Annotated in this window: 58 protein-coding genes, 2 tRNA genes, 3 pseudogenes and 1 other annotated feature (2 of these 64 only partly in view); of the genes and pseudogenes, 32 read left to right on the top strand and 31 right to left on the bottom strand. The window is 38.3% G+C overall.

The window, feature by feature from the left end:
* From EGS47_RS13835 to EGS47_RS13825, 3 genes are all read left to right on the top strand, one after another.
* Positions 1–415, top strand: partial view of a D-alanyl-D-alanine carboxypeptidase PBP6B gene (locus EGS47_RS13835; protein ID WP_125269738.1) — the end only. 896 nt of this gene lie to the left of the window's left edge; only the last 415 of its 1,311 coding nucleotides appear in the window; its start codon lies off the left edge, out of view; its stop codon occupies positions 413–415.
* 233 nt (positions 416–648) lie between these two features.
* Positions 649–1,131, top strand: coding sequence for an FKBP-type peptidyl-prolyl cis-trans isomerase (locus EGS47_RS13830; RefSeq protein WP_004988415.1), 483 nt, complete (start codon positions 649–651; stop codon positions 1,129–1,131).
* 286 nt (positions 1,132–1,417) lie between these two features.
* Positions 1,418–1,861 (top strand): universal stress protein, encoded by a 444-nt coding sequence (locus EGS47_RS13825; RefSeq protein WP_004988418.1) that lies wholly within the window; start codon positions 1,418–1,420, stop codon positions 1,859–1,861.
* A 226-nt stretch (positions 1,862–2,087) separates the two neighbouring features.
* Here EGS47_RS13825 and EGS47_RS13820 read toward each other — a convergent pair whose 3' ends face one another.
* Entirely contained in the window at positions 2,088–2,273 is a 186-nt protein-coding gene (locus EGS47_RS13820) for a hypothetical protein (RefSeq protein ID WP_125269737.1), read from the bottom strand.
* Between the two features lie 332 nt (positions 2,274–2,605).
* Here EGS47_RS13820 and EGS47_RS13815 point away from each other — a divergent pair, with 332 nt between their 5' ends.
* Positions 2,606–3,043: an META domain-containing protein gene (locus EGS47_RS13815; RefSeq protein WP_119686638.1), complete on the top strand. Its 438-nt coding sequence runs from the start codon at positions 2,606–2,608 to the stop codon at positions 3,041–3,043.
* A 197-nt stretch (positions 3,044–3,240) separates the two neighbouring features.
* Here EGS47_RS13815 and EGS47_RS13810 read toward each other — a convergent pair whose 3' ends face one another.
* Positions 3,241–3,783 carry an undecaprenyl-diphosphatase gene (locus EGS47_RS13810; protein WP_125269736.1) on the bottom strand — a complete coding sequence of 181 codons (543 nt, stop codon included), beginning with the start codon at positions 3,781–3,783 and terminating at the stop codon, positions 3,241–3,243.
* Between the two features lie 285 nt (positions 3,784–4,068).
* On the opposite strand from EGS47_RS13810, the gene EGS47_RS13805 reads away from it, so the two are divergent.
* The 4 genes from EGS47_RS13805 (at position 4,069) to EGS47_RS13790 (ending at position 8,515) form a co-directional block, all read left to right on the top strand.
* Positions 4,069–4,668 carry a phosphatase PAP2 family protein gene (locus EGS47_RS13805; protein WP_228711815.1) on the top strand — a complete coding sequence of 200 codons (600 nt, stop codon included), beginning with the start codon at positions 4,069–4,071 and terminating at the stop codon, positions 4,666–4,668.
* A 100-nt stretch (positions 4,669–4,768) separates the two neighbouring features.
* On the top strand, positions 4,769–6,427 hold the full coding sequence (locus EGS47_RS13800) for a phosphoethanolamine transferase (RefSeq protein ID WP_049176230.1): 1,659 nt from the start codon (positions 4,769–4,771) through the stop codon (positions 6,425–6,427).
* Between the two features lies 1 nt (position 6,428).
* Positions 6,429–7,115, top strand: coding sequence for a response regulator transcription factor (locus EGS47_RS13795; protein WP_004988436.1), 687 nt, complete (start codon positions 6,429–6,431; stop codon positions 7,113–7,115).
* Between the two features lie 8 nt (positions 7,116–7,123).
* A complete protein-coding gene (locus EGS47_RS13790) occupies positions 7,124–8,515 on the top strand; it encodes a sensor histidine kinase (protein WP_125269734.1) in 1,392 nt (463 codons plus the stop codon).
* 179 nt (positions 8,516–8,694) lie between these two features.
* Here EGS47_RS13790 and EGS47_RS13785 read toward each other — a convergent pair whose 3' ends face one another.
* The 4 genes from EGS47_RS13785 to EGS47_RS13765 all read right to left on the bottom strand — a co-directional run bounded on the left by EGS47_RS13785 (position 8,695) and on the right by EGS47_RS13765 (position 11,277).
* Positions 8,695–8,898: a hypothetical protein gene (locus tag EGS47_RS13785; protein ID WP_004988443.1), complete on the bottom strand. Its 204-nt coding sequence runs from the start codon at positions 8,896–8,898 to the stop codon at positions 8,695–8,697.
* Between the two features lie 203 nt (positions 8,899–9,101).
* The gene (locus EGS47_RS13780; RefSeq protein WP_228711814.1) at positions 9,102–9,506 is read right to left on the bottom strand and encodes an alpha/beta fold hydrolase; all 405 of its coding nucleotides are present in this window, start codon (positions 9,504–9,506) and stop codon (positions 9,102–9,104) included.
* Between the two features lie 39 nt (positions 9,507–9,545).
* A protein-coding gene (locus tag EGS47_RS13775; RefSeq protein ID WP_125269079.1) for an IS3 family transposase occupies positions 9,546–10,765 on the bottom strand; the annotation gives its coding sequence in 2 pieces (ribosomal slippage) (positions 9,546–10,489 and positions 10,489–10,765; 1,221 coding nt in all).
* Positions 10,374–10,490 (bottom strand) — a sequence feature (AL1L pseudoknot). It overlaps the preceding gene by 117 nt.
* A 47-nt stretch (positions 10,766–10,812) precedes the next feature.
* Positions 10,813–11,277, bottom strand: coding sequence for an alpha/beta fold hydrolase (locus tag EGS47_RS13765; RefSeq protein ID WP_228711812.1), 465 nt, complete (start codon positions 11,275–11,277; stop codon positions 10,813–10,815).
* Positions 11,278–11,695: 418 nt separating this feature from the next.
* On the opposite strand from EGS47_RS13765, the gene EGS47_RS13760 reads away from it, so the two are divergent.
* Together EGS47_RS13760 and EGS47_RS18450 are read left to right on the top strand one after the other, a co-directional pair.
* A protein-coding gene (locus EGS47_RS13760) for an IS3 family transposase (protein ID WP_223235881.1) occupies positions 11,696–12,828 on the top strand; the annotation gives its coding sequence in 2 pieces (ribosomal slippage) (positions 11,696–11,948 and positions 11,948–12,828; 1,134 coding nt in all).
* Positions 12,829–12,873: 45 nt separating this feature from the next.
* Positions 12,874–13,092 (top strand): hypothetical protein, encoded by a 219-nt coding sequence (locus EGS47_RS18450; RefSeq protein ID WP_171455403.1) that lies wholly within the window; start codon positions 12,874–12,876, stop codon positions 13,090–13,092.
* Positions 13,093–13,188: 96 nt separating this feature from the next.
* Here EGS47_RS18450 and EGS47_RS18925 read toward each other — a convergent pair.
* From EGS47_RS18925 to EGS47_RS13745, 3 genes and pseudogenes are all read right to left on the bottom strand, one after another.
* Positions 13,189–13,317 (bottom strand): annotated as a pseudogene (locus EGS47_RS18925) (transposase); the annotation flags it as partial.
* A gap of 249 nt (positions 13,318–13,566) precedes the next feature.
* Positions 13,567–14,172: a nitroreductase family protein gene (locus EGS47_RS13750; protein ID WP_005004793.1), complete on the bottom strand. Its 606-nt coding sequence runs from the start codon at positions 14,170–14,172 to the stop codon at positions 13,567–13,569.
* Between the two features lie 27 nt (positions 14,173–14,199).
* Positions 14,200–14,985, bottom strand: coding sequence for an SDR family NAD(P)-dependent oxidoreductase (locus EGS47_RS13745; protein WP_005004794.1), 786 nt, complete (start codon positions 14,983–14,985; stop codon positions 14,200–14,202).
* 112 nt (positions 14,986–15,097) lie between these two features.
* On the opposite strand from EGS47_RS13745, the gene EGS47_RS13740 reads away from it, so the two are divergent.
* Positions 15,098–15,661: a TetR/AcrR family transcriptional regulator gene (locus EGS47_RS13740; RefSeq protein WP_005004795.1), complete on the top strand. Its 564-nt coding sequence runs from the start codon at positions 15,098–15,100 to the stop codon at positions 15,659–15,661.
* A 215-nt stretch (positions 15,662–15,876) separates the two neighbouring features.
* Here the strand turns inward: EGS47_RS13740 and EGS47_RS13735 are convergent.
* Both EGS47_RS13735 and EGS47_RS13730 read right to left on the bottom strand, forming a co-directional pair.
* A pseudogene (locus EGS47_RS13735) lies at positions 15,877–16,338 on the bottom strand (IS982 family transposase); the annotation flags it as partial.
* A gap of 376 nt (positions 16,339–16,714) precedes the next feature.
* Positions 16,715–16,790, bottom strand: a tRNA-Arg gene (locus tag EGS47_RS13730).
* Between the two features lie 240 nt (positions 16,791–17,030).
* On the opposite strand from EGS47_RS13730, the gene EGS47_RS13725 reads away from it, so the two are divergent.
* From EGS47_RS13725 to EGS47_RS13690, 8 genes are all read left to right on the top strand, one after another.
* The gene (locus tag EGS47_RS13725) at positions 17,031–17,969 is read left to right on the top strand and encodes an ABC transporter ATP-binding protein (protein ID WP_004988582.1); all 939 of its coding nucleotides are present in this window, start codon (positions 17,031–17,033) and stop codon (positions 17,967–17,969) included.
* A complete protein-coding gene (locus EGS47_RS13720) occupies positions 17,966–18,739 on the top strand; it encodes an ABC transporter permease (protein ID WP_004988590.1) in 774 nt (257 codons plus the stop codon). Before EGS47_RS13725 ends, EGS47_RS13720 begins: the two co-directional genes overlap by 4 nt.
* Positions 18,736–19,551, top strand: coding sequence for an NADPH-dependent 7-cyano-7-deazaguanine reductase QueF (queF, locus tag EGS47_RS13715; protein ID WP_125269733.1), 816 nt, complete (start codon positions 18,736–18,738; stop codon positions 19,549–19,551). The genes EGS47_RS13720 and queF overlap by 4 nt, the downstream gene beginning before the upstream one ends.
* Before the next feature lie 22 nt (positions 19,552–19,573).
* The gene (locus EGS47_RS13710; protein WP_004988601.1) at positions 19,574–20,224 is read left to right on the top strand and encodes a hypothetical protein; all 651 of its coding nucleotides are present in this window, start codon (positions 19,574–19,576) and stop codon (positions 20,222–20,224) included.
* Between the two features lie 137 nt (positions 20,225–20,361).
* Positions 20,362–21,504 carry a rod shape-determining protein RodA gene (gene rodA / locus EGS47_RS13705; protein WP_004988605.1) on the top strand — a complete coding sequence of 381 codons (1,143 nt, stop codon included), beginning with the start codon at positions 20,362–20,364 and terminating at the stop codon, positions 21,502–21,504.
* A gap of 33 nt (positions 21,505–21,537) precedes the next feature.
* Positions 21,538–22,539, top strand: coding sequence for a lytic murein transglycosylase B (mltB, locus tag EGS47_RS13700; protein ID WP_004988606.1), 1,002 nt, complete (start codon positions 21,538–21,540; stop codon positions 22,537–22,539).
* Between the two features lie 295 nt (positions 22,540–22,834).
* On the top strand, positions 22,835–23,446 hold the full coding sequence (locus EGS47_RS13695; protein WP_004988609.1) for a septal ring lytic transglycosylase RlpA family protein: 612 nt from the start codon (positions 22,835–22,837) through the stop codon (positions 23,444–23,446).
* 441 nt (positions 23,447–23,887) lie between these two features.
* Positions 23,888–24,340: a DUF962 domain-containing protein gene (locus tag EGS47_RS13690; RefSeq protein WP_004988611.1), complete on the top strand. Its 453-nt coding sequence runs from the start codon at positions 23,888–23,890 to the stop codon at positions 24,338–24,340.
* A 37-nt stretch (positions 24,341–24,377) separates the two neighbouring features.
* Here the strand turns inward: EGS47_RS13690 and EGS47_RS13685 are convergent, their stop codons facing one another.
* The 6 genes from EGS47_RS13685 to rpsB all read right to left on the bottom strand — a co-directional run bounded on the left by EGS47_RS13685 (position 24,378) and on the right by rpsB (position 28,810).
* Entirely contained in the window at positions 24,378–24,698 is a 321-nt protein-coding gene (locus EGS47_RS13685; RefSeq protein ID WP_004988613.1) for an AzlD domain-containing protein, read from the bottom strand.
* Entirely contained in the window at positions 24,695–25,399 is a 705-nt protein-coding gene (locus tag EGS47_RS13680) for an AzlC family ABC transporter permease (protein ID WP_104794816.1), read from the bottom strand. Before EGS47_RS13680 ends, EGS47_RS13685 begins: the two co-directional genes overlap by 4 nt.
* A gap of 83 nt (positions 25,400–25,482) precedes the next feature.
* Positions 25,483–26,331 carry an AraC family transcriptional regulator gene (locus tag EGS47_RS13675; RefSeq protein WP_125269732.1) on the bottom strand — a complete coding sequence of 283 codons (849 nt, stop codon included), beginning with the start codon at positions 26,329–26,331 and terminating at the stop codon, positions 25,483–25,485.
* Positions 26,332–26,462: 131 nt separating this feature from the next.
* Positions 26,463–26,969 (bottom strand): DUF3465 domain-containing protein, encoded by a 507-nt coding sequence (locus tag EGS47_RS13670; RefSeq protein WP_005004809.1) that lies wholly within the window; start codon positions 26,967–26,969, stop codon positions 26,463–26,465.
* A gap of 78 nt (positions 26,970–27,047) precedes the next feature.
* Positions 27,048–27,923 (bottom strand): translation elongation factor Ts, encoded by an 876-nt coding sequence (tsf, locus tag EGS47_RS13665; RefSeq protein ID WP_005004811.1) that lies wholly within the window; start codon positions 27,921–27,923, stop codon positions 27,048–27,050.
* Positions 27,924–28,060: 137 nt separating this feature from the next.
* Positions 28,061–28,810: a 30S ribosomal protein S2 gene (gene rpsB, locus EGS47_RS13660; protein WP_004988625.1), complete on the bottom strand. Its 750-nt coding sequence runs from the start codon at positions 28,808–28,810 to the stop codon at positions 28,061–28,063.
* Positions 28,811–29,019: 209 nt separating this feature from the next.
* Here rpsB and map point away from each other — a divergent pair, with 209 nt between their 5' ends.
* The 5 genes from map to EGS47_RS13640 all read left to right on the top strand — a co-directional run bounded on the left by map (position 29,020) and on the right by EGS47_RS13640 (position 33,701).
* Complete coding sequence (gene map, locus EGS47_RS13655) at positions 29,020–29,847, top strand: type I methionyl aminopeptidase (protein ID WP_119686645.1); 828 nt, start codon at positions 29,020–29,022, stop codon at positions 29,845–29,847.
* A gap of 213 nt (positions 29,848–30,060) precedes the next feature.
* Positions 30,061–31,113 (top strand): OmpW/AlkL family protein, encoded by a 1,053-nt coding sequence (locus tag EGS47_RS13650; protein WP_005004815.1) that lies wholly within the window; start codon positions 30,061–30,063, stop codon positions 31,111–31,113.
* 133 nt (positions 31,114–31,246) lie between these two features.
* Positions 31,247–32,461 (top strand): MFS transporter, encoded by a 1,215-nt coding sequence (locus tag EGS47_RS13645; protein ID WP_005004816.1) that lies wholly within the window; start codon positions 31,247–31,249, stop codon positions 32,459–32,461.
* A complete protein-coding gene (locus EGS47_RS18805) occupies positions 32,454–32,585 on the top strand; it encodes a hypothetical protein (protein WP_004996870.1) in 132 nt (43 codons plus the stop codon). Before EGS47_RS13645 ends, EGS47_RS18805 begins: the two co-directional genes overlap by 8 nt.
* Before the next feature lie 159 nt (positions 32,586–32,744).
* Entirely contained in the window at positions 32,745–33,701 is a 957-nt protein-coding gene (locus EGS47_RS13640; RefSeq protein ID WP_004988635.1) for a TauD/TfdA dioxygenase family protein, read from the top strand.
* Between the two features lie 149 nt (positions 33,702–33,850).
* Here EGS47_RS13640 and sthA read toward each other — a convergent pair whose 3' ends face one another.
* Complete coding sequence (sthA, locus tag EGS47_RS13635; protein ID WP_005004819.1) at positions 33,851–35,266, bottom strand: Si-specific NAD(P)(+) transhydrogenase; 1,416 nt, start codon at positions 35,264–35,266, stop codon at positions 33,851–33,853.
* A gap of 199 nt (positions 35,267–35,465) precedes the next feature.
* Here sthA and lipA point away from each other — a divergent pair, with 199 nt between their 5' ends.
* From lipA to EGS47_RS13620, 3 genes are all read left to right on the top strand, one after another.
* On the top strand, positions 35,466–36,479 hold the full coding sequence (gene lipA / locus EGS47_RS13630; protein ID WP_005004821.1) for a lipoyl synthase: 1,014 nt from the start codon (positions 35,466–35,468) through the stop codon (positions 36,477–36,479).
* Between the two features lie 251 nt (positions 36,480–36,730).
* Positions 36,731–38,734 carry a transglutaminaseTgpA domain-containing protein gene (locus EGS47_RS13625; protein WP_005004823.1) on the top strand — a complete coding sequence of 668 codons (2,004 nt, stop codon included), beginning with the start codon at positions 36,731–36,733 and terminating at the stop codon, positions 38,732–38,734.
* Between the two features lie 18 nt (positions 38,735–38,752).
* Positions 38,753–38,829, top strand: a tRNA-Val gene (locus EGS47_RS13620).
* A 211-nt stretch (positions 38,830–39,040) separates the two neighbouring features.
* On the opposite strand, the pseudogene EGS47_RS18920 reads toward EGS47_RS13620, so the two are convergent.
* From EGS47_RS18920 to EGS47_RS13590, 7 genes and pseudogenes are all read right to left on the bottom strand, one after another.
* A pseudogene (locus tag EGS47_RS18920) lies at positions 39,041–39,172 on the bottom strand (IS3 family transposase); the annotation flags it as partial.
* A gap of 392 nt (positions 39,173–39,564) precedes the next feature.
* Complete coding sequence (locus EGS47_RS13615; RefSeq protein ID WP_119686646.1) at positions 39,565–40,020, bottom strand: type IV pilin protein; 456 nt, start codon at positions 40,018–40,020, stop codon at positions 39,565–39,567.
* A complete protein-coding gene (locus tag EGS47_RS13610; RefSeq protein ID WP_119686661.1) occupies positions 40,014–40,547 on the bottom strand; it encodes a prepilin-type N-terminal cleavage/methylation domain-containing protein in 534 nt (177 codons plus the stop codon). The genes EGS47_RS13615 and EGS47_RS13610 overlap by 7 nt, the downstream gene beginning before the upstream one ends.
* Positions 40,548–40,551: 4 nt before the next feature.
* Complete coding sequence (locus EGS47_RS13605; RefSeq protein WP_228711811.1) at positions 40,552–41,019, bottom strand: hypothetical protein; 468 nt, start codon at positions 41,017–41,019, stop codon at positions 40,552–40,554.
* Between the two features lie 150 nt (positions 41,020–41,169).
* Positions 41,170–41,409, bottom strand: a complete 240-nt coding sequence (locus EGS47_RS13600) for a helix-turn-helix transcriptional regulator (RefSeq protein ID WP_005004829.1) — start codon at positions 41,407–41,409, stop codon at positions 41,170–41,172.
* Positions 41,410–41,532: 123 nt separating this feature from the next.
* Entirely contained in the window at positions 41,533–44,481 is a 2,949-nt protein-coding gene (locus tag EGS47_RS13595; protein ID WP_005004830.1) for a hypothetical protein, read from the bottom strand.
* A gap of 589 nt (positions 44,482–45,070) precedes the next feature.
* A complete protein-coding gene (locus EGS47_RS13590; protein WP_005004835.1) occupies positions 45,071–46,432 on the bottom strand; it encodes a tyrosine-type recombinase/integrase in 1,362 nt (453 codons plus the stop codon).
* A gap of 224 nt (positions 46,433–46,656) precedes the next feature.
* Between EGS47_RS13590 and mutS the strand changes: the two genes are divergently transcribed.
* The 5 genes from mutS to EGS47_RS13570 all read left to right on the top strand — a co-directional run bounded on the left by mutS (position 46,657) and on the right by EGS47_RS13570 (position 51,781).
* Positions 46,657–49,296 (top strand): DNA mismatch repair protein MutS, encoded by a 2,640-nt coding sequence (gene mutS / locus EGS47_RS13585; RefSeq protein ID WP_035272328.1) that lies wholly within the window; start codon positions 46,657–46,659, stop codon positions 49,294–49,296.
* A gap of 156 nt (positions 49,297–49,452) precedes the next feature.
* The gene (locus EGS47_RS18445) at positions 49,453–49,629 is read left to right on the top strand and encodes a hypothetical protein (protein ID WP_004988673.1); all 177 of its coding nucleotides are present in this window, start codon (positions 49,453–49,455) and stop codon (positions 49,627–49,629) included.
* A 159-nt stretch (positions 49,630–49,788) separates the two neighbouring features.
* Positions 49,789–50,118: a ferredoxin FdxA gene (fdxA, locus tag EGS47_RS13580; protein ID WP_004652744.1), complete on the top strand. Its 330-nt coding sequence runs from the start codon at positions 49,789–49,791 to the stop codon at positions 50,116–50,118.
* Between the two features lie 129 nt (positions 50,119–50,247).
* Positions 50,248–50,967: a D-Ala-D-Ala carboxypeptidase family metallohydrolase gene (locus EGS47_RS13575; RefSeq protein ID WP_005004842.1), complete on the top strand. Its 720-nt coding sequence runs from the start codon at positions 50,248–50,250 to the stop codon at positions 50,965–50,967.
* A 145-nt stretch (positions 50,968–51,112) separates the two neighbouring features.
* On the top strand, positions 51,113–51,781 hold the full coding sequence (locus EGS47_RS13570; RefSeq protein WP_005004850.1) for an O-methyltransferase: 669 nt from the start codon (positions 51,113–51,115) through the stop codon (positions 51,779–51,781).
* A 119-nt stretch (positions 51,782–51,900) separates the two neighbouring features.
* On the opposite strand, the gene EGS47_RS13565 is transcribed toward EGS47_RS13570, so the two are convergent.
* The 6 genes from EGS47_RS13565 to EGS47_RS13540 form a co-directional block, all read right to left on the bottom strand.
* On the bottom strand, positions 51,901–52,743 hold the full coding sequence (locus EGS47_RS13565; protein WP_005004855.1) for a universal stress protein: 843 nt from the start codon (positions 52,741–52,743) through the stop codon (positions 51,901–51,903).
* Positions 52,744–52,887: 144 nt separating this feature from the next.
* A complete protein-coding gene (locus EGS47_RS13560) occupies positions 52,888–53,502 on the bottom strand; it encodes an acyltransferase (RefSeq protein WP_005004856.1) in 615 nt (204 codons plus the stop codon).
* Complete coding sequence (locus EGS47_RS13555) at positions 53,495–54,091, bottom strand: IMPACT family protein (protein ID WP_005004857.1); 597 nt, start codon at positions 54,089–54,091, stop codon at positions 53,495–53,497. The genes EGS47_RS13560 and EGS47_RS13555 overlap by 8 nt, the downstream gene beginning before the upstream one ends.
* Before the next feature lie 115 nt (positions 54,092–54,206).
* Entirely contained in the window at positions 54,207–55,397 is a 1,191-nt protein-coding gene (locus EGS47_RS13550; RefSeq protein ID WP_004988690.1) for an HlyD family type I secretion periplasmic adaptor subunit, read from the bottom strand.
* Positions 55,394–57,547, bottom strand: coding sequence for a type I secretion system permease/ATPase (locus tag EGS47_RS13545; protein WP_005004858.1), 2,154 nt, complete (start codon positions 57,545–57,547; stop codon positions 55,394–55,396). Before EGS47_RS13545 ends, EGS47_RS13550 begins: the two co-directional genes overlap by 4 nt.
* Positions 57,544–57,671: the end of a TolC family outer membrane protein gene (locus tag EGS47_RS13540; protein ID WP_171394544.1), read on the bottom strand. The gene runs 1,381 nt beyond the window's last position; the window shows 128 of its 1,509 coding nt (coding positions 1,382–1,509); its start codon lies off the right edge, out of view — the gene reads right to left on this strand; the stop codon is at positions 57,544–57,546. The genes EGS47_RS13545 and EGS47_RS13540 overlap by 4 nt, the downstream gene beginning before the upstream one ends.

Genomic DNA, 57,671 nt, shown 5'->3' with positions numbered 1-57,671 from the left:
CAAATCTACCTTGAAAATGTTTAAGGTTGAGACTCGACAACCGACAATAGTCACTACATCATTATATGATTTATCACAACCGATTGATCTCAATCAGTTTGATATGCAGACTCAACGTTTACATGTCACCTACGCCAACGGCATAATGACCACAATTGAACCTTTACAAACCACGAAAACCCATGTCAATGTCGAGCTCAACGAGAAACAATTGACTGCGCCGCTGATGAAAGCAGTTCATCTTGCAACGGTTCAGGTTTACCAAAATAATCAATTGATTCAAAGCATCCAAATTAATGACAATGTTCAAATTCAGGAAGCCAATATTTTTGAACGATTCTTTATGTGGTTCAAAGGTTTGTTTTCGCTATTTGGTCATGATGATCGAAGTGTCAAACTCTACCCACTGAACTAAAATTATTTCGTCGATAATAAGGTAGCTTTTAAGCTACCTTTTTTGTAGAGTTAAATGGCGAGATTTACAGCATAAAAAATTCAATTTTGCATTGAAATTGAGAAAATTGCCCTTATTAATGAAAAAATGAGTGTTTAAATGTGAAAACTTGTGGTTTTTTACGATTTTTCATCTACAAAACCAGTTTTTCACTTTATCATGTGTACTTAAATTGATTGAATGGATCAAATAACATGACTGCTATTGCAAATAACCACGTGGTTTCATTCCACTACACGCTGACTAATGCAGAGGGTGAAACTCTTGACCAATCACAAGGTGAACCACTTGCCTATTTGCACGGCGCAGGTAATATTATCCCAGGTTTAGAAAATGCCTTGGCTGGTAAAACTGTAGGTGAAAAATTTACAGTCAATGTACCTGCTGCTGAAGGTTATGGCGAATATAATCCTGATCTTGTACAAGAAGTACCAGCTCAAATGTTCCAAGGTGTTGAAAACATTCAACCAGGTATGCAATTCCAAGCTCAAACTGATGATGGCGTGCAAATCGTTACTGTTAAAGCAGTTGAAGGCGATAATGTTGTCGTTGATGCAAACTTCCCACTTGCTGGTCAAGATTTAACTTTTGAAGTTGAAATCGTTGAAATTCGTGATGCAACCCAAGAAGAACTTGATCATGGTCATGTTCATGGCGCGGGTGGTCATCACCACTAATCGGTTAATTGACCGATTCAAATAAAGCAAAGTTTCGACTTTGCTTTATTTTTTAAATCATAATGTCCAATCAATATTAAAAACCATCAATTGTAAATTTAATCATCAATTTTATTTGTCTTTATTCATAAACTCACAAAAGATGCCTTCTGATTTGTAATTCGCCTTGTAGTTGTTTTCATTTATTTTTATGATGAAGACTAAAGGTGCATACGTAGTTTCTATTTCAACAGAGATTGCACTTTAGATTTATAACAATGATTGATTTACATAGGAATAATACATCATGAAATATGAACACATTTTAGTTCCAGTTGACGGCTCTGACATCTCTCTCGCTGCGCTTAAACAAGCCGCTTCTATTGCAAAAGCATTTGACAGTAAAATTACAGCAATCAGCTTATTGGCCGTTGATCCATTTAGCGGTGTCGATTTTTATTATGTTTCCCCTGTAATGAAAGATTATTTTGTAGAAGCTCACGCACAAGCAGAAGAAACACTGGCAAAAGCTGAAACTATTGGAACTGAATTAGGTATTGAAATTGAGACTCAAATTATCAAAGGTGAAGTCTCATCAGAAGGTATTTTACAAGCAGCGGAAGACTTAAAAGTTGACTTGATTGTGATGGGTTCACATGGTCGTAAAGGATTCCAAAAATTCTTCTTGGGTAGCTTTGCGCAAGATGTACTTGGAAATACAGAATTGCCTGTTTTGATTGTAAAAAAATAATCTTACAGCCACTAAAAAGCCCGTTTTTACGGGCTTTTCTAGAACCAAAACAACTTGAGTGAATATCCTCAAATATTGTTTGTTGTTAGCTAATTACAAATCGAGGTTACCATATCTGATTTATCTTGGCCGAGAATGAACTCTTATAGACCAAGCAGTATATGAATACCTTATTTTTAAGATAGCACTTATTGCTAAATCGATCAAGTTTTACTCAATTATTTTATTAGTCTCTTTGACGAAAATGGAATGCTACATCAAATTCCTTATAGGCTAACCATGTTGCAATAATACACAGTAACCCCACCCCAAGAAGAATCTTATCCATATTCAAAATTCCCAAAATCAAGAATATACAGGAGAACAGACCAAGCAAAGCACAAATTAAAAAGCCGAGATAAAAGTAGCGCATAGGAGATACCCAAAATTTAATAAGAAAAACATTTACACAAAATTACAATGTAAAAAAGTGATGATGCTCAATAAAAATCCAAATCGAGGTATACCCTTTTGCCTTTCTTTAATATTTTCATTTAAAGACACAACTTATGTAAACAAACGAAATAAACTGTGAGCTTTTGCAGCAATTCTTATTAAATATTCTAAAATTGTACTTAAACAGTAAAATAATGAATTAAAAGCATATTTTTATCTTAGAATGCCTAAGTTGGTTTGTTCCACGTTCATTATCAAAAATAAATCACTCATCTTTACGAACTGAATAAAATTGAATTGGAGAAAAACATGTTAAAAAAAATCATGATGACGACTGGTATTGTATCTGTATTAGCCATGACTGGTTGTGCCACAATGTCCAATCCATCTACCGACCGAAATCTAGCAATGCTACAAAATAAACTGTGGCTAGTGACTGAAATCAATGGCGTAGAATACAAAGTTAATCCAGCTCAGACGACTAATGTTGCTGCCCTAATGTTTGATAATAGTGCATTGAGTGGTTCTGATGGTTGTAATCGTCTAATGGGCGGATACACCGTCAAAGGTACCCAAATTGCTTTCACTCAGTTAGCAAAAACTCAAATGGCTTGTTTATCTGCAACAGATGTTCCAGAAAAATTCTCTAATGCGTTAGAGCAAACTACAAGCTATAAAGTTTCTGAGAAAAAATTAGAACTTTTAAATAAAGACGGAAAAGTTCTAGTTGAATTAAAAAGTAAATAAATAAGTAAAGCTCCCAATGATAAGTTGGGAGCTTTTAATTTAATCGTAAATATGATTTCTTTGATCATTGTTTAAATCCTCTTTATTTTTCTCCTACAAACAGAAATAAAAGAGGCTTATGAAAAAGTCTTGTGATTTAAACTATTTATCACAACATATCTTATCTAGCGAAATCCTTCGCTGACTTTAGTTTGAAGTTAAGCCGTTTGTTTCATCTTGAAAAATAAAATATTTCTGCTTCGCATATAAAAATTCACAAGAACAAATGCCAAAATCATTGCTCCAACAATATCCAAAGGGAAATGTACCCCCAAATAAATACGTGACCATCCAACCAAAGCTGCAATCAGAATAGCAATAGCCCCTAGTTTTTGGCAGCCTTGATATAAAAAAGAAAATGCCAATATGCTAATCGTTAGCATATGATGACTTGGAAAAGAATTTGTTGCTTTATGAGCAATCAGCAAATGCCCTAATTCCAATGCAAATGGTCGCGCATGATAATAAAAGTGATCAATCATAGCGGCAATACACACACCGATCAGAACCAGCAGCAAACTATGTAAATAGGCTTTTTTATAATTTGAATTCCCTTTAATCAATAAAACGGTACATAAAAGTAGATAAATACCAATCAGATCATGTGAGATAAAAATAGCCACTTTTAATAAAAATGGTGCTGGTGTAGCAGATGCATTGATCCATAAAAATACACGATGATTAACAGTGGAAAGAAACATAAGTCGGTCATAAAAGCCAAATCACTTCGTTTATTAGACTCATTTTAGATTAAGTGTTTCTTAGATTTAAACCACAATAAGCCATTGAAAAATAAATTAAAAAAAATAATTTCATTCCTAATAAATACTTAATCTTGGTTATTTATTCTTTAGGTAGATATACTTTTGGATCTGGTAAAAGTGGCTTTGCATTTAAAAAAATTTGACTGTTTAAATCTTATTTTATTGTTCTCTACTGCCCTCTTGATGCTAATTTTCATACCTGTTGCTGGGTCAGTAGATCAAATGCTCAGTCTTCCTTGGGTAGATCATTCGGGATATTACTTAAGGGAAAACTGGTTTTTAGTTAAAGTTGGACATGAATTTTTAAAAAATCTCGTGATTGTGATTGCAATCATACATGCTGTTGTCTGGCTAAAATTATCAATTGAAAAATCACGCTCACCGTGGCGTTCGATCAGTGGCGTTGTGGTACTGGGAATGATGATTTCTGTTGCAGTAATTGGTTTACTCAAATCCCAATCAATACATGCCTGCCCTTGGGCACTTTTACAAGTCAATCAAGAACATGTCGACTGGCTCAGACCATTAAGCTCGCGAGGTAAGTGTTTCCCAGGCGGTCATGCGTCTGCTGGATTTTCTTTACTCATTTTATATTTTGCTTATCGTCCATTTTATCCCAAGCTTGCGCGATATGGACTCGCATTCGCTTTAGTCATGGGTATAGTGATGAGTACGGTTCAAATGGTACGTGGTGCTCACTTTTTAAGTCATAACTTATGGGCACTCTGGTGGTCATGGCTCATTGATTTTATGTTGTATAAAGTATGGCAAATGCATTGGTCTTATCAGTTAAAGACCCTCTCAATTTATAACAAGAATTAAGTAAATTAATATTAGTTATTGATTTTTAATTAAATTTTATCTAATTATTTCTTAATCTTATCAGTTTTAAATAGAGCATCTGCATCAATTAGCTGAAATTATGCGTATGGCTACTCTATTTAAGCTTAAACGAATCTCCGTCTCTCTAAGAATGTTTAATATTCTGGTCGCCAGTTGGCTGGCCAGTTTCACCAATATTGGTTTCTATGAACATCTTTGCTCTTTCAGTTCTTTTTCAGGATTTATTCAATACTCTTTTATTTTTGTGACTTTTTTAATCTTAAGCGGATTTTATTTCTTTGTCTTACAGATTTTTAGTTGGCAGCATTCAGCCAAAGCACTTGCCGTGGTCTTAATTGTATTGACAGGACTTTCATCTTATTTTGTCAATCAACTAGGTGTAAATATTAATCCTGATCAAATTCAGAATGTCATGCAAACAGATGTCGATGAAGCATTTGATTTATTATCTGTTCCCTTTTTATTGTGGATCATTCAGACCGTTGTTTTACCATTAATCGTTGTATTTTATATAAAAATCAAACCCATTCAGAGTATTAGAAGCCTTGTTCTTGATAAATCAATCAGCTTGATCATTGCTTTGTTTATTATGGGTCTTGGTTTGTTTTCATTCTATAGTCAATACGCGCCTATTTTTCGGGAAAATCGTGAATTAAAAGCCCAAATTTCTCCTTTAAATATTTTATCGAGTAGTTGGAGTTATGCACATAAAAGTACAAAAGAACAAAATCTACCCTTAATACCTTATGGTGAAGATGCACATCAAGTCAATCATGCGATCCAACAACCGGCTAAAATCATGGTTTTGGTGGTCGGTGAAACTGCGCGCGCGCAAAATTTTAGTTTAAATGGCTATGCCAAAGTGACGAATCCTGAACTCAGTCAGTTGGATATTGTCAATTTTAATCAGGCATCCTCATGTGGAACACAAACCTCGGTGTCTGTACCCTGCATGTTTTCTGGAATGCCTCGCAAGAACTATGACGCTGCTTTAGCCTCACACCGTGAAGGTTTACTGGATATCGCTCAAAGAGCAGGTTATCAAGTCACATGGATTGATAATAATTCTGGATGCAAAGGCACTTGTGATCGCATAAAAAATTATATCGTGCCCAAAGATGAGTCTGCTTATAAAAAATGGTGTGGAAATGGCGAATGTCATGATGGTGCATTATTGGCAGCACTTTCTGATTATTTAAAACAACTTGATACTCAGCATTTGAAGCAAAATCAGCTCATTGTATTACATCAAATGGGGAGTCATGGGCCAGCCTATTACAAGCGTTATCCTGATGAATTTAGGAAATTTTTACCTGTTTGTGAAACCAATAATATTCAAAATTGTGATCATCAGTCATTGATTAATACTTATGATAATACGATCTTATATACTGATCATATTGTGGCCAGTACGATTCGTGTATTACAACAAACAGGTGTGCCTACTGGATTAATTTATTTATCTGATCATGGTGAATCGACTGGAGAAAGCGGTTTATATTTGCATGGAACGCCTTATTTTATGGCACCTAAAGAACAAACTCATATTCCCATGCTATTTTGGACTTCACAACAATGGCCAGAACATCAAAAAATTCAGAATTGTTTAAGTAAACAAAAGGATCATGCAGTGAGTCAGGATAATTTATTTCCAACTTTATTGAGCTTTTTAAATATTCAAACCAAAGTACTCAATCGCCAACTCGATTTACTCGCACAATGTGGAGGTAGTGTTTAAAGTGATTCGTATTTTATATATCGAAGATGACTTAATGGTAGGCAAATCAACCTACCAGTTGTTTCAACACGAAAAATTTGAAATCGATTGGGCGAAAACAGGTTTAGAAGCCCTCGATTATTTGTTCGGTCAAACTTATCACATTGTACTGTTAGATCTTGGATTGCCAGAACTAGAAGGGTTGGAAGTCCTTAAACATATTCGCAAACAAGTCGATATGAATAAGATGGGGGTGATTATTATCAGTGCGCGTGACCAAAGTCGTGACAAGATTCAGGGGCTCCGATTGGGGGCTGATGATTATATTGTTAAACCCTATGATTTTGATGAGTTAATTGCCAGAATTGAATCTGTTTTAAGGCGTGGAAACTACAATTCACTCGAAGAAATTCATTTTAAAGTGGGCAATGTTCAACTTTTTCCAAATACGCATCGGGTCATAAAAGGAAAAAAGAAAATCGAACTTTCAGCCAAAGAATGGGCAATTTTAGAACCCATGATGATGTATCCCAATCAGATTTTTTCCCGACAAATGCTCGAACAAAAACTTTATAACTGGGATACTGACATCAGCAGTAATACCATTGAAGTACACATTCATAATCTTAGATATAAATTAGGCAAAGATTTTATTCGTACCGTTCGTGGTCTGGGTTATTGTATAGATACACCAAAAGTTTCAGGGTAGCTGCTGAGATGCCCCCTTTTTACAATAATTACAACAGACTCAAGCAAATTTATCGTGACCTGCCACTTAGTTCGAGAATGTCATGGAGCATCTCGATTTTTAGTATTATTTTGCTGATTATCATTGGTATAGCTGCCTATCGGATCGCTCTTGAAGAATCACAGGAAGTCATTGATCGCCAAATGCAGGTAATGGCAGAATTTCTGGATAAAAATAATCTTTCAAATCGTCTTTCTAGCTTTGATCCTCACAAACAATATGATGAAACCGATGTCTTTATCGACATTATTCCTAAAAATGAACTTGAGTACATCAGTCAGCATCATAACTATATTTTGCCGTATTCAAATTCAGCACATTTCTCCAAACATAAAACCTCTCGGGGTGAATTAAAGATTTATGTATTACCACTTGCAGATAAGCAAATCCAAATTAGCCAGCTCATCAAAGTCCGCCGTCATCTGGCCGAGGAACTGGCATTTAATATGCTTATTCCTTATCTTTTTTTCATGCCATTTGCGATTTATGCAGTTTATCGACTCATACGCCATCACTTAAGATCGATCGATGAGCTCAGTGTGACTTTTGCACAACGGGATTATCATGATTTATCCGAGATTCATGTTAAGGATTTACCCGTTGAACTTACCCCTGCGATCAATGAGTTAAATTATTTATTTAAAAGGATTGAAAACGCACAAAAACAACAACAACTTTTTGTTGCGAACGCTGCACATGAATTAAGAACCCCGCTTACTGCCTTGAATCTGCAAAGCTCACTGTTGATGAAAACTCAACGCAATAGCTCAACCTATCATGAAAATTTGCAAGACTTAAGACACAGCCTAGATCGAATGACTCATTTAGTTGAACAGTTAATGGCTTTGGCACATCAAGAGGTTCAACAACATGAACCTCTCGAAAAATTGAATCTTGTAGACGCAACGCGTCGTAATGTCGGTCAATTGCTTGCCAAGGCACATCATAAAAATATGGATGTACAAGTCGACATTCACAGTCCGCCGGAAGAATTAAATATATGGGCAACTCGCAATACCGTAGATAGTATTTTGATTAACTTGATTGATAATGCGATCAAATATAGCCCCGCACAAAGTCTGGTTCTGATTAAAATATACTGTGCAGAAAACGAGCATTGTCAGGTGGAAATTCATGATAGTGGTAGTGGAATTGCACCAGAGCAATATGAATATGTTATGCAGCGCTTTGTTCGACTGGTTGAAACGCAGCATCAAGCTATAGGAAGTGGACTTGGCCTCTCCATTGTGCAATCAGCCCTACAAGCCATTGATGCTACGATGCAACTTAGTAGTTCAGAGCGATTAACAGGTTTGAAAGTCGTCCTGACTTTTAAACAAAATAGAGATGCCAACACATAGTTTTATAAACAACAACTGAGTTGCGCAAACATTCAAAAATTATCCCGCCTGATTCATGAGGTGATCTAACTCCATGAGTTTATGGAGTTAGATCAGCTTTCAAGAAAAGTCATGCCGTATTTGAATAATACAAATTAGATGCTAAATGAGCCCAACAACTCATTGGGCTCTTTATGGCATTACTCTTCTTCAACTTCGATAGGATCACCATCTTCTGGACGAATATGACGTTCACCATCCTCCGCTGGATCAACACTTGAACCATCTTTGGTAATTGCATTGTACAATTCATCTTCTTTTTTATCATCGATGAATTCTTCATCTTCAAAATCCAAAGGTTCATTATCATCATCGAAATTTAAAGGTTGTTCTTCGTCTATCATGAGTCTTTATCCTTAATAGAAATAGACTTCTTGCATACATCCCTTTTATTTCTCCTTATGAGGGAAAGATAAAAAGGCTTTAACACTGATCAAAGAAGTCTAATACATTAATTTTATAGTCAGTCATTTCAAAATAAGTTTTCATGCAGAAAATGAAGCATCACTGTAAATAATATCGTGGCTCATTTTCCTTAAACTTTAAATCAAAATGGATTCGTTAAATGCGTTTGGTCATCTGCCAGAAAGTGAAGTAAATCCTGTGCAACCCGCTCCTGTTGGGTGGCTAAGACGCCATGCGGTTCTCCCTCATATTCAATCAGGGTCGCATTTGGTATCGCTTTTTTCACCGCATGCGCACTGACTTCAATCGGTACTGTTTTATCTGCAGTTCCATGAATCACCAATAAAGGTACGGTGAACGCAGCAAGATCTGGTCTAAAATCAGTATAGGCAAAGGCTCGAACACAATCTACTGTGGCTTTAAGGCTTGCCTGCATGGCAACTTGTGTATTCCATTTAAGGAACTCATCACTAACAGCATGTTTGAGTAAGCCAACACCATAAAAGTCTTTAAAGAAATCGCTATAAAACTTTGGACGTTCAGCCAATGAACCGTACCGGGTTTGTCGGAGACTTTTTTATTTAAGTTAGGCCACCTGACCTAACGGATTAATCTTATCATAGTACATTGCTTCAAACTCAAAAGGCGATACATAACCCAGTGCACTGTGTACACGCTTTTTGTTGAACCAATCTACCCAATTTAATGTCGCAAGTTGTACATCCGCTAAACCTTGCCAATCTGCTTTTAAATATTCAATCACCTCTGTTTTGTATAAGCCATTCACCGTTTCAGCCAAAGCATTATCGTATGAATCACCTGTCGTACCGACTGATGCTCGTAAATTTGCTGCTTCTAAACGATTGGTATAGCGAATAGAAAGATATTGAACACCTCTATCGGAATGATGAATTACATTCTTTGGCATGCCTCGATCGTGCAATGCTTGCTCCAATGCATCGAGCACCATATCTGTATTCATCCGTGTAGATACTTTCCATCCAACAATTGCTCGCGAGAACACATCAATAATAAATGCAGTGTAGACCCAGCCAGAATTGGTTTGAATATACGTAAAGTCACTGACCCATAATTGGTCAGGTCGATCAGCACTAAAATTCCGTTTCACTAAATCATCTGCTCGTTTTTGATCATCTCGGCTGCGGGTAGTTTGTTTGTTCTTACCACGCCAAACACCTTGTATATCTAGCTTCTGCATCAATCGAGCAACTGTACAACGTGCAATAACATAGCCTTCACGTTTCAATTTTTGCCAGACTTTACGTACACCATATCGACCTGAACTTTCTTTCCAAATACGTTTGATTTGTTCTGCATGATGTAAATCATGCTGAGCACGTTTCGCTCGATGTTCTGGGTTATCAACGAGATCTAAAGCCCGATAATAGGTCGAAGCTGCAATCGGTAAAATTCTACAAATCGCTTCAACACCATATCGATCTTTATTGTTATGGATAAAATCCACCATTATTTGTGTGGGCGGTCGAGCTCCGCCTGGGCGAAAAAAGCGGCTGCTTTACGTAGAATTTCATTGGCACGTTTTAATTCTTTAATTTCACGTTCCATTTGCTTCATTTTTTCTTGGTCAGATATCTGTTGTACTTTGGCAGGATTTAGTTGATCCATATGCTTTAAATACCAAACACGCAATGTTTCAGGAGTACAACCAATCTTAGGTGCAATAGCTGTGATTGCTGCCCAAGTAGAAGGATAATCTTTTTCAGATTCAATTAGTAATTGAACCGCTCTTTCTCTAATTTCGGGGGTATAGTTTGGTTTTTTCATCGGAATAGTCTCTCAGAATATTGACCCTCCGACAAACCCGGTACGGTTCACAATAACCCTTCGATCATTTCCTGAAAAACTGACCCATCGACACCATCGGGATGATCTTCAGTCTTTAATAGAAAGGGTACAACGGATGAAATCAGAGCCACTTTTTTAATATCTTGTGCCTGATAGCGACTTAAGTAACGCGCGATTTCTCCACCTCCCATTGAAAAACCAACCAACGTAACATCTGTTAATTGTTTATCTTCAATGATAGCGCGCAAATCGTCTGCCAATGTGTCGTATTGATACCCAGACCATGTTTGTTCAGAGCGCCCAAAACCACGTCGATCATAATGAATGACACGATAGCCAGCGTCGACAATTTTCATCGCAATCCAGTCCCAGCTATCAGAGGATAAAGGCCAGCCATGAATTAAAATAACAGGGGCGCCCTGTCCCCAGTCTTTTATATAAAGTTGTGCTTTTACATCGAGTGTTTCATATTCATTTTCAGTGACTGACATGGGTATTATTCCTTTAAGATGGCATACCCTTTTGAATCTACGTGTGATCAGTTTAAATTGATAAAGCTAAAATGTTGATATTTTATACAGTACGTGAAACTGTGTAGACTTTACGTTTTTATGCCATAAACACTTACTCTCATGAAAAACCAGAGATCATCAATAAATTAGCCTGATGCAGTAAATATATAGAAGAAACAATCAAATGCTATGCTCATGATTCACCCACATAATTCATGCAACCTCTACATTTCGTTGCGAACTGTATTAGTTCAACAACAGTTCACCAATATTTCATTTTTTTAATCATTGTTATATTTGCCCTCATTCAGAGGTGGATCAGGAAATTTGAACAACACTTATAAGTGATATTTTGCTCCCCAAATGATGTTATAAACATCAATATATGGAGTATTTTATGGCACGTAGACCAAGAAGAAATCATTCAAATGATTTTAAAGCTAAGGTAGCACTTGCTGCGATTAAAGCAGAAAAAACACTTGCTGAATTGAGTGCTGAATTTGATGTTCATCAAAACCAAATTATCGACTGGAAAAATCAACTGATTTCAGCTTCCTCGCAAGCTTTCGATCAATCAAAAGCTCCAACAGAACCACCCATCGATCTAAAAAAACTACATGCAAAAATCGGTGAGCAGGCATTAGAAATTGATTTTTTAGAAGGTGTGTTGAAGAAACTGGGCCGCTTCAACCACAAAAGTTAATCGATGACTCACTTCAGATTTCAGTATCTAAGCAAGCTCAGCTGCTGAAAGTCTCCCGTGGTTGTTATTACTATCGCCCAAAACCTGTGAGTGCATCAGATCTGAAGCTAATGCGGTGTATGGATGAGTTACATATGCAATACCCTTTTGCAGGTAGCCGGATGATGCGTGATTTGTTGAATCGTCAAGGACATCATATAGGACGACGTCATACACGTACTTTAATGAAGAAAATGGGCATTAATGCGTTATATTGCAAACCAAATTTAAGCCAGGCTAATCAAGCTCACCGCAAATATCCATATCTGCTCAAAGGATTGGCTATTCAGCGCAGTAATCAAGTGTGGTCTACGGATATAACGTATATCCCTATGGCAAAAGGCTTTGTTTATTTATGTGCTGTGATTGATTGGCATAGCCGCAAGGTACTTGCGCATAGAGTATCGATTAGTATGGAGGTTACATTTTGCATAGAAACATTAAATGAAGCTATTGAAAAATATGGTCGACCTGAAATATTTAATACAGACCAAGGCAGTCAGTTTACCAGTGATGCATTTATTGATGTATTGAAATCAAATGGCATTCAAATCAGTATGGATGGTAAAGGTCGATGGGTTGATAATGTGATGGTTGAACGATTATGGCGGAGCGTTAAATATGAAGAGGTGTATCTCAAAGCCTACAGCAATGTTTTGGATGCGAAGAAGCAATTAAACGCATATTTTGAATTTTATAATTTGAAACGACCTCATTCGAGTCTGGACAAAATGACTCCAGATGAGTTTTACTATGACCAGCTACCACAACAAAATAAGGTAGCTTAACTAGAGCAGAGTATCACTTATAAATAAGCTTTTAGTTGTTCAAACATGTGGGACCACCTCTTTCATCATTACAACAATGAAATCATCATGAAAACAGAACTTAGTACACAACTCCCTTCAATTATGGCCATGTGGGAATTCTTTAATGAAAACCTACATTTTAAATTGTCGAAATATGAATTTACCCAAGACGGGATTAAAGTTATCTATATTGTTATGGGTACAGATCAATCCGTAGAACCACAACCTAAACGGCTTTCCTGAATTGCTAAGTACACTTAATTAAGCCTAATACTTTGTTCTTTTGAGGATTTCAATTTCTTCAACTCGCTCAATCTGGGCTAATACAATTTGACTGGATTTAGCATCATATTTATTAACCCAAGCATAAAGAATATGAGTTGTTGTCCCAAGGCGATCAGCAACCTCGGCAATGCTGTAACCTTTCTCAGTTATTTGTTTAACAGCCTCAATCTTGAACTTATCGATATATCATTTCCCAGTCATAAAACACCTCTTTAATTAGCAATATTATCTAACTTAAAGATGTCTAAAAAATCGGTAACTATTCACAAAAGGCTTGCTTGTTAGGTAATGATTTTAAAATTTGTGCATATTAATATTTTAAACTAAAAAATCAAGGTCTTATCACCTCATCATCATTATAAAATGACCCTCAGTTGAGAGTCATTTTATAATTTAAGAATTACTATAAATTATGAAATATTCAAATTTTGATTAAAAATGATTATATTTCACTAACTCATCATACGAAATTTTACCAATTCGAGGGTGTGGCTGGCTGGCCCCCTTACCTACAGCAATCATCAGGCAAATCACATGATCTTCTGGGAGTTGAATGAGTTTTGCCATTTCTTCAAAATCAAAACCATCCATAGGACAGCTATCTAAACCTTGATCTTTAGCGAGCAGCATTAAGGTCTGAGCAAATATTCCTGCGCTTCGCATGACTTCATCACGTTGTGTTTGCGGACGCCCACGATAATATTGATCAATTGCACCAACCATCATTTTCTGAATATGATCTGGAACACCAGTCCAAACTAGACTCGCATCTTTTTCCCATGTATCTTGTTTGGCACACAATACGATCAGTAATGAAGCATCCGTGACTTGTGGTTGATCCCAAGCAATCTTACGAATCTGTTGTCTTAATTCTGGATCTTCAATTAAAACTGGTCGCCAATGCTGTAAATTAAATGCACTCGGTGCATTTTGCATGACATTTTCTATAAGTTGTTTTTTATCTTTTTGAGATAACTGAAACTCTGGGTCGAAATGTTTAACTGCCCGGCGCTGCTGGATGGCATCAAGAACATTCATTTTATTTCCTTTTTGATTAGTTTTAGATCACAAGACTTTGTAACGAGTAGCAACTTTAGCTGTTGAAAACTCAGGTAATAATTTCATACGTAATTGCTGGTAATCCTTCCATTGGTTTTCATCCTGAAGCACTGGTATGGTGATATTTTCTTTCTGGTCAAAACCTACAAGTGCGGCATCGACCAAATCACTTACTTCCATCATTGGAGGTAAAGTTTTAACATCCGAGCCTGAACGTTCCCAGATTTCTGTTTTGGTGGCAGATGGAAGTACTGCCTGAATATATACCCCTTTATCTTGAAGTTCGAGACTGAGTGCTTGACTAAAATATTGAATGAACGCTTTACTGGCACCATATAAGGTTAAACCAAATTCAGGAGCAAGACCGACCACTGAACCAAGATTGATAATGGCTCCTGATTTCTTCTGGATAAATTGTTGAGAGATTGCATGGCTTAACCTAACCACAGCCATTATGTTCAGAGTAAGCAGTTGTTCTATATTTTTTAAATCCTGTTGACTGAATGCTCCATTCAGGCTCATTCCTGCATTATTGACCAAAATCTCAATATCAGTATCTTGCTGAAGTATCTGCTCAACCCTACTGATATCCTGATCTTGTGTTAAATCAGCCTGAATCACTTCGACCCCAACCTGATAGGTTTGTATAAGTTGTTCGGCAAGACTGTTTAAACGCTGAAGATCACGTGCAACCAGAATCAGATGATATCCACGCTGTGCAAATCGATCTGCATATACAGCTCCAATGCCTGATGAGGCTCCTGTAATGAGTACTTTTGATGGTGTAGTCATTTGAATTGCTCTTTTTGATGTTATTTATAATCTAAAATATTTAAATTTTGATGTCAATCGTAATCAATGTATAATTTATTTAGAAATCACGTTATGCATAAGGGTTTTAACCATGAAAGTAAGCAAAATTCAGGTGCAAGAAAATCGTAAAAAAATTATTGAAAAAGCGACTCAGCTTTTTAGGAACCACGGTTATGACGGCATCGGGATTGCAGATTTGATGTCAGGTGCGGGTTTTACTCATGGTGGTTTTTATAAACATTTCGACTCAAAAACTGATTTGGTTAGTATTACGGTCAAACATGGTGTACAGCAATTACTGCATCGTATTCATAACATTGACTTAGATCAGTTTATTCATCTTTATGTTTCTAGATCTCACAGGGATCATCGAGATCAGGGGTGTTCTTTAACTGCCTTGTCCTGTGATGCAGCTAGACAACCTGATGAAGTGAAAATAGAGTTTGAGAATGGTATAGAGCAATTAATCAGGTTTATTACTGACAATCTGCAAAAAAATCAAAAAGACAATGTAGAAGGACAACGAGAAAAAGCCATCAGTATTCTCGCTGAATCTGTAGGTGCTATTGTACTTTCAAGGGCGTGTCTAGATGATTCCGGTTTGTCTAATGAAATTCTGGACGCATGTCGAGCAAATTTATTAACCCAGAATTAATTCTTAAATTTATCCCCCATGCTCTCAAATCTAATTTCTGCGACTTAAGAGTTACATATAATCCATACTCATTTAGTTTAAAACAGGGAGAATCTATCTCCCTGCTCTATATTCATTTGCTTATTTGATCTAATGATCAATAAAACAACTGACCACAGCTCTGACACTGAAAACTGCATGCTTTTTCGATGATAGGTAATCAAATCAATACCTTAATCTTTTAATCTATTCTTCAGTTCCTCACTGATATAACATCGATCCCCATACAGCTTTGCTTCCATAACGCTGACCAATTTCTCAACCATCTTAATGTCAGCGACATGCCAATTGGATAAAATAGAACAAGCGATTTCTCCCAATTGATTCATCACAATATGTAATTTACAGCCATAGAACCATCCCATTGAGCTTTTACCGCGAGACGCAATTCTGGCTAATGATTTATGACGTTGAATCCTTTAATTTTTACAAACAGGAAGAGTGGTTAAATCAATCCATAAATAGTGACTATGCTGGTCTTTCGTTAAAGCTACATGTAAAGCGTGCAGTGCCAATTGATGCATATTGATGAGATGGATCATCCGTTGGTAACAGGGCAAGCTTTTAAATAAATATCTTTTATCCTGTTTCAACTATGGGAAAAATGCTTTGAAATTATTGAAATGAGAACACTTGTATCAAACATCAATACAGAATAATGCAGTACTATTCAACATTAGGACTAGAATTGTGATTTTGGTGTGGTAACTCAACTGATGACTCAAATTCTCTTATTTTTGAAGTCAATTTCTTATCCGCGATTCGGGTTAACTCATGTCTTGTCGTATTCTTTTCTACGGTGACTGATCGCAGCTTTAATATGCTTATCAGACAGATTTATAACAAATTTAGCCATAATTTTACGGTATATTTTCATTTCTAATTAACATACCGTAAAATATGCCGTTAAAAATAAAGACATCCTAAAACGATATCGGACACAAATGGGGAGAGTTTAAACCTAATGATTTTTAATGTTTTTAAGATTTCATCGGAAAAGGTCAAATAGAGAGATGGTGCGCTCAGCGGGACTCGAACCCACGCCACAGGCTTCGGAAACCTGTACTCTATCCAGTTGAGCTATGAGCGCATGCGTGGCACATCATAGGCAAAAAAACGCATGGGGTAAAGTAAATAAGCAAGACTAATTGCATTTATGTTTAATTAATCATCACTTTAAAATAAATTTAAGTGCTCCATACATCTTTTGCACCCTATAAAGTGAATGACTATCGTTGCAAATTTAGTTTGATTAAATCCTATTAATACACTTGGCTTATGTTTTCAGATCGATCAAAATACCGCTATTATTTCGTATTGTGAGATTTTCATGACTGATGCATTGAAGTTACACGATTTGTCCAAGACATATCGCAATGGATTTCAGGCACTTAAAGGAATTGATTTAACTGTTCCTGAAGGCGAATTTTATGCACTCTTAGGACCAAACGGTGCAGGCAAATCAACCACCATCAGTATTATTAGTTCATTGACCAAAAAAACCTCTGGCACAGTCGAGATTTTTGGACATAATCTGGACACTCATCCTTCTCATGCCAAACAATGCTTAGGCGTGGTTCCCCAAGAATTTAACTTTGGTCAATTTGAGAAAACCTTTGATATTCTCGTCACTCAAGCGGGATATTATGGCATTCCGCAAAAACTAGCAGAACAACGTGCAGAACTTTATCTGGAAAAACTAGGACTTTGGGAAAAGCGTAATATCCAGTCACGTATGCTTTCTGGCGGTATGAAACGCCGTTTGATGATTGCCCGCGCCATGATGCATGAACCCAAATTATTGATTCTAGATGAACCTACTGCGGGGGTTGATATTGAACTTCGACGTTCCATGTGGGATTTTCTGGTCGAAATGAATAATAATGGTACCTCCATCATTTTGACGACCCATTATCTTGAAGAAGCTGAGATGCTCTGCCGTCGGATCGCAATTATTGATCGCGGTACAATCAAAGAAGACACCTCGATGAAAAACTTCTTGAATCAACTCAGTGAAGAATCTTTTATTTTTGATCTCGCTTATCCAATTGAACCCTTAGATAACATTAATATTATTGGCGTTCGATTTAACCAGATTGATCCAATGACTTTAGAAGTCACTATGGATAAAGCTCATTCGCTCAATGATCTTTTCCAGCTTTTAGAAGCTCAAGGAATCACTGTTCGAAGCATGCGTAACAAATCTAATCGCCTTGAAGAACTCTTTGTCAAAATGGTCGAAAAGAATCTTCAGGGAGCAGCATCATGAATTTCACCCAATTACAAACCGCACTCTGGACATTAGTTCGTAAAGAAATTCGTCGTTTCATGCGGATTTGGCCTCAGACCCTATTGCCACCTGCGATTACCATGAGTTTGTACTTCATTATTTTTGGTAATCTCGTCGGTTCGCGTGTGGGACAAATGGCTGGCTTTAGCTATATGCAATTTATCGTCCCTGGCTTGATTATGATGGCAATTATTACCAACAGTTATGCCAACGTCTCCTCCAGTTTTTTTAGTGCTAAATTTCAAAAAAGCATTGAAGAATTAATCATGAGTCCAGTGCCATTACATCTTATTTTATGGGGCTATGTGATTGGTGGGGTGTGTCGCGGTGTACTTGTCGGGATTATCGTCACCATTATGAGTTTGTTTTTCACAGACCTTTATATCCACAATTGGTTCGTGACGATCTATACCGTTTTAGTGACCGCTTTTTTATTTTCGCTTGGCGGCTTTATTAATGCGGTTTATGCCAAATCCTTTGATGATATTTCGATTATCCCGACTTTCGTACTTACTCCGCTGACTTATTTGGGCGGTGTATTTTATGCGATTAGTGCTTTGGCTCCATTTTGGCAACATTTATCATTAATTAATCCAATCGTTTATATGGTCAATGCCTTTCGTTATGGAATTTTAGGGCAAAGTGATGTCAATGTGATGCTTTCCCTTGTCATCGTAACAATTTGCTGTGCCGTTTTATATGCGGTCGCTTACTATTTATTAGCTCGTGGTTCAGGAATGCGTGAATGAGTGTTGAACAATCTTTATTGGGTAAAGAAACTGAATATCCTACTGAATATCAGCCCAGTGTTTTATTTCCAATTGCCCGTGCCCTTTCGCGTGAAAATTATGCTGACTTGAAAGGCATTACTCAGGGTTTAGACTGGTGGCATGTTTTTGAATTGTCATGGTTGAATGCCTTAGGTATTCCACAAGTTGCGATTGGTCGTATTACGCTACCCGCGACTTCAACCAATTTGATCGAGTCTAAATCGCTTAAACTTTATTTTAATAGTTTAAATTTTCATCGGCTCGATTCAAAACAGGATTTAATTGACCTTGTAGAACAAGATTTAAGCCAAGCTGCCAATGCAAAAGTGACGCTTGAATTGTTTGATGTAGATGCGCTAGAAATTACCAAACCTCAAGGCATCTGTATCGACGAGTTAATTCCTGAGCATCTGGAAAATCATCCAAATGCTGGACTTTTAAAACTAGATGCAGAACAGCAAGATCATGTGGATGTCACACTATTTTCACATTTATTGCGTAGTAATTGTCCTGTGACAGGACAACCCGACTGGGGCACGGTATTTATACGTTTTCAAGGGCTTAAGCCTTGTTATCGTAGTGTTTTGGCGTATATTATCTCCTACCGTCAGCACAATGGCTTTCACGAGCAATGTGTAGAACAGATGTTTGCCGATATCTGGACTCACCTGCAACCCGAAAAGCTGATGGTATATGCAACATATACACGTCGTGGAGGACTGGATATCAATCCATGTCGTGTATCGGATTTGTCATGGATGCCAAACCCTATCCGATTGGCTCGACAATAAAACGAATAATTGAGGAACTTATATGCCATTTTTTGGTTTTATCCCGTCTGAATCATTGCTCAACAATATTCAAACAGGTATTCAGAAAAAAAATTCAAGTGAACCGCTTTATCCATTACGTGATGAAGTTGCTTTACAGATTAATGATGAAATTCTGGATGCAATTTTGCTTGAGCTCGTCCGTCGTTTTCCTGAAAGTGATAAGCGTGAAACAGCCGAAAAACTGGCAGGCTATGTCAAATCAACAGTTGCTGTTCTACTTAAACAACTATTAAGTAAAGCACCGAACGATGTGGTTAAACAGTCCATCGAATTTTCTGAACATAGTTTACATAAAGACCCAGAAGGTCGTTATCGTGTCGGTGAAGATCTTGATCCGACACTGGTGACCAATCTTAAAAATAGCTTTGCTGAAATCAAAGCAGGAAACGAGGTCGATCGTCGCGTATTGTCTGAGCAATACAAACAATTTGCTGATGCTACAATTCGTCATTTCATGATTGATTTCAATAAAACCCTAGATTTAGGCATGATCAAACGTAAAGGTGCCGATATTGGCGCAGCAGCGGTGACAAAGGCCGTACATATTGCCATCGATAAGCTCATTCCTCATTTGCACAAAGAGGAAATTAATGCCTTGGCAGAATATCACGACACATTATTTTTCAATTGATTGATCGTTATAATAGAATCTTCATCGAAAACTCGGCAAAAGTCGGGTTTTTTTATTGCAAAATATGGATATACATTGCCTAAAACAGCAGTTATGTTAGCATGCGCCAAGCATTGATTGACCCTGTATAAAATCGCATGTCTCCAAGTTCTCAATACAAATTTTTACGTCAAGCACCCCGTGATGGCTTAAGCACAGCTATGCAACCTTCACGCTTTCAAAAATTACATATTGACCCTTGGCTATGTACTTTTTTAATTCTCAATGCCTGTCTGGGATTGACCGTTTTATATAGCGCCTCCGCACAGGATGTTGGACTGGTCACCAAGCAAGCCATGAGTTTTGGTATCGGATTTGCCGTGATGATCACCTTGGCTCAGATCCCACCCAAAGTTTATCAAGCCTTTTCACCGTATTTTTATGCGTTTGGGGTTTTATCACTGATCTCCGTCATGGTATTTGGCGAAATTCGTATGGGTGCAAAACGTTGGATTGATATTCCAGGGTTTGGAAGTGTACAGCCCAGCGAATTTATGAAAATTGGCATGCCGATGATGATTGCGTGGTTTTTATCACGTAAACCACTGCCCCCAAGTTTTATGAATGTCATCCTCTCTTTGGTGTTAATTGGTATCCCTTTTCTACTAATCGCTGAACAGCCTGATTTGGGAACTTCTGTGCTCATTTTGGCCAGTGGTATGTTTGTACTTTTTCTCAGTGGACTATCTTGGAAAATGATTGGAGCCGCGCTGATTGGTGCTGGCATTATTATTCCAATTGCATGGGAATTTTTACTACATGACTACCAAAGACAGCGCGTACTCACTTTGCTTAATCCTGAAGCGGATGCTCTTGGTACAGGCTGGAACATTATCCAATCTAAAACAGCCATCGGTTCTGGTGGCTTTTCAGGAAAAGGCTTCCTTGAAGGCACTCAATCACATTTACACTTCTTACCTGAAGGTCATACTGACTTTATTATCGCGGCATTTTCAGAAGAGTTTGGTCTGATCGGCGTTACTATTTTAATCCTTCTTTATTTTGCCATTATTTTTAGAACTTTCCAGATCGGTATGAACTGCTTCCATAACTATGGGCGTTTGGTTGCTGGTGCATTAGGTTTGTCCTTTTTTGTTTATGTATTTGTAAATGCAGGCATGGTCAGTGGTATTTTACCTGTAGTCGGTGTGCCTTTACCTTTTATGAGCTATGGCGGAACGGCAATTATTACCTTAATGGCAACTTTTGGACTGGTGATGTCCATTCACACTCATCGTTGATGGGTCACTCTATAATTAGGAAAACTTTAAATCATGTTGAAACTGGTATTGAAAAAACCATTGAAACAATTTTGTCTTTTTAGCGGTTTTCTTGCCGCAGCAGTATGTGCTGAAGCCAATGAATTTATAAATGATCCCAATTACGCAGCATTTAAACAAAAAACCATGTCCAAATATGGTCTAAGTGCCGAACAAATTGATAGTGCGATGAATGGCGCGCGAAACTTACCTAATATTTTAACCATTATGACCCGCCCTGGTGAAAGCAAACCGTGGTATGACTATAAAGCAATGTTTCTCAGCGAAGGAACGATTCAACGCGGTGTACGCTTTAAAAATCAGTATGCAGATGTGCTCAATCGCGCTGAACAGCAATTTGGCGTCCCTCAGTCCGTTATTTTGGGCATTTTAGGGGTTGAGACGGGTTATGGTGCCAATAAAGGCTCTTTCATCACCCGAGATGCATTAGCGACACTGGCATTTGGATACCCACGTCGTGCGGAGTATTTTGGTGATGAACTGAGCTCATTGCTAGCATGGACGTATAAAGAAGGCTATCCAACCAATAGTATTGTAGGTTCTTATGCAGGTGCGATTGGCTATCCACAATTCATGCCAAGCAATATTACCAAGTACGGCGTGGATTACGATGGCAGCGGGCATATTGATTTAAGAAATTCCGCAGAAGATGCCATCGCCTCTATTGCAAATTATCTGGCTCAAAATGGCTGGCAACGTAACCGACCGATCGGATTTGCAGCACGTTATACAGGTTCTAATCCCGACAGTGTGATTGCCAAAGATCTGACCCAGCCCGTTCCCTACGGCACATTAAAAGATCAGGGCGTAACCCCACTTAATCCGATTATCAAAATCGATAATCTAGATCTGGTAAATGTCATTCAACTTCAAGAAAATTATGGGCCTATGTACTATATTACCTACCCTAATTTCCAAGTGATCACGACCTACAATCGAAGCAGAATGTATGCGACTGCCGTGTGGTTATTGGGTACTGAAGTTGCAAGCCGTTAACACTAATTTTTAAATAAAATACAAAAGTCAATAAAAAAATTTGAGCAATCGCTCACAAAAAACGCTTTTTAAATATATTGTTACAATATTGATTATTTATTAACCGTTTTTTGTGAGTTTTTGTCCTTTTTGTAACTTTTTTCTAGCAAAGACTAGACACCATGATTGAGCGCTGAATATTATCCTCCACCATAAAGCAATTGCAAAAGTGAATAATTTAGACACTTTTCGCTTTATTTTTTTAGGAATCCGCCTGAATTAAAAAGCGTTCTTTGTGTCTGTAGGAGTTTAAGTAATGCAGTTTTCGCTAAAATATGCCTTAGCGCTCACAGTCGGACTGGCAGTTACGCAGTCACAGGCTGAAATGATGCCAGCAAGCCCTCTTTCAAATGATACTGAAAGTTCAAGCCTTGCAGCACGTGTGCTAAACAAACAGTCTCAAAGTTTCAATTCACATTTTTCAAATTTGAATAGTCTTTCAATCACCGAAAGTTCTGGTGACAAAATTCGTCGTCAAACCATTGCGGCAAAAATTGAAGTTCCTGAAGATGAGCCTTCAGTGATTGAAAAATTAAATACAGTTGCATCAAACACTGTTCGTAAATTTACGCAAACAGGTGTTGCATCTTGGTATGGTCGTCAGTTTCACGGTCGTAAAACAGCCAGTGGTGATACATTCGATATGAATGAATTAACAGCAGCCCATCGTAGCTTGCCGTTAAACTGTTACATTCGAGTGACCAATAAAGACAATGGTAAAAGCGTTGTTGTGAAAGTTAACGATCGTGGTCCTTTCCATGGTAATCGTGTGCTTGATTTATCTTATGGCGCAGCAAAACGTATTGGCATTACCAGTGCAGGTACTGCTAAAGTCAGCATTGAACGTGTTGATGGTCCAAATTCTTAATCCTTAGCACTCCTATTCACTGCTTTTATAGAGCCGCTTCATGTGGCTCTTTTTTTCATTTTCTAAGATGAAAATTATCTCGACAAGCATTATTTTTTCCTCTCTCAAACGCTTAATTCTGACGTTTTTTGTACAGATTATTTTTATATTTAATTTTATTTTGCTATTTGCTCATCATTTGCGATTAGAGCCATTTAGTTTTAAAAAAGCTACCCTAATATTGTTTTTATCAAATATTACGTTTATACGCGTTTTAAACGCGCTAATACGCCAAATATTTCGAGCAATTTTACGGTGTGTCGTATTTTTCTTTAAAATTGCATGATTTTGAACGTTCAATTGGACAAGATGACTGGTACATTCAATATGACTTTTGACGCATTTAAAATTCTGGTCTATATTCAATTTTAGAACCGTTTTTTAACATGCAGGGAGTGCATCATGAAAACAATTACCGAATGGTTTGATGAATACAGCGATAGTCATCAAAATAAAATCAACAAAACCATTCACTGGGTCTGCGTTCCTGCTATCCTTTTTTCGATTATTGGCATCATTGCCCATTTTAGTGCTTTACTCACTGCACTGTTATTAGTACTTACCTTAGTTTTTTATGCGCGACTTGATCTTGTACTGGCCATTGCAATGACGGTGTTGATTGCAATCATGGCATGGTTAATTTACATCCTTCCTGTAGGAGTTGGCTTCTATATCGGGGTATTTATCATTGCGTGGATTGGTCAGTTTTATGGCCATAAAGTTGAAGGGAAAAAACCATCTTTTTTCAAAGATTTACAATTTTTACTGATTGGACCTGTCTGGTGTATGGATGCTTATCTCGCAAAAGTATTTCCAAACTGGAAAAGTCGTCAACTACGTTTATCCAATTCATAAACTAGCCTATAAGCTTTAGGCTGATTTCGCCTAAAGCTTATAGCGTATGAAACATAAAATTTAGCGCATAAAAGAACAATAAACTAATGATTACATTATAGATAATTTTTATGCGAAAATAAGCCAATACCACACACAAAATAGCGGCATATAAATAAGCATTTGTCGGAAGCGCTCTAATTTGATTACCCTCAAAAAATACGATTGGCAAACAAATCGCAGTCAACAAACAGGGTGCTGAATATTTCAACATTTGTTCAATAAAGGTTGGTAGTCGAATATGAATATTAGGCGATAAAAAGATATAACGATTAAAAAATACGATAGCAGCTAATGCACAGATCATAAGCCATGTCATTCTTTACTCTCCTCTGCGAAGCGCTCCAGATAAACAGCAGTCACCATTCCCAGCAAACCTGAAATCAAAATTGCACCTTCTACCTGATACATCCGCAAAAGAAAACCACTCAGACAGGTCACCAAAACCGCAGCCACAACTCGGAAGTTTTTAATTAATGGAATAACCATTGCCACAAAGATCGCCACAATTGAAAAGTCCAGATGATAATTCATCAAGTTTGGAACCATATGTGCAAGCAAAATCCCAACAACACTAAACACCACCCAAAACAGGTAAAAACATAACCCCGCACCTAACATATAATCTGGATGACGTTTTTCTGGCGACAGACTCACTGCAAATAATTCATCAGTTAGTAAAAAACCAAGAGAAAGTCGCTGTTTAACGGGTAACACTGAAATGTTATTTCTAAAGGTCAACGCATAAATAAAATGCTGAGAGGTTAGAAAAAATATTGTAATGAGAATAGTCAGTGTTGATGCCCCCTCCATCACCAAACTTAAACTCACCAACTGAGCTGCCCCAGCAAAAACCAACGAAGACATCGCAAAAGCTTTAGCAAAAGACAAACCTGCATTGACAGCCATCGAACCTGCCAGAATCCCCCACGGAATAACTGCGATGGAAAGCGGCATAATTGCCATGACGCCCTGAAAAAAAGGACGCGTCCTAAAAGATGAAGAATCAGGTAAAGACATTGAATACTCATCCAAATTTTGATTTGAAGGTAAATAAATACAAATTATGGACGATTTTAAAGTTGTTGCCTTGTATAAAATTGCTATTCAGTGAGATGAGCTGAGTTTGAATATCTTAGATTGGCGATATATTGAGCAGGTGTTACACCCATCGCCTTTTTAAAATGTCGATTAAAATGACTTTGGTCAGAAAAGCCACATAGCGTTGCAACAGCCGCAATTGAATGTTCCTTTTTAAGCATTTGTCTTGCTTTATGCAATCGTACTTGTACCAACCAACCATGCGGTGGCAATCCTACGTATTTTTTAAATTGGCGTAAGAAATGCCACGCACTCAGACCTGCCAAATTCGCCAATTCAGTTAAACTATAATGATTTTCAGGAGTACTCGCCAATAACTCCTTAATCATTAATATTTTTCTCTGAGCTTCTGGTACATTGACCAAGTTACGCTGATATTGTCCATGACGCGACATAAGGTAAGTTAAAGTAGACAAATACATACTTTCTTTCAGCAAAACATTCTCTTTTTGCTCAAGCAAATCAAAAAGTAAACACAATTGCTGGGCCAGCCCTTCATCGCGTATTACAGCTTGCGGAAACCACGGCGCTCCGTGCCGATCTACAAAAACATCTCTGCCAATTTCACTCAACATTTCAGGGGTTGGATAAATCGCACGATAACGCCAACCCGACTCCACAGCGGATGAGCCTGTATGAATTTCATCGGCATTAACTAAAATAATATCGCCTTTGGGCGCGATATGCAGCTCACCCGTCCTAAAAAAAGACTGTGCGCCATCTTCAATTACGCCAATACAATAGCCTTCATGCACATGTTTGGAAAATTGTGTCTGATGATAATGTGCTTTTAGTAATTCTAAGCCACCTAATTCACGAACATGTAAATAGTTGGCTTGTTCTTGCTGCATATTTTGCCTCATTCTGATCTACAAGCAACCTTAGCATGTACAGACAAACTGTCTAGAATAAAATTGCTGTAAATCACAAATCACTGCGATTTGATTTACTCGATATTTTACTATTCCCAAACATTAAACACTTATTGATAAGTTTGTCCATTATGCTTTAACCAACCATTTTCATGGGTACCACGAGGATCACGATGCGTCCAGTGAACGATTCCACCCTTTGGGTTGTATTCATATTCACCATTAAACTCAACCGTATCGCCTTTTTTTAAATGCTCAATGCGAGGCGCAAGGTCAATATTATGCGCAACTAAAACCGTTAAACCATTCGCTAAACTCAGTATAAATTTTTGATGACGAGAACCCTCATGATCATCAGCCAGAACTGCTTTAACTTTACCGCTAGTCTGCACCTGAATATGACTTCGATGCTGTGCAAAAGCATCTGAAATAGCTTGTAAACCTTGTTGTGCTTGAGTTTGGTTATCTTGATTCTGACCCAGCACCACTTGATTTTGCATTTCATGGTGGGTAGTGTCATTATTTAATCGTGAATTTGGCTTTATAAAGGAATACGCATAATAACCCGCTATAAATGCAATGATAGCGATCATTAAATAGTTTTGTTTCTTGCTCATTGTTGTTCTCATCTACTTGTTATGCATCATCTAAATATAAAAAAAGCCCCAAACGGGGCTTTTCTTGGCAAAATAAAATTATTTTGCAGCGGCTTGAGCAGCAGCAACTTCTTCAGCGAAGCTCATTTCTGCTTTTTTCTCAATCCCTTCACCCACTTCGAAACGTACAAACTCAACAACATTAGTACCAGATGCTTTTAATACATCAGCAACTTTCTTGTCATTGTCGATAACATACATTTGACGATCAAGTGCAACTTCGTTCAAATATTTTTCAACTGAACCAGATACCATTTTTTCAACGATATTTGCAGGCTTACCAGATTCAATTGCTTTTGCTTCAGCAATTTCTTTCTCTTTCGCGATAAGGTCAGCAGAAACCGCTTCAGCATTTACTGCAACTGGATTGAACGCAGCAACGTGCATTGCAATACCTTTACCAGTTTCAGCATCACCCGCATAAGAAACCACAACACCGATACGAAGACCGTGTTTGTATACTGCAAGTGCATCACCAGTGACGATTTTGGCACGGCGAACTTGAATGTTTTCACCAATTTTTTGAACAAGCGCAATACGAGCTTCTTCAACAGTTTGGCCATCAGCTAATTTTAATTCTGCAATTTTAGCAGGATCAGTTTCACCTGAAGCCAAAACTGCTTGAGCAACGGCATTAGAGAAATTTGCGAAGTTTTCGTCTTTTGCAACGAAGTCAGTTTGGCAGTTTACTTCAAGCAATACTGCTTTGTTACCTTCCTGAACGATCGTGATCGCGCCATCAGCTGCAATGTTACCCGCTTTTTTAGCAGCTTTTGCTTGACCAGATTTACGAAGGTTATCAATCGCAAGCTCAATGTCACCGTTCGCTTCTGTTAATGCTTTTTTGCATTCCATCATTGCAAGACCAGTACGGTCACGTAATTCTTTTACCATGCTTGCAGTAATTGCAGTCATGTTGTTCTCCTAAATCGGTAGAAAATAAATCTGTTCAACAAAAACGGCCCTAAGTAAAACCTGGGCCGTTTGCTTTTCGACGCTTTAATTTGCCACCATTACATGTCGCAAAAATGACAAGCTTGCGTCAAAACGCATTAAGCCTCAGGAGCTTCTTTCGCTTCTTCGCCTTTTGCTTGTGCATTTGCTTGAGTTTGAGCGTATTCTTTACCAGCAAGAATTGCATCAGCCATTGCTGAAGCATACAAAGTTACTGCACGGATCGCATCGTCATTACCAGGAATAATGTAATCAACATTGTCTGGGTTTGAGTTTGTATCAACGATACCGATAACAGGAATACCTAAGTTTTTAGCTTCTTTAATTGCAATTGCTTCGTGGTCAACGTCAATTACAAATAATGCGTCAGGTAAACCACCCATGTTCTTCACACCGCCTAAAGAACGCTCAAGTTTATCCATCTCACGAGTACGCTCTAACGCTTCACGCTTAGTCAGCTTAGCGAAAGTACCGTCTTGAGATTGAGTTTGAAGGTCTTTTAAACGGTTGATAGATTGGCGAAGTGTTTTCCAGTTCGTCAACATACCACCTAACCAACGGTGATCTACATAGGGTTGACCAGCGCGTTGAGCTTGTTCACGGATGATGTTTGAAGCAGCACGTTTTGTACCAACGAACAAAACTTTGTTCTTTTTGCTTGCTAACTGGTTAGCGAAGTTCAAAGCATCATTTAACGCAGGAACAGTATGCTCAAGGTTGATGATGTGAATTTTGTTACGCGCGCCAAAAATGTATTGACGCATTTTTGGGTTCCAGAAACGAGTTTGGTGACCAAAGTGCGCGCCTGCTTGAAGAAGGTCACGCATGCTTACGTTGTATTCTGCCATTTTTCTTTACCTTAAAGTTGGGTTAGGCCTCCATATGTCCAGCATTCTCCACCTTTATAAAAGGCACCCAGAGTAACGTGACGACATATGTGCGGATTTTTCCAGTCCATCAAATTTGTTCGTAAAGGATATTCACGAAAAGCATTTGATAAAATGGGCGGCTATTTATACCATAGACACCTACAAATTACCAAAAGTTTTTAGAGATCATGAATAGTACTTATACAGCCCCTCGCCGATTAATTAAAACTCCTGATGAAATTGAAAAAATGCGCATCGCAGGCAAGCTGGCGGCTGAAGTGTTGGACATGATTAAGCCGCATATTGTCCCGGGTGTAACCACGCTTGAACTCGACACCATTTGTCATGATTATATCGTCAATGTTCAACAGGCCATTCCGGCATGTTTGGGTTATGGAGCAGCGCCTGGTCGTCCAGCGTTTCAGCATGTCATTTGCACCTCGGTCAACCATGTGGTTTGTCACGGCATTCCTTCTGAAAACAAAGTGTTAAAACATGGCGATATTTTAAATATTGATGTCACGGTGATTAAAGATGGTTATCACGGTGATACCAACATGATGTATGTGGTCGGTGGTGAAACTTCTATTCTGGCAAATCGCCTATGTAAAGTGGCTCAGGAAGCTATGTATCGTGGTATGGAAACTGTAAAAGCAGGTTCTTATATTGGTGATATTGGCTATGCGATTCAAAAATATGTGGAATCAGAACGTTTTAGCGTCGTACGTGAATATTGTGGACATGGCATTGGAACTGTCTTTCATGATGAACCACAAGTCTTGCACTATGGTCAAAAAGGTACGGGGATGCAACTTGAAGCAGGTATGACATTTACCATTGAGCCTATGGTCAATGCGGGTGTCTGGCAGACGAAACTTTTAGGCGATAAATGGACGGTGGTCACTAAAGATCATAAATTATCTGCACAATACGAACATACCATTTTGGTGACTGAAAATGGTCTTGAAGTTTTAACTGCACGTCCAGAAGAAGACTTATCACGTTTTCAAAAATAGTTGAATCCTCATCTTTTCTTCATAAAGGCTACATTTTGTGGCCTTTTTTGTGTATTTTTACAGTATTTATTATGCATATTTTCAAAAAACATACCTAGTATTTCATTTTCATTACATTTATTAATTTTTTTTGAACATTGTAAAAAATAAAAAAGCGTTATGGTGGGCGCATAAAAATTATCTACAAACGTAAATTGGACATGGAGTCCCCTCATGAAAAAGTCTTTGCTAGGAATAGCGACGAGTCTTATTGTACTACCCACTTTATCTTATGCCGATTCACCTTATTTTAGTTTTAAGGATGGCGATGGCTTTAAGCGTTTTTCCGCCTCAATTGGTTGGTTACATGCCATGCCACAAGGAAAAGCCAATAATGTCAATGTGAATACCAGTATTGCTGAAGGAACTACCGCAAAAGTCGGAGAGGTTTCAAAAGATGCTGTACTTGATGCTGCGGTAAAAGATTCAAATCCTGTACTTTATGGTGCTCTGCAACTTCTGCCTTTAGAAACTTTACCGAGCGGTTTATCTGGAACATCAACTATTAATGGATTGTCTAATTGGCAGGCGGATGGAACTGGTCTCGAAGCAGATGATGTTGATACTGTCGGCATGATGCTGAACTACCATTTTACCGATCATGTCTCTCTTGAGGTTAAAGCAGGTATTCCACCCAAAGTGGATATAAAAGGTAAAGGCGATATTTATGCACCCTTGTCAGGATCAGCGGATACTCCATTGGGTTCAATAGATCTTAAAAAAGACATTCACATCACTGATTTAACTCAGGGTGGTAAGGCAGCCTCAGTACGCGCTTGGTTACCTGCCGCAGAATTACATTACCAATTTGGTAAATCTGGTGTAAATAAATTCCGTCCCTATGTAGGTGTTGGGGTGATGTATGCCTATTTTAATGATGTAAAACTGAACTCAGGGATTGAATCAGATTTGGTTGCCGCAGGTCACATGATTCAAAATATTCACGATGGACAAGCTGGTGCAGCATTAGATGGTAAGACATCCTCTGCCGATCCACGAGTAAAAGTCAAAACTACCGATACTTTTGCACCAATTGCAACTTTAGGAGCAACCTATGATTTTAATGAAAATTGGTTTGCTGCGGGTTCAGTGTCTTATTCAAAAATGAATAATGAAGCCAAAATTAGCGTCACTGACAATAATACAGGTAAAGAGTTGATCAATGCTAAAACCAAAATCGATATTGACCCCATCATTACTTATGTTGGTGTAGGTTATCGTTTTTAATCTATTTTACGATTAAAGCAGCTTAGGCTGCTTTTTTTATTAGTGTAACTTTCAAATAATAGAGAGGCTGTATCGAATTTTGTAGATTCGTGATCTACAATAGCGCCAAACTATTATTTCTTCGTCGATAAATATGTCTAATCCAAATACTACATTTTCTAAGACCATGATTTATATGCTCATTGGAAGTGCATGTATTTTGGCATTGTCATTGGGTGTACGACATTCTTTTGGCTTGTATTTAGTTCCCATGAGTCACCAGTTCGGCTGGAGTCACCAAGTCTTTAGCCTCGCCATCGCCATGCAAAATTTAATTTGGGGTGTAGTTCAACCTTTTACTGGGGCTTTGGCAGACAAATACGGCAGCAAGAAAGTCGTTGCTTGTGGCGGGGTTCTTTATATGCTTGGCTTATTATTGATGGCTTTTAGTTCGACTGGATTATTTCTCAATCTCAGCTTAGGACTGATTTTAGGAATGGCGCTCTCCGCAACCTCTTTTTCTGTTCTTCTTTCTGCCGTTGGACGAGCAGCCGCTCCAGAAAAACGCAGTATGGCGATGGGAATTGCCAGTGCCGCAGGCTCTTTCGGTCAATTCATTATGCTTCCAACCACGCTTTTGTTATTACAACATTTTGGCTGGTCAGCAACTTTAATTATTAGTGCCATTCTAATTGCATTGATTATACCGCTCGCATTGACACTTAATGCCCCTGCTTATCGAGCGCCTAGCTTTAGTGCCATTCAACCCAGTAAAACATTTAAAGAAATTTTAACGCTTGCCAAAAATCATAGACCCTTTTGGTGGTTAGCGTTAGGATTTTTAGTCTGTGGCTTTCAAGTCGTATTTTTAGGTGTACATTTACCGGGTTATTTGATTGATCATGGGTTCGATGCCACAACAGGAACTGTCTTTTTAGCTTTGGTTGGACTTTTTAATATTTTTGGAACTTATGGCGCTGGCTGGCTCGGCGATCGTTATTCAAAGCCTAAATTATTAATGCTTCTGTATGGCTTACGCGGCATCGCGATTATCGCATTTCTGTTAATTCCGCTTTCCAATATCACCGTTTATGCTTTTGGTATTGTAATGGGGCTACTCTGGTTATCCACCGTACCCTTAACCAATGGTATTGTTGCCAATATGTTTGGTGTTCAATACTTATCTATGCTGAGTGGTATTGTATTTTTCACGCATCAGGTCGGTTCATTTTTTGGTGGCTATCTGGGCGGACTCAATCACGATATGACAGGAAACTACAATGCAATCTGGATGATTTCAATTGCATTGAGTATAGTGGGTGTATGCGTACACTTCTTTGTCACTGAGGAGAGTGTGATTGATGATTAGTCTAAATTCACTTAAATATCTGGTCGCTTTCTTTGTACTGACTGCTTTGGTGATGGCAATTTATATGTGGTCAAAAACACCTGAACTTTTTCATTATTTCAATCAGGCATTTTGTCCTCATTAAAATCGGATATTTGTTTATCACAAACACTTAAAAATATATAAAACAAATGGATAGATCAAAAAAAATAATCCATCATAAGCTTTGCTTTTTTTCTCATTTTAATATGTTGCGGGTCTTTTCTATGCTTGGATAATTCCCAAATAATTAGAGCGATATTAGATGAGCAGCCTAACGCAACTCTCACAAGCCATTCATGATGCACCACGTTGGCATCAGCCAGAATATTTTCAACATACAGATGAAATCCAAATTGTGGCTCAGAAAGACCAAGCGTTGGGCGCAGTAGTGACAGGACTTGATGCAAGCAAGGCTCAATCTGGTGAAACTATTTTTAAACTTAAACGCGCATTGGCCGAACATTTAATTCTTATTTTTAAAAATCAACGTTTAGATGATTTACAATTTTTGGCTTTTGCTAGTTACTTTGGTTCAATTTTCCGCCCGAGTAAAGATAACCCAGTGCTAGGCTATGACTTAGAAACAGGTGTTCCACCCGATGTTGTTCCAGTTTCCAATGCAGTTGGTCAGGGTGATTATACTGGTCACGGCGAACTTGCTCCACATGCCGATCATCAGTGGACACCACTTCCCTCGTTTGGCTCTTTACTGTATGCAATTGAACTACCTCAAGATGGTGGAAAAACTTCATGGTTCAATACCATTGCTGCTTATGATGCTTTGGATAAAGCAACCCAAGCTCATGTCGATCAATTACAACTGATTACTTATAATCCTTTTGTTCGTGCGCAAAGCAATAAAGGCTCAGGTAATTATAGCAATAGTCCTTTGTATCGTTTCAAGGATCAACCCATTTTAGGACATGCGTATCCTCACCCATTGGTACGCACCCATCCAGAGACTGGACGTAAAGCATTATGGCTGAATAGCAAAAGTGAAGTTGAATTGGTCAATTATGATGATCAGGCAGGTGCAAAATTAATTGCAGAATTACGTCAACATCTAGAAAAACCTGAGTTTCGCTATCAACATCAATGGGAAACTGGAGATATTGTCTTTTGGGACAATCAAGTGACGTTGCATGCCAGAGAACCCTTTCCAGCCGATCAAAGACGTTTGTTAAAAAGAATTAGCTTGGCAGGCAGTCGCCCCTTTTAATAAAAAATCTAAATTGTCATAAAACGATCAAATTTGTCTGTTTTAATAAAAAGAAAAACAAAACAAAAATAATCAGAGGTCATCGCAAAAAAGCCCGTCAAATGACGGGCTTAATTTTATCCAGACCAATATTTTCTAAATATTCGATCTTAGAACAGTCGATTTAAACCATTCAACGCAGCCACACGATAGGCTTCTGCCATCGTTGGATAGTTAAATGTAGTTTCCATAAAATACTTCATCGAATTATTTGGACTTTGCATGATGGCCTGCCCGATGTGAATAATTTCAGAAGCATTATTGCCAAAACAGTGAATACCCAAAATTTCCAAAGTATCGCGATGGAATAAAATTTTAAGCTCGCCCACCGTATCACCCGTGATTTGCGCACGTGCCAAATGACGGAACGATGACTGACCAACTTCATAAGGAATTTTTTCTTCAGTCAACTGTTGCTCAGTTTTACCAAAACATGAAATTTCTGGAATGGTGTAAATCCCGGTCGGAATATCGGTTACAGGTTTTACATTTTCCTCGCCACTCATATTGGCACCCGCACAACGACCTTGGTCATACGCCGCAGAAGCTAGCGAAGGCCAGCCGACAACATCACCCGCTGCATAAATATTTTCAGCTTCAGTCTGATATTTTTCATTGACTGCGAGCTGACCGCGACTGTTCGGAGTCACACCCACGTTTTCAAGCCCCAAACCATCTGTGTTGCCTGAACGCCCATTACACCAGAGAATTGCATCAGCTTTGATTTTCTTGCCACTTTGTAAATGCAGAACCACATAATCATCATGAGTTTCCAAATGATCAATTTGTTCATTATGGCGAATTAATACACCTTGTTCACGCAAGTGATAAGACAATGCATCTGCAATTTCATCATCTAGATAACTTAGTAGTTTTTGTTGCGTATTAATTAAATCGACTTTGTGATTTAAACCAATAAAAATAGAAGCGTATTCACAGCCAATCACCCCCGCACCATAAATAATGATTTTTTGAATAGTGAAATCCAGATCCAGAATTTTATCCGAATCAAACACACGTGGATGTTTAAAATCTAAACCTTGTGGCTGGTATGGGCGGCTACCCGTTGCGATGACTAATTGATCAAATACGATCGTTTCCTTGACCCCTTCAGGATTAAAAACGATGACTGTATTTTTATCCTGAATATACGCGCGCCCATGAAATACATCGATATTATTGCGATCGTAGAATCGTGTATGAGTCGCAACTTGTTGTTGAATCACGCGATGTGCATTACTTAACACCTGTTTCATGGTGAACTTTTTCCATTCACCGACTTTTTGAAACATTGGATCACGTTGATAACGAATAATACTAGAAACAGTTTGACGAAGTGCTTTACTTGGAATCGTACCAACATGGGTACAGTTGCCACCCAGTTGCTCTCGAATATCCACAATTGCAACTCGCTTACCCGCTTTTGCAAGCTTCATTGCCGCGCCTTCGCCCGCAGGTCCTGAACCGAGAACTACCGCATCATATCTAACGAAATTCCCACTAATGACCTCTTTCTTACGTGGCATTTAAAGCTCCTGTGCAATCTAATTATGCTGCTATTTTATAACAAACTATAGCTAATATGCTGTGCAATAATGTATTTCTCAAGCCAATATCTTTGCATAACGACATTTTTTAAATGAATAGTGAATTTGCCCAATTTACCGCTAAGTCCGTTATAATAGTCAAATGAAATCCTCTCGAATCACAGTGGAACAGTTGACTATGTCTGAAAACCGTAAACCAGAACAGGGTGTAAAGCTACGTGGCGCAGAAAAAGTTGCCCGAATTCCTGTAAAAGTTGTCCCTACGGTTGAAGTCCCGCGTAAGCCTGACTGGATCCGCGTAAAAATGACCGCGCCTGAAGAGGTGCAACGTATCAAAACCACGCTTCGTTCGCAGAAATTACATACCGTTTGTGAAGAAGCTGCTTGTCCAAATCTACCAGAATGCTTTGGTGGTGGTACTGCCACTTTTATGATTATGGGCGATATTTGTACTCGTCGCTGTCCATTTTGTGATGTAGCACATGGCCGTCCGAATGCATTGGATGCAGACGAACCGCGTCACATGGCGGAAACGATTGCGAACTTAAAACTAAAATATGCGGTGATTACCTCTGTTGACCGTGATGATCTACGCGATGGTGGCGCTCAGCATTTTGTGGATTGTATTAAAGAAGCACGTGCTTTAAGTCCAAATACCTTATTAGAAATTTTAGTTCCTGATTTTCGTGGGCGTATGGACATTGCGCTACGTATCATGACCGAATGCCCACCCGATGTGTTTAACCACAATATTGAAACGGTACCACGTCTTTATAAAGCCATGCGCCCGGGTTCAGATTATCAGCACTCTTTAAACTTGCTCAAAATGTTTAAGGAATATTGTCCTGACATTCCAACTAAATGTGGCTTGATGGTAGGTATTGGTGAAACTGAAGAAGAAGTGATTTCTTTATTGAATGATCTACGCGCACATGATGTCGACTATGTCACCATTGGTCAATATTTACAGCCTTCTAAACAACACGCACCAATTGATCGTTTCGTAACACCAGAAGAATTTGAACGCTATGCAGAGCATGGTCGCAAACTCGGCTTTAGAAATATTTGGTCGGCACCGATGGTACGTTCGAGCTATTTTGCAGACCGTCAGTATTATGGTGAGCCTGTTCCTGCTGTACGTCGTAAAGTGGATCCTGCCAAAAAGATTGCAGTTCAAGCGATCGAAGCTTAACCATTTAATCTAATAGATAAAGACCTTTCATAAATGAGAGGTCTTTTTTTCATCTCTGAAATTTTAAAAGGATGATGGATTGATAACGACTTTTGGCATAAGACGATGCGATTGCAAAGTGATGGATTAAAAGAGCGAGCCAGCATCATTGATCTTATTGTTTAAATATAAATTTGAAATGGTATAGTAAAAACACAGTACAAGAGATCATTAAAGATGCTGTTTCATTCTATATTTCAAAAGCTGACATCATGACCTCTGTTGTTTATTTTTGTCTGATCCCATTATTGGTACTGATTTTTACCACGCAATTGGTTTATATGCCCTTCACTTTGCTCAGTGTATGGGGCGTCATGCTTGTCACCATGATTTGGCGTTATTCACAAGGTAAAATTGTACCCGTTTCAAAATGGATTACTGCTGTATTTGTCTTATGCTGTCTTGCTGCGATTTATATAAAATTTAAAAGTTTTTGGGGTGTAGAGGCAGGCGTCGCGTTACTTAGTACTTGTTTATTTGCAAAGTGTTTGGAAAGTAAAAATATTAGAGATTTATTAATTTCCTTTAACTTTGGATTATTTGTTAGCGCAAGTTTATTTTTACATAGTCAGTCTTTTGTAATGACATGTGCAGTACTTTTTTGCTTAATTTTTTGTTTTATTGGTTTATATCGAATTCAGACCACAAAATTTTTATCGCAACACAATAAAAAAATATCCATAAAAAACGATTTAAAACTTGTGACAAAATTTTTAACCATCGCAATTCCTTTTTTTATTGTGCTTTTTATTTTCTTCCCGCGCCTCCCCCCACTTTGGCGAGTTCCTATAGCATCTGGTCAAGCTGTCACAGGAATGAGTGATCGTATGTCTCCAGGGGATATTGCTCAATTATCACAATCTTCGGCATTGGCTTTTCGGATTCTTGGTGATCTCAAGCAACTTCCACAACGGCAGGATATGTATTGGAGAGCGATGGTACTGGATGACTACGACGGTGCAGTTTGGACAAATAACGCGATCAATCAAACACCTGTTCATTATGATAATGAACGCTTAAAAGCCATAGATTATCAATATTTGTCAGCTGATCCTCAACAAACATGGATCATGTCACTGGAACACTCTGTCCCTGCTGAGTCAACTTATCAAATGTATGCGGATGGCAGCATAAAAGCACGTCGAATGGTTCAAAGCAATCAGCCTATTCATCTGAGTTGGATAGGTTCAAAAGATCTTAAATATCAAAATGCTGAAACTAACCTTCAACATACACAACAGCTTAATTTTCCACTCCAACCCAACACTCAAATATTGGCAAAACAGCTATGGCAACAAAGTCATGCGCAATCTGAACTTTATATCAAGAATGTTTTACAGTGGTATCGACAACAAAACTTCGTTTATACCCTATCACCTGGAATTTTAAGTGGAAATCGAACGGATCAATTCTTATTTGAAACAAAAAAAGGATTTTGTGAACATTACGCTTCAAGCTTTGTATTGCTGATGCGTTATGCAGGTCTTCCCGCTCGAGTTGTCATTGGCTATCAAGGAGGGCAAATGGCACCTGATGGTCAAAGTTGGGAAGTTCGACAGCTGGATGCTCATGCGTGGAGCGAAGTTTATATCGATGGAATCTGGCAACGTGTCGATCCAACAGCTGCCATTGCGCCTCAGCGTGTAGATGAAGGCATGCAACAATACCTACAACAAAATGATCATATTTGGGGTGAGCAAACAAATCATTTTTGGAAGCAACAGAATTTTAACTTTGTTAAAAACTTAAGGGTTTGGAGTGATTACTTAGGCTATCAATGGCAAAGTAAAGTTGTCGGTTATGATGTCGATCGTCAGAAAAGTTTTTTATCGAAATTAGGTATTTTTTCTATCTATACTTATGCACTGATTATGATAATAACTATTATCGTTTTGGTTGCGCTGTTTGCCGTGTGGCTTTGGTTTAGAAACATAAAGCAAAGGTCTAGAATTGAGCGTGACATTTTAAAGTTTCAGAAAAAGTTACCACAATCTCTCAAAAGACGCACTAGTGAAACCTTTAAACGCTGGATGTTTAGATTAGCGCAAAATGTTCAACAACAAGAGTCTTTTGATGAAATTATAAAAACATATGAAAAACTGACCTTTTCTGGGCAATCTACACCTGAAGACCATATAAAATTCAAGCAATTGCTTAAAGACTGTTCATCTGAATTAAAGCGTGCAGAAAAAACTTGTCATCCTGCTGAAAACTGAATATGATTGCTCACACTTAGGCGTATAGCTCAGTTGGTTAGAGCGCTACGTTGACATCGTAGAGGTCTCCAGTTCGAGTCTGGATATGCCTACCAAGATATACTGATTTATCAGTAGATTAAAGTCCACCTATAAAGTGGGCTTTTTTTATTGGTGGTATTTGGAATTGACGAAATCATACTCTAACTGCTTTAGAGTTGTTTGATTAGACTTCACTTATATTTTTTAACGCCTCTATAATTGCTGAAAGCCTCAAGTCCTATTTCCATTGGTAAGCTTCATGTGGCAAGCCGGCAATAGTCTCATTTTGCTCATCCAATTGAACTTTATAGTAGAACTCATGCCAAGTTCACGGCATAAGTTAGGAGCAAGTGTTCCTGATTCAGCTTACTTTAAAATACTTATGTTTAAGCTGTCTGAATATTTAGATATTTTCAAAAAAAATTCTTTAACAGGATTATGCGATTTCCTACTTTTGAATTCAATTATTTTACATGAGGATTACCTGTTGATCTTATATTAATAACGACTAATCAATAAAAATCTCTTTTTGCATTTTTTCATTATTACTTAAAATCTGTAATATTGTTACTCCTTTCTTTATATAATTAGAAGCTTCTATAAAAGATTGAACGTTTAATCTAGGGTCATTTGTGAAAAGCCAAGCCGAGTACATACGATCGTAAAACCGCAGCACTCATGCAGTAAAAAGCTTAAACGCGTCCCGAATACGGCGATAATCTTTTCAACCCTACACTTTTTACGAATTTTAAATGACCATTTTATTCAAATTTTGTTAAGCGCAGCCATTTTACTGTCCACAAATTATCTTAGCGACCGTCCCACGTAGAGATCGCTGAAAGAACACAAGTAGTCGCACCTTTGGTCCAATATTTTTGACCTTGATCATTGAGACAAATGATTCCATCACCATCCTGCGACGTATTCTCTATTGGCGTAGCGACTAATGTCCATCCAGTTGCAATAGCAGGACTAGGATTAAATGTTAAACGATATAAAGCAGTCCCTTGTTGAGGTGTGACAGTTCCGCCATATACGTTAGCAACCGTTGCTCCTGCAAAAGATGAATTGCTGTTTTTATATTGCATCATGCTTTTAGCTATATTTAACATTTCCGCCTGCGCATCTGTTCTTTTAGTACGTTGTGCATACTTTTGATAACTTGGATAAGCTATCGACGCTAAGATGGCCACTATAGCAACCACCACCATGAGCTCGATTAAAGTAAACCCGCGATCTATTGAACATTGATGATGTACTACCATATCTCGCTCCCCACCCCACATCCCGAAAAAGTGATATTTGCTTTGGTTTTATTTTTACATTGAATACCGTTGCTAGTTTTTAAAAAACTATCGTTCTTATCATCAGTGCTTAATGCCTTAATTGCCCAGCCCTGCCCCAAAGATGTTGAGTTAATCAACAGAGGATTTCCCTCCGTTTGATCTACAATAGAAAGTATGTATTTCGTAGAAGAGCCATCCACTGGAAGACTAAGCTCTTGTTTATTTTTATTAAAATTTGAAATTAAAACACCACTTGCATCTTTGTACAAAAAACTTGCATCAAAGCCTTTATAATTAAAGTTACGGGCTTTGTGTCGTTCTAATTGCTCAGCCAGTTTTTGAATTTCCTGTTGAGTCTGTGCAGCATAAGCTTTTCTTGTATAAGCTTGATAACTTGGGAATGCAATTGCAGCAAAAATCGCGACAATTGCAACTGTTACCATCAGCTCAATTAAAGTAAAACCATAGCCGTGGTGAGAGCGTATTTTCCCAGTTTCTTTTTTCATGATATCAACTCGTTTTTGCATAACGTTCATACCATCGATTTGGAATAAATCTGATTGCTCCTCCAGCAGGAACTAAATCTTCTCCTTCTTTACAGCCTGCCCCCTCACAAGGCTTAGTCATATTTGAATCAGGATTTGGCTCTGGTACTATAATCACCCTTCCACCCTTACCATCTGGCCCAACGGTGACACTAACAATTCCAGAACCAAGATTGTAAGTATAGTCAGCATCCTCTGGGCAGACACCTGTTGGCAGACATAATCTCTTCGTAAAACTTTGTCCCTTCACTCCCGCACCACAACCCGATGTTGTACCAGCAAGGGCAGCGTCATACATGGTGACATATAAGCTATTTTGCATTGCGATTAAGGGCGTCAAACCTTTAATTACCGCAGGATTAGCGCTTGCTTTTAAGTATGTTTTTTTGAATGGATAATACCATCCTCCCCATCCCGTTTTTGATCCACTCATGCCATAGTTTTAACTTTTATCGTAAGTCATGGCAAGTTAAAGTGAGCCAACTGCGATTGGCCCACTGCTGAGTGATTTTGGGTGGAAGCGGAAGTTATTCACTTTAACCTTCGTTGTAAAAAACTGATGGGGACCAAAGTCCCCATTAAATTACCGATTTTTCATCTTGCTTTCTATCCACTGATGAATCTCAAAAGCGAGCCATCCTACCCGACCTGTTGTCAGTTTGACCTGTTTCGGAAAAGCCTCATCGTAATATTTACTTTTAGGATTCATCATATTATAAATCGTGGCTTTACCTATTCCCGTAAAATTCACAACTTGTTTCAGGCCGATGATCTGATGCATGGTAAAAGTTTGACCTACAAATGCATGATTTGCACTATTCATTTGGAATTCTCCTCAATGATTAAATTGAGCTGATTTCGCTCGAATAATTTGGGAATTCCGTAAATTTATAATTTCAGTCTAATTTTCAATCATTTTTAGAACATAAAATAAGCTTATGTTCTATTACCTTTGCTGCCGAACACTCCATACGAATTGACCCAGAGTATCCGGTTTTATCTCAAACCAGAACTTAATGTATTTAACTTGAGTAGGTCTCTTCACCGGTATTGATTTTTTATTCTGCTTGTTGTTTTTATCTTTTTGCTTTTTAGCTGAAATCACATGTCCTTTAATAAATTGATCAATTCTTCTAGGGCGTCCATTCTTACCCTTTTCTTCATTAGAGTTGTCTTTATTAGAATCTTTTATATCCTGTTTATTCGTTTCTGTACCTTGTGTAATCGTCTCTGCTGGCAATGGGGTTTCCCATGTACACAACAAAGCATGAGCAACATAGAAATCTACAATTGATGATTGTAATTGTTTTAACGTCTTATCTTCGTATAATTTTAAAATAGTAGAGAACTGCTTTTCTTTTGAAATAGTTACATATTTAGATATCGCCTGAAAAACAAAATTGCTTAAATCATACATCTCAGGGGCATGTTGACTGACCTTATTTTGCTCAGCAATGTTTTCAACATTTTCACCTTCAGACTGTTGACTAGTCTGTTTTCTATTTATCTGCTTATTTTTTATGTATTCTTTCCAATAAGATTGTACCTTTTCAATCGTTTCGTTGATGCGCGTTTTGTTTTCTTCATCATCATAGTCTGATAACTCTTTAGCACTAAAAAAGAACGTGATATCGGCAGACAAACGTTTTGCTTTAAGCAAACGCGTTCCAATGAAGGCAAGAAGTACAGCATTACTATTTTTTTTAGTTCGTTTTAAATCTTTTAAAAAATGAGTTAATAACTCATTAAAGGCAATTTTTTCTTCAGCAAAAGTTAAATCACTACTCTTATCCTCAGCTTGATCGTATGAAAGCTGCAAACGGAAGGCAAACACATCTTCAACCAATGACTTCTTTAAATAACCTAAAGCCTCTTGCCGGTTCCTTCGAAGCAGGATAGCTGCTAATTTTTCCATTTTAAATAATTCAGGAATGGTCTGTTGGTCGACCGTATCTTGTGTCAAATCCTTAAACCGCTTTAATCGGCGCTCTAGTTCATGTACACCTTTTATATTTAATCGAATTTCATCATTATTTTTTTTAAAAATAGTCACAAAAAACTTTACACGCCAACCAATCTCAGGTGATATAAGCATCTCATTTAAATATCTTGATTCTTGTGGCATCGAATTAAAGATAGTTAAATATTGTTTAGCTTGCTTAGATAATTTTTTTAATGGATTTTTTGAAACTTCAAGCGCAGAAGTATTTGGATGCAATCCAATACAAGTTGAATCAGACTTGTACTGTAACAAGCGCATAAAATGTTCAATTGACGTTAATAGTCTCAGTTTCGCTTGATCATCCCGTTGTATATATTTTTGGGAATACATGAATGTGATGAGCCTTAGCTCCTCTTCTACATGCTTTGGAAGGTCAGTTATTCTCCAGATGTGTTTTTGCTGTTTACTAAAATCAAGTTGCGAAAAGAATTCATCTTGCTGGACAGTTGAATTTTGTTTTTGTTTTAGTGCTTTTTTCTCATCAGGCACAAGCTTAGATGAATACAAAAAAATATTGTCTATATGATTATCTATAAATAGCGTATCACCAATATACCCTAGCTCTGGTTTTAGAAAATAGTCAGCTCGATAGAAATACCCAAGAAGCCAATATTCAAATGCGTTTCTAGCAGCCGTTGATCGATACAAAATTACGTCAGAATATCGATCATCCAAATATTTTATTAGCTCTCCCATATCTCGAATTGCGATCTTGAAATCCTGTTCCTTACCCTCATGTGTATCATTCATTTGTTTTATAAAGTTATTTTTTATAGACAATTTGAGGACATCAAAATTTAAATTTCGCTTTTCTCTAAAAATCAATACAACTTTCAAAATAATACAGAAATTTACTCCAAGCTCAAGTGTAGAGTAACTGGTTAATAAGTCATACGAAGCTAAAATGGCATTACAACAACCCGTTAATTTAAACCGATTCTCCAATAAAAGAATACGTCTTTTCTCTGCTATACATTCCTGTGGTTGCAATGTGATCTCAAGAAATAGGACTTGTAACTTTTTATACTTTAATAGATTTTCTCTAAAATTTTCCTTTTCTCTAGCAAATCTTTCTAGAAAAGAGAGAGTTAAGCCTCTTTCTGGATCTAACTGTACTCCAGCTTCGCAAGCTATTTCATTAAGTGAAAATTGATTTTGTAATTCAAATAATGATTTTTCTTCATACTGTCCACTAACACCACCCAACGCTTTATGACTTGCTTCATTTTCTTCTTGCTTCTCCTTCTCTTCTCGCTGACGTTGTTTCAATGCGATATTCGAAGTAAAAATTATCAACTCATCGATAAACTTAAAAATATCATCTGCTGGAAATGTATCAATATTCCATTCATCCGCTTCAATCAATAAAGGCCTTCCATATTTAGATTTTTGTAAAGAAAGAATATAAACTCTAATATTTTGGCTGAACTGATGAGTACCCAAACCGCAACGCAACAACTCAAGATCAACACGCATAGACCAATAAAACTTCAAAATTTTATCTAAGGTCCTTTGATCATTATTTTGTTTTGCCAGTAAAAACTCTTCTTTTGTCGGATAAGCCTTTTTATGAATTGATAATAGTTTCTGTTCAAGATTTACAATCACGGATATTGTTTCATTAAATATTCCTCCCCTTACGTAATCTACATTAGCTTTTACATAATCATATTTATTGTTGTATATTTTTTTTAGTAATTTAAAAAGATCTTCATCTTTAATTACATTCTCGCCAAGACGCCTCATTGTTTTTATTTTGTTTTGCCATAGCCTATATTTTTCTTCATCATCAATTTCACGTTGTTTTTGCCTTCTATCTTTTATCTCAGCATCCCTTTTAACTTGCTTATCATGTCTTCTTTGCTTTGCTAATTCTTGCTGATCATGATGCATTTTTAAGTTCTCAGAAAAATAAATTATTCGTTGAGGTTCACTATATATGTTGAACATCGTATTTTTTTACAAGTACAAGTAGATTTTGTACCTTAAGTTTAATTTAAACCACCAAATAACGGCACATAGCCCCCGACAAACATTTGTTATTTTATATTAAAATTCCATAATATGATCAATTATAAAACGTATTTTTAGTAATTAATTTCCATAAACTTCACCTATCCCCGCTACTTTTAGTAAGGGGGAGTACACTTTAAATCGGCTATGAACTAAGATTTCAAATTGAGACATATCTTCAGAGAAATGTGAAAAAAAGACGAGAGACGTGCTAAAAATTACTAAGTTTTTTCAACATCACAAAGAGAAATGGATATATAAAAACTCTAAATAATTATAATTTTAGTATTAATACTATCCTGAAATTTCGATGCCTTTATGCCAATATGTAGTAGTATTAGGTTCAATTATTGTATTAACATAATAATGAGAAGCTAGTTTGATATGAGTTTTAGAATATATTTACATTTTTAAAATCCTATTATAAAAACTATGTTTTTTACTTTCTGTAATAACACATAAACTGACCCTAAAATTTATTTTCAATTATCTCATCTAAATAATCTGCCCATTTTTGCAACCATTCAGCGCATTCTTTTTCATAATTATGTAAATTATACGTACCTTCAATACCCTTTTTGGAATGCCCCAGAACTGCTTCAGCAATATCCGAAGGACACCCCAATCGAGACAAACCTGTTCTAACCGTCCGTCGCAAATCATGCGGATTCCAGTCATCCATATTATCTAACCAAAGTTGTTCAGGACGAAAATTCGCCTGAACTTTGTCTGGATTTTTCATTTGCCACTTTATTTCTGTTAGAGATTTCTGCTGAATAGGCAACCCAGTTCGAGACGATGCAAATAAATATTCCTGATCTGGGCGATATAAATTTAGTAAAAAATTGATACATTGCCTTGATAACTGCACATAACGCTCGGTACTATTTTTTGAAGCTTTTAGATGCCATGTTCCTTGATCTAAATTAAAATCTCTCCACCGTGCATCACATAACTCTCCTGTACGGCATCCCGTCCACAAAGTCAAAAATAGGATATGCTTTTGATGTGTTGTAAATCCTGATGTTGGCAGCCAAGCCCATACATGTTTTAATTCCTGATCATTTAAAACTCGTGTACCCTTTTTACAGGTAACTTTCAGTCTTGACTGCTTGATGCTCATTTTCGCCAATAAGGCTGGATTGGCAAAATTTGAAGGAAATTGCTCTAAGCCGATTGCATACTCATAAGCCAACGTTAGCTCAGACAATACTCGTCCAGCCTGCACATTAGACCCACGATTAATAATTTCTTTGGTTAAAGCTACCACATCTTTTCGAGTAACCTCTAACGCGACTAGATTCCCCAAAACCCTCACTGCGTCACCATAAAGAGTTCGCCGTGTTTCAGCCTGACCTTTTGGCTTGCGTACCCCTAAAACCTTTTTCTTTTCACCTGTTTTGGGATCAGTAATCCAATGGTCTTCGATCACCTCAGTCAAATACATTTCTATCATTTGATGTACAGTGAGTTGGCACATATTTTTTTGTGCAAGCTCTTGTTCGATTTGTTGCTGCAATTTCTCCTGCTCTTTTTTTTGCTTTGGACAAACCCCTTGACTTCTTTCAGCTTTTAAACGACCAAGTTCTATTCTTGCCTCAGCTAACGAAACTTGAGGAAAAGTACCAATCTTGTATTGTTTGATGGAATCATCAACAGGACTGCGATAACGGTAAAAAAAGGTTTTCATTCCCGTTTTGCCACAATGTACACGTAGCCCTACATATTCTCCAATATCCGCTTTATCAGGATCACCTATTTTCATTTTCTCAATCGCTTTGGCTGAAAGCGCTTTTTTAATAATCGTCTGTTGCTCTCTCGAATGAGCCATTTTAATCCTCACAGGCATACTAAATTATTTGTTATCCTTTCAAGCTGTCTATTTTTCAATATTGATCGGGAATGATGCCTAGTTTAGACTAAAACAACCTACACTAAAACCTACACTAACGTTTTAGATTAAGTTAGATTTGTTTAGACTTTATACTACTCCCTTGGATACTCTGCTTATGTTAAACACTATCAAACTTATTGAATATAAAGGCTTTAATGATGATGAAAGATAATAATAGCATAGCAGACCTATCTAGCCATACCCCTATGATGCAACAATATCTAAAAGTTAAAATGGAACATCAGCATGCTTTACTTTTTTATCGCATGGGTGACTTCTACGAACTTTTTTTTGACGATGCACGTAAGGCAGCCAAGTTATTAGGTATTACCCTGACCCATCGCGGTAAAACCAATGGTGAACCTATTCCTATGGCTGGCGTACCTTATCATGCTGCCGAAGGTTATCTAGCACGTCTGGTCAAAGCAGGACAAACGGTTGCAATTTGTGAGCAGGTGGGAGAAGTTACAGGCAAGGGACCTGTTGAGCGTAAAGTCGTTCGTATTATTACGCCAGGGACCATTACTGATGATGCATTGCTAGGCAGTTATCAATCTTCAAATTTGGTCGCGCTGTGTATTCAACAAAATAAAATTGGACTGGCTTTACTAGATTTAAGTGCCAGTATTTTTAAGGTTCAGGAACACGAATTTAAAACTGAACAATTAGCAATTGAGCTTTCACGCTTAATGCCGAGTGAAATTGTTGTTGATGAAGATTTAGTCGATCAGAATATTTTGGAACAGATCAAAAAACAATTAGACTGCCCGATTACCAAGCGCCCTAATGTTGATTTTAATTTAAATAATGCCCAAAAGACCTTATGTGATCAGTTTGCTGTTGCAACACTTTCTGGCTTTGGAATTGATCATTTACCCCTTGCCAAAGCCTCTGCTGCGGCCTTAATTCACTACGCCAAAGAAACCCAAAAAACTGCTCTGCCACATATTCGCTCGATTCAACTTGAACAAAGTTCAGATTTTATTGCTCTTGATCCGATCACTCGCCGCAATCTGGAAATTATCGACCCGCTATTTGAACATGGGATGTCTTTGTTCAATTTAATCAATGACTGCCAAACTGCTATGGGCGGTCGTTTACTCAGTCGTACCTTAATGCAACCCATCCGTGATACTGCACTTCTAGATGCGCGACTGGACGCGACGGAGCAGTTATTAACCGGTTATCACGAATCACCCGTGCGCTTAGTATTAAAGGAAATTGGTGATATTGAACGTGTGCTAAGTCGTGTTGCATTGGGCAGTGCGCGTCCACGTGATCTAGTGCAATTACGTCATGCATGTGCTCAAATTCCATTTCTGAGACATGCATTACTGCCTGTAATTCAGGCAAAATCCTCGACCTTACTCGCTGACCTCGACCAGCAATTGGGCGATTTCAAAGAACTCCATCAATTACTTTTATCTGCAATTGTCGAAAATCCGCCCGTATTACTGCGTGATGGTAATGTGATTGCCGAAGGTTATGATGGTGAACTGGATGAGCTACGCAAAATACGTGATCATGCAGGACAATTTCTGATTGATCTTGAAATTAAAGAACGGGAACTCAGTGGTATCCCGACGTTAAAAATTGGCTATAACCGGGTCAGTGGTTATTATATCGAATTGACACGCGCGCAGGCAGAGCAAGCTCCAGAGCATTATATTCGTCGCCAAACCCTAAAAAATGCCGAGCGTTATATCACACCAGAACTTAAAGGTTTTGAAGATAAAGTTCTTTCCAGTGAATCCCGCGCGCTTGCCCGCGAGAAACTACTATTTGAAAACTTGCTTGAAACGCTTAGGCAGAATATTGCCAATTTACAAATGATGAGTGCAGCGATTGCCCAGATTGATGTCTTGGCAAATTTTGCGCATCAAGCACGTTTGCAACACTGGAATCGTCCTGAGTTTAGCCCTGAGATCGGGATTAAAATTCATGCAGGGCGTCATCCAGTGGTCGAAGCATTAAGTAAAACACCCTATACCCCTAATGATACCTTTTTAGATAGTCATCATCGTATGGCGATCATCACAGGGCCGAATATGGGGGGTAAATCTACTTTTATGCGTCAAACCGCATTGATTAGCTTATTGGCATATTGTGGTAGTTATGTGCCTGCTCAATCAGCCAAATTGGGTCCGATTGATCGAATTTTTACCCGTATTGGTTCAGCAGATGATTTATCGACCGGTAAATCGACCTTTATGGTGGAGATGACCGAAACATCACAGATTCTACACCATGCTACCCATCAATCTTTAGTTTTGATGGATGAAGTCGGGCGTGGTACCAGTACCTATGACGGTTTGTCCTTAGCTTGGGCCTGTGTGCTAGACCTGACTAAACGTATCAAATGTTTATGTTTATTTGCGACGCATTATTTCGAGTTGACTGAGCTTGGCAGCGAAGCAGGGATTGATAATTATCATGTGACGGCTAAAGAAATGAATGGCAATTTGATCTTGCTTCATAAAGTACAACATGGCCCCGCTAGCCAAAGTCATGGTTTACAAGTCGCAAAACTAGCGGGTATCCCAGCAGCCGTGATTAAAGAAGCACAGAAACGCTTAAAAATACTGGAAAAACAGCAGCAGCAACATATTCAATCCGCAGTACAAAATGATTTATTTAATGCGGTTGAACATGAAATTGAAACACCAGTGATTGAAAAAGTCATCGAAGTTGAAGCTCAATCGCCTGCACTTGAAATGCTGAAACAAATTGATGTCGATAACTTGACACCTCGTCAGGCACTTGAACAGCTTTATTCATTAAAAGCGACTCTCAATTCTTGAAATAGCTTATGGAACAGATCACACATAGTGGTCTGTTCTGATCATTTATCTTATTCATTTCAATTTACATACAAGGACAAATCTTTCACAACTTTTTACCCGCTTATAACGAGGTAATGATAAAAATAAACGTATATTCAAAATAGGAAAATAAAAATGTCACGCGGAGATAAATCAGCCTATACCGATAAACAAAAACGCCAAGCTCAACATATTGAAGAAAGTGAACGAGAACGTGGACATTCTCAAGAAGAAGCTGAACGAATTGCATGGGCAACGGTAAATAAACAAGATGGCGGTGGTCTAAAAAACTCACATAAAACCAGTAAATAATGGTTTAATTGAGAGTTACTATCAACTACAGTGATATAAATCAGTCCTTTTCATCAATCCGAATAATAAATATCAATAAAAGGAATTGTTAGTCGCCCCCTTTTTTGCCTAAAATACAGCATTCGGAATTAGAACCATATTTTTTAGGTAGCTGTCGCCATGACCTTCGTTGTCACTGAAAACTGTATTAAATGTAAATACCAAGATTGCGTAGAAGTATGCCCAGTTGATTGTTTCTACGAAGGCCCAAATTTTTTGGTGATCAATCCTGATGAATGTATTGACTGTGCGCTATGTGAACCTGAATGCCCTGCCAATGCAATTTTCTCAGAAGATGAATTACCAGAAGGTCAGGAAGTCTTTATTGAACTTAATGCTGAACTGTCTGAAAAATGGGCAGGCAATAATATTACTCAAATTGGTGAACAACCTGCTGACCGTGAAGAATGGAACGGTAAACCAGATAAGCTTCAGTATTTAGAGAAATAATTGCACATTAGACCAGCAAAAGCTGGTCTTTTTGTATCTGAATCACACATTTCATTGCAATTTTTCCTCATTTTATCCATCCTTTTCGATTAGAATAAGCCCAATTTAAAGTAAGCAATTGATTGTATTATGCCGAAATTTTTGAAGGGGTTGCTTGCGATAAGCCTTGCACCTATGTTCATGGTTGCTTGTACCACCTCCCCTCAAAAAACTGGAAAAGTCACACCTTCCACGGGACATCGTATTTATATTCCGCAGGAAAAAGTCATACTTGAACGTCCTGTTCCAGTGAAAACCGTTCCTGCCGCCTATTTAGCATGGTTAAGCATGGGTGATAATCGTTCACGTGTTCAAGAATATGAACGTTTTCTTGAGCGTAATAATGTCGCTAATGTTGTCCCTAATTTTGAATTATTAAAAACGGCACGGGACTGGCAAAAATGTGGCCGTTCACAATATGCAGTTCCCAATCGTGAACTCTGGAACAATGCCATCCCAACCTTGCGCATTTTCAAAGCTTTAGTCGCCCAAAAAGTTCTCACTGATTTTGAAGTCACTTCCGTTTATCGGGATTTACCTTTGAATCAATGTGCAGGCGGAGCGAACTCTTCGCGACATTTATTTAATTCAGCGATCGATTTTCGTATTGGCCCTGAGTATCCAGAGTCGCAAGATTACGCTTTCATTGAAAATACCAAATTTAAGTTATGCCAATTCTGGGCACAACATGGACAAAGTCTGGATATGGGCATCGGTATTTATGCTTCAGGACAGATTCATATTGATACTCAAGGCTATCGAACTTGGGGACCCGATCATAGTCGCAATAGTTCAATGTGTAATTATTAAAAATATCTTTATTTTGTTTGAAAGAGACCATATGAGTCTCTTTTTCAATATTAGAGAGTGAAGTTTTGATTTTCCTGTCACTTAAAATTGCACATCGAATAGAAATGGTTAAAATGCTGCTATCTCAGTATAGGTAACACCCGTTATGCAACAGATGTGGACAGACATTGATCACTATATCGATTCACATTTAATTCCCGAAGATCCAAACCTGCAATTTGCACTGGAGAATACTGCCAATCAGGGATTTCCAGATCATTTGGCCGTTGCACCTAATCAGGGTATGCTTTTACAAATGTTGATTCAGATGAATCAGTGTAAACGTGTTTTGGAGTTAGGAACATTTGCGGCCTATAGTACAGTCTGGCTAGCGCGCACTTTACCTAAGGATGGCTATTTACTTACCATTGAAGGACGAGATAGCCATGCAGCACTGGCACAACAAAATATTGATCATGCTCAATTCGAAATGCCTGTTGAACTCAAAGTCGGACGTGCCGCAGATATTTTACGTGAAATAGACCCTACGACATTTGAACCATTTGATTTTATTTTTATCGATGCAGATAAACAAAGTTATCCTGAATATTTAGAATTAACCTTGAATCTTTCACATTCGGGTACGATTCTGGTACTGGATAATGTGATCCGTGCGGGTGATATTCTGGATGAAAATAATAAAAAACCAAGTATTGAAGGTATTCGTCAGACCTTTGAAGCTTTGCAAAATCATCCTCGAATTTTATCCTGTACCGCTTTACAAACAGTAGGCAGTAAAGGTCATGATGGCTTTGCAATTGCCATTGTAAAATGATGATCAAAAAATATGCTTTATTTATTTTTTATTTAAAAACAATAACCTATTTTTATTTACATTGCTTGTCCATATAGTTATCCACAAGATTTGCGGATAACTATGGATAAGGCATTACATTATTTCGCGACCAAGAGTGGTACCGTCGCATTACGGAAAATCGAGGTGGCAATACTACCCAAAAAGAACTGGTGGATTTTACTGTGACTAAATGCACCTAGCACGATCATCTGAATACCATGTTCACGTTGATATTCGAGTATATTTTCTGCCACATCGCCATAACGATAAACCGTGACCACCTCGATGCCCGCATGGCTTAAAAATTCTTCTGGATCTTTTAAGACTTGAGGATGATCACCCACATAAAGTAAATGACATTGTAAAGTTTTAAGCAAATCACTCTGCGCAATCCGATGCATCATTTTGACGCAAGTTGGAGAGTATTCATAAGCAAAAATAAAACGGGTTGGCGCTTTAAAAGTTTCACCAACGGTCATGACAGTACAGTTTGCACCGCGAATAAAATTTTCAACATTACTACCAATGGGTTTGTTTTTTTCTGCTGCACGCTCCCCCACGCGACCAATCACCACAAAATCATCTTCTTTTAAAATACTAAAACTTTGTTCAAGAAAGTCCCCCTTTTCCTGAATCTTTGAACTGCTTAAACCATATTTTTCTTCTATCATTTCAGAGATATGTTTAAGTAAATTATTGCTATAGTCTAAAGCCAGTTCACTTTGTTTCTGCTCTAGCTCGGCAAGTTCTTTGAGCAACATGGCATTACTCTCAAAACCAATGACACCACTAATTTCACCGAGATGATAACTGGCAGGATAGTAGTCAAGAATTTGTAATAACACCAGTTCACGCTTGGTTTGTTTAGCCACCCAAGCGGCAGCTTCTGCAATTGCATTAATACAAGGTGAAGAATCAATACATGCAATAACACGACTCATAATAGCCTCTCTTCATTAAGGTCTGATGCCTTGGAGATTTTGTTTGTTACTTTTAACTTAGCATAATTCGGCTAAAACTACGGTAATTTTTTATATGGTTTAAATTATTTTGTATATAAAACAATTAAATGATTAAAAAACCAGCTATTTTCTATTTTTAATCCAGCGTGCAGGATTCCCTGCAACAACATGATAAGCCTCTACATCTTTCGTCACCATACTATTCATACCCACGACGGCATTTTGCCCTATTGAAATGCCATCTTTGACACCGACGTGCGCGCCAAGCCAGACATCCTGACCAATTTCAATGCCTTTGGAGGTCACAGGTTGCTGATAAATTGGACGATCTAATTCCATACCATGATCAAAAGCATAGAGATGACAATACGCGGCAATTCGCACTTGATCATGCAACACAATCCCTGCACGACCGCCATCCAATATACAATGATGGTTGATCGCCACTTCATTGCCAATGCTTAAAGGCCCATGTAAGGTACAATCGGCTGCAATAAAGGTATTATCACCAATGCTAATTTTGCGTCCAGGTTCCGCAAAGATATGTGCCAATGGAGAAATAAAACAGTTTTTCCCAATTTCAACAGTTTCCATTTCCATCAAATAGGTTTGATATTCCATCTGCCATGCTTCTGCCCATTCACGGTGTTTGGGTTTTAATGACCAATAAAGCCATGGCATATAGTTGAGCCGGTGCTTATGCTGTTCCCGATATTTCAGCAAGCGTTCATCATTCATGTTCAGGCTCCACAATTTTTAATTGTTCTCGCCCACGGGTGATATCCTGAAGTTTTAATTTTAATGGGTCAATCTGATGAATCTGTAAAGCAGCTTCTACAATGACACCTTCAGCCGTGTAATTTTCAGTATATTCCATTTGCTGATGTTTCAATTCATATTGAAGAATTGGCCATTCATTAAAATAACAAGAGAAAATAACCTGTTTTTTTTCAATGAGTTCTATTTTTTCTGCGAGTATTAAGCATTGTCCTGCACAGCCTCCATAGGCGCGTACCAAACCACCCGTTCCGAGTTTTACGCCACCAAACCAACGATTAACCAAAACTAAAACATTGGTCAGTTCATTGCCTTCTATGGTTGCCAAAATCGGTCGACCGGCTGTGCCAGAAGGTTCACCATCATCATTAAAGCGTACCTGATGCCCTATTTTCCAAGCCCAACACTGATGAGTCGTGCTGATATCTTTATAGTTTTCCAAAAAAGCTTTAACCTGTTCTTCGTTTTCAACAGGAGTTGCAAATGCCTGAAATCGACTTTTTTTGATTTCTTCTTCAAAACAAACCAGTTGTGCGATGGTAAAAGGCATAGCAGCAAAAAAGATCAATCATAAAATTAACATTATAGCCTGAATTAAAGTTGGTAATGACAAAAATCCCCGCAATAGCGGGGATTTAAGCATCTCTTCAATTCTTTATTACTATTTACCGCTCTCTTAACGCCTCTTTGGCCTTGTTAAACGGTTTTAATAAATAATCCAGTACCGTCTTCTCACCCGTACGAATATCTACCGTTGCCACCATCCCCGGCGTGATACTAAACGACTTGCCTTCTTTGTTATAAAGCTTGTCAGAATCGGTACGGATATACACCCGATAATAAAACTGATCCTGCTTCACCTCATCTCGAATCGTATCTGGCGAAATCACCGTCACCTTGCCTTTTAACCCCCCATAAATCGAGTAGTCATAGGCGGTGATTTTGACCAGTGCTTCCTGACCCGGATGGATAAAGGCAATATCTCGTGGAGAAATACGTGCTTCAATCAGCAGTTGTTCATCCAGTGGCACAATGGTCATCAACTTGCCATTTTGTGGAATCACCCCACCTTGGGTGGTCACCGCAATTTCCTTGACCACACCACGTACCGGGGCTTTAAATGTGGTGCGGTTTAAAGTGTCAGTACGACCACGTACAATCTGCATTTGTTGTTCGGTATCGGTATTGGCTTTTGATAATTCTTCACGTGATTTGACGTAATATTGGTTACGTGCATCATTGATTTTATTTTGCAGGTCATTGGCTTCACGTTTTAAGCGTAATACTTCTACTTCACTGGCAGCGCCTTTGGCAACTAAGGGTTCGGTCATGGTGAGTTCCTGCTGAACCAGTTGTAAAGCCAGTTTTAAACCCGAAATTGACTGTTCCAAATTTTCGCGTCTGGAATTATATAAGGCAGTTTCTTCTTGTACCAGTTTCGGATCTTTTTTCACCTCATCGGGAAACACCAATGGGGTACCATTTACTTCTGCACGTAATCGCGCTGCTGTTGCCTGTGCTGAAATCAGTAAGGATTGCGATTCGCCTACGTTCGATTCAAAGCGGGTCGGATCAAGCTGTGCCAGCACTTGTCCTTTTTCGACAATATCACCTTCTTGTACATCTAGCTTGGTCAGGATTCCACCATCCAGTGATTGAATCACTTGTTCTTTAGAAGATGGGATGACTTTGCCTGTACCCGTAGAGACTTCTTCAAGTTGAAATAGTCCTGCCCAAAGCAATAATATCAGCAAGCCGATACCGATAATCCAGATCACTAAACTGGCGCGCGGTAAAGGCGGTTCTTTATAGGACACTTTTGTCGCGCGTTTTGGGTGTTGTAGTGCGTCACTCATGAACGTGCTCCTGGTCCTGTTTGAATCTGTTGGGCTGCTGTGGCGGCGTTCTGGCCATTGAGGATCTGGTCACGCGGTCCATCCATGACAATTTTGCCTTCATTGACCACGATAATCCGATCAACCAGCTCCAATACTGCACGTCGATGTGTTGCCACAATTAAGGTACGATGCCCGAGCCATGTTTTTAAGTGATCAATCAACATTTTTTCTGAAACATCATCAATTGATGCAGTTGGTTCATCCAGTAGTAAGATGTTCGGTTGTCGAATCAGTAGTCGTGCCAACAATAAGGCTTGTCGTTGTCCACCAGAGAAACCCACACCTCCCTCTAAAATCAGATGATCCAGTCCTTCTTTTTTCTCTTCAACGAAGCTTAAAGCACCTGTCATTTTCAGAACTTTGAGAATGTCTTCATCATTGGCCAAAGGTGCGCCAAGGGTTAAGTTTTCTCGTATGGTGCCGTAGAACAGGTGAGCATTTTGGTTTAAAAGTCCCATGTCACGACGGATATCTGATGGATCAATCAGGCTTAAGTCCAAACCATCCAGACTGATTTTGCCTTGTAGTGGAAATTGCATGCCAGACAGCAGTTGTAATAAGGTCGATTTACCTGCGCCATTGCGCCCAAGTACCGCAATCTTTTCTCCTGCCTGTATGCTCAGATTCGGGATGATCAAGGTCGGTTTGGGATCATCCTGTCCATATTGAAATACTACGCCCTTAAGTTCATAGTCACCATAGATCACAGGTTTATGAATCAGATGTGCCTGATCTGGTTGATCTACTGGCTTTTTCATCAGTTCATCCAGACTGGTTTTTGCGACTTTGGCTTGTTGTAAACGTCCCAATACCCCCGTGATTTGTGAAATCGGTGCCAGCATTCGAGAGGATAGAATCGAACAGGCCACCAATGCACCTGTGGTCATGTCTCCTTTAATCACAGCAAAGCATCCCACTAATACCACTATCGCATAGGTCAGACCCTGTATTTTTTGGGTCCAGGCAGTGAGTATCCCCACGATCTTCCGCTGCCGCATGCTGATATCAGCAGAGACTTCATTCATGTGGTTCCACTGGTTTTGAAAGCGGGATTCAGCGCGCAGTAGTTTGATGTCTTCAATGCCCTGTACCGCTTCCACCAGAATGGCATTACGAATTGAGGATTCGCGCATGCCTTCTTGTGCCAGTTTGGCTAATTTTTTTTGTACCAGCAGTCCTGGCACAATCATCAATGGCACCACCAAGACCATCACCCAGAATAAGTTTCCGCCAATCAACCAGAAAATCACCAGAAACAGGAAGAAGAATGGCAAATCAGCAATGGCACTGATGGTGGTTGAGGTCACCAGTTCACGCACTCCTTCTAATTCACGAACTTGTGAAATAAAAGTCCCTGTTGATTTGGAGCGTTCTTTATTTTTGATGCGTAGTGCATGGCCAAATACCCGATCTGAGATTTTCAGATCCGCTCGTTTTCCAATGATATCGGACAGATAAATTCGGGCAACACGTAATACAAATTCAAAGATCGCTGCCAGTAATACTCCACCTGCCAAGACCCATAGGGTTGGATAAGACTGGGAGGGAACCACACGGTCATACACCTGCATGGAAAAGATAATGGTCGCCAATGCCAGAATATTGGCAATCAGTGAGGCGAACATGATATCGATATAGCGTTTCCAGTCTTTGAGAACAATCGACCAGAACCAGCTCGGTTCATAGGGTTTGATGTATTCATCGACGCGTGCATCAGGAATTGAGCTTTCTGGACGTACGATATAGATGTTTTTGATCAGGCTATTGAGTTGATCCAGCCGAAAGCTTTGGGCTAAGCCTTGTTCTCCACTGAGCTGGATGCTGACCTGTCCTTCTCCATCCGCTTTGTCTATAACCCCGACTTGTCCATCATGAAATTCTGCGATGACGGGCAAGCGCCATGGGTTTAAGAGTTCGCCTGAAAAGGTAAGTTTGCGATAGTTCAGTCCCATTTGTCGGCAAATCAGTAATAGTACGTCATCCACCGTGTGGTTCTGGTTCCAGTCCAGTTGAAGGCGGATGCGTTCTTCTGACGGTTCGATCCGATAGTGTTTGGCGATCACAAGGACGGATTGTAACCACGGCTGATAATTGAATGCTTGACTCATGGTTGCACCTCAAATCCCTGAATTGAAAGATGGTTTAGTTGGTAGGCCTGACGAGTCCGTCCCGTGGTCTGGATAAATTGCACCAAACTGTTGTAAATGTCATAACGTGCAGTTTCAAGTTCGT

Origin of the sequence: Acinetobacter sp. FDAARGOS_515 (assembly GCF_003938865.1) — a bacterium.
In the GTDB taxonomy this organism is placed as follows: domain Bacteria; phylum Pseudomonadota; class Gammaproteobacteria; order Pseudomonadales; family Moraxellaceae; genus Acinetobacter; species Acinetobacter ursingii.
The sequence above is the reverse complement of the archived record's forward strand: the minus strand, read 5'-3'. Positions and strand labels throughout refer to the sequence as shown.

What these genes read in the sequence shown, in the direction of transcription:
- EGS47_RS13830 (WP_004988415.1), top strand. Translation starts at nt 649, where the DNA reads ATGACTGCTATTGCAAATAACCACGTGGTTTCATTCCACTACACGCTG.
- EGS47_RS13825 (WP_004988418.1), top strand. Translation starts at nt 1,418, where the DNA reads ATGAAATATGAACACATTTTAGTTCCAGTTGACGGCTCTGACATCTCT.
- EGS47_RS13820 (WP_125269737.1), bottom strand. Translation starts at nt 2,273, where the DNA reads ATGCGCTACTTTTATCTCGGCTTTTTAATTTGTGCTTTGCTTGGTCTG.
- EGS47_RS13815 (WP_119686638.1), top strand. Translation starts at nt 2,606, where the DNA reads ATGTTAAAAAAAATCATGATGACGACTGGTATTGTATCTGTATTAGCC.
- EGS47_RS13810 (WP_125269736.1), bottom strand. Translation starts at nt 3,783, where the DNA reads ATGTTTCTTTCCACTGTTAATCATCGTGTATTTTTATGGATCAATGCA.
- EGS47_RS13805 (WP_228711815.1), top strand. Translation starts at nt 4,069, where the DNA reads ATGCTCAGTCTTCCTTGGGTAGATCATTCGGGATATTACTTAAGGGAA.
- EGS47_RS13800 (WP_049176230.1), top strand. Translation starts at nt 4,769, where the DNA reads ATGCGTATGGCTACTCTATTTAAGCTTAAACGAATCTCCGTCTCTCTA.
- EGS47_RS13790 (WP_125269734.1), top strand. Translation starts at nt 7,124, where the DNA reads ATGCCCCCTTTTTACAATAATTACAACAGACTCAAGCAAATTTATCGT.
- EGS47_RS13785 (WP_004988443.1), bottom strand. Translation starts at nt 8,898, where the DNA reads ATGATAGACGAAGAACAACCTTTAAATTTCGATGATGATAATGAACCT.
- EGS47_RS13765 (WP_228711812.1), bottom strand. Translation starts at nt 11,277, where the DNA reads ATGTCAGTCACTGAAAATGAATATGAAACACTCGATGTAAAAGCACAA.
- EGS47_RS18450 (WP_171455403.1), top strand. Translation starts at nt 12,874, where the DNA reads ATGTGGGACCACCTCTTTCATCATTACAACAATGAAATCATCATGAAA.
- EGS47_RS13750 (WP_005004793.1), bottom strand. Translation starts at nt 14,172, where the DNA reads ATGAATGTTCTTGATGCCATCCAGCAGCGCCGGGCAGTTAAACATTTC.
- EGS47_RS13745 (WP_005004794.1), bottom strand. Translation starts at nt 14,985, where the DNA reads ATGACTACACCATCAAAAGTACTCATTACAGGAGCCTCATCAGGCATT.
- EGS47_RS13740 (WP_005004795.1), top strand. Translation starts at nt 15,098, where the DNA reads ATGAAAGTAAGCAAAATTCAGGTGCAAGAAAATCGTAAAAAAATTATT.
- EGS47_RS13725 (WP_004988582.1), top strand. Translation starts at nt 17,031, where the DNA reads ATGACTGATGCATTGAAGTTACACGATTTGTCCAAGACATATCGCAAT.
- EGS47_RS13720 (WP_004988590.1), top strand. Translation starts at nt 17,966, where the DNA reads ATGAATTTCACCCAATTACAAACCGCACTCTGGACATTAGTTCGTAAA.
- queF (WP_125269733.1), top strand. Translation starts at nt 18,736, where the DNA reads ATGAGTGTTGAACAATCTTTATTGGGTAAAGAAACTGAATATCCTACT.
- EGS47_RS13710 (WP_004988601.1), top strand. Translation starts at nt 19,574, where the DNA reads ATGCCATTTTTTGGTTTTATCCCGTCTGAATCATTGCTCAACAATATT.
- rodA (WP_004988605.1), top strand. Translation starts at nt 20,362, where the DNA reads ATGTCTCCAAGTTCTCAATACAAATTTTTACGTCAAGCACCCCGTGAT.
- mltB (WP_004988606.1), top strand. Translation starts at nt 21,538, where the DNA reads ATGTTGAAACTGGTATTGAAAAAACCATTGAAACAATTTTGTCTTTTT.
- EGS47_RS13695 (WP_004988609.1), top strand. Translation starts at nt 22,835, where the DNA reads ATGCAGTTTTCGCTAAAATATGCCTTAGCGCTCACAGTCGGACTGGCA.
- EGS47_RS13690 (WP_004988611.1), top strand. Translation starts at nt 23,888, where the DNA reads ATGAAAACAATTACCGAATGGTTTGATGAATACAGCGATAGTCATCAA.
- EGS47_RS13685 (WP_004988613.1), bottom strand. Translation starts at nt 24,698, where the DNA reads ATGACATGGCTTATGATCTGTGCATTAGCTGCTATCGTATTTTTTAAT.
- EGS47_RS13680 (WP_104794816.1), bottom strand. Translation starts at nt 25,399, where the DNA reads ATGTCTTTACCTGATTCTTCATCTTTTAGGACGCGTCCTTTTTTTCAG.
- EGS47_RS13675 (WP_125269732.1), bottom strand. Translation starts at nt 26,331, where the DNA reads ATGCAGCAAGAACAAGCCAACTATTTACATGTTCGTGAATTAGGTGGC.
- EGS47_RS13670 (WP_005004809.1), bottom strand. Translation starts at nt 26,969, where the DNA reads ATGAGCAAGAAACAAAACTATTTAATGATCGCTATCATTGCATTTATA.
- tsf (WP_005004811.1), bottom strand. Translation starts at nt 27,923, where the DNA reads ATGACTGCAATTACTGCAAGCATGGTAAAAGAATTACGTGACCGTACT.
- rpsB (WP_004988625.1), bottom strand. Translation starts at nt 28,810, where the DNA reads ATGGCAGAATACAACGTAAGCATGCGTGACCTTCTTCAAGCAGGCGCG.
- map (WP_119686645.1), top strand. Translation starts at nt 29,020, where the DNA reads ATGAATAGTACTTATACAGCCCCTCGCCGATTAATTAAAACTCCTGAT.
- EGS47_RS13650 (WP_005004815.1), top strand. Translation starts at nt 30,061, where the DNA reads ATGAAAAAGTCTTTGCTAGGAATAGCGACGAGTCTTATTGTACTACCC.
- EGS47_RS13645 (WP_005004816.1), top strand. Translation starts at nt 31,247, where the DNA reads ATGTCTAATCCAAATACTACATTTTCTAAGACCATGATTTATATGCTC.
- EGS47_RS18805 (WP_004996870.1), top strand. Translation starts at nt 32,454, where the DNA reads ATGATTAGTCTAAATTCACTTAAATATCTGGTCGCTTTCTTTGTACTG.
- EGS47_RS13640 (WP_004988635.1), top strand. Translation starts at nt 32,745, where the DNA reads ATGAGCAGCCTAACGCAACTCTCACAAGCCATTCATGATGCACCACGT.
- sthA (WP_005004819.1), bottom strand. Translation starts at nt 35,266, where the DNA reads ATGCCACGTAAGAAAGAGGTCATTAGTGGGAATTTCGTTAGATATGAT.
- lipA (WP_005004821.1), top strand. Translation starts at nt 35,466, where the DNA reads ATGTCTGAAAACCGTAAACCAGAACAGGGTGTAAAGCTACGTGGCGCA.
- EGS47_RS13625 (WP_005004823.1), top strand. Translation starts at nt 36,731, where the DNA reads ATGACCTCTGTTGTTTATTTTTGTCTGATCCCATTATTGGTACTGATT.
- EGS47_RS13615 (WP_119686646.1), bottom strand. Translation starts at nt 40,020, where the DNA reads ATGGTAGTACATCATCAATGTTCAATAGATCGCGGGTTTACTTTAATC.
- EGS47_RS13610 (WP_119686661.1), bottom strand. Translation starts at nt 40,547, where the DNA reads ATGAAAAAAGAAACTGGGAAAATACGCTCTCACCACGGCTATGGTTTT.
- EGS47_RS13605 (WP_228711811.1), bottom strand. Translation starts at nt 41,019, where the DNA reads ATGAGTGGATCAAAAACGGGATGGGGAGGATGGTATTATCCATTCAAA.
- EGS47_RS13600 (WP_005004829.1), bottom strand. Translation starts at nt 41,409, where the DNA reads ATGAATAGTGCAAATCATGCATTTGTAGGTCAAACTTTTACCATGCAT.
- EGS47_RS13595 (WP_005004830.1), bottom strand. Translation starts at nt 44,481, where the DNA reads ATGCATCATGATCAGCAAGAATTAGCAAAGCAAAGAAGACATGATAAG.
- EGS47_RS13590 (WP_005004835.1), bottom strand. Translation starts at nt 46,432, where the DNA reads ATGGCTCATTCGAGAGAGCAACAGACGATTATTAAAAAAGCGCTTTCA.
- mutS (WP_035272328.1), top strand. Translation starts at nt 46,657, where the DNA reads ATGAAAGATAATAATAGCATAGCAGACCTATCTAGCCATACCCCTATG.
- EGS47_RS18445 (WP_004988673.1), top strand. Translation starts at nt 49,453, where the DNA reads ATGTCACGCGGAGATAAATCAGCCTATACCGATAAACAAAAACGCCAA.
- fdxA (WP_004652744.1), top strand. Translation starts at nt 49,789, where the DNA reads ATGACCTTCGTTGTCACTGAAAACTGTATTAAATGTAAATACCAAGAT.
- EGS47_RS13575 (WP_005004842.1), top strand. Translation starts at nt 50,248, where the DNA reads ATGCCGAAATTTTTGAAGGGGTTGCTTGCGATAAGCCTTGCACCTATG.
- EGS47_RS13570 (WP_005004850.1), top strand. Translation starts at nt 51,113, where the DNA reads ATGCAACAGATGTGGACAGACATTGATCACTATATCGATTCACATTTA.
- EGS47_RS13565 (WP_005004855.1), bottom strand. Translation starts at nt 52,743, where the DNA reads ATGAGTCGTGTTATTGCATGTATTGATTCTTCACCTTGTATTAATGCA.
- EGS47_RS13560 (WP_005004856.1), bottom strand. Translation starts at nt 53,502, where the DNA reads ATGAATGATGAACGCTTGCTGAAATATCGGGAACAGCATAAGCACCGG.
- EGS47_RS13555 (WP_005004857.1), bottom strand. Translation starts at nt 54,091, where the DNA reads ATGCCTTTTACCATCGCACAACTGGTTTGTTTTGAAGAAGAAATCAAA.
- EGS47_RS13550 (WP_004988690.1), bottom strand. Translation starts at nt 55,397, where the DNA reads ATGAGTGACGCACTACAACACCCAAAACGCGCGACAAAAGTGTCCTAT.
- EGS47_RS13545 (WP_005004858.1), bottom strand. Translation starts at nt 57,547, where the DNA reads ATGAGTCAAGCATTCAATTATCAGCCGTGGTTACAATCCGTCCTTGTG.